This window comes from Companilactobacillus suantsaicola (genome assembly GCF_004745525.1).
Classification (GTDB): domain Bacteria; phylum Bacillota; class Bacilli; order Lactobacillales; family Lactobacillaceae; genus Companilactobacillus; species Companilactobacillus suantsaicola.
Window position 1 is genome coordinate 1 of record NZ_RKLY01000017.1, and the last position, 57,671, is coordinate 57,671.

General features: G+C 36.4%; 47 protein-coding genes and 1 other annotated feature. Of the genes, 16 read left to right on the forward strand and 31 right to left on the reverse strand.

Going from position 1 to position 57,671, the window contains the following annotated elements:
* Positions 1-285: 285 nt before the first annotated feature.
* From EGT49_RS07370 to EGT49_RS07380, 3 genes are all read right to left on the reverse strand, one after another.
* Complete coding sequence (locus EGT49_RS07370; protein ID WP_135373006.1) at positions 286-474, reverse strand: hypothetical protein; 189 nt, start codon at positions 472-474, stop codon at positions 286-288.
* Between the two features lie 136 nt (positions 475-610).
* Complete coding sequence (locus EGT49_RS07375) at positions 611-1,951, reverse strand: glucose-6-phosphate isomerase (protein ID WP_135373008.1); 1,341 nt, start codon at positions 1,949-1,951, stop codon at positions 611-613.
* A 58-nt stretch (positions 1,952-2,009) separates the two neighbouring features.
* A complete protein-coding gene (locus tag EGT49_RS07380) occupies positions 2,010-2,630 on the reverse strand; it encodes a VanZ family protein (RefSeq protein WP_167849788.1) in 621 nt (206 codons plus the stop codon).
* Between the two features lie 113 nt (positions 2,631-2,743).
* Here EGT49_RS07380 and EGT49_RS07385 point away from each other — a divergent pair, with 113 nt between their 5' ends.
* Together EGT49_RS07385 and EGT49_RS07390 are read left to right on the forward strand one after the other, a co-directional pair.
* Entirely contained in the window at positions 2,744-4,897 is a 2,154-nt protein-coding gene (locus EGT49_RS07385) for an LTA synthase family protein (RefSeq protein ID WP_135373012.1), read from the forward strand.
* Positions 4,898-4,987: 90 nt separating this feature from the next.
* Positions 4,988-7,153, forward strand: coding sequence for an LTA synthase family protein (locus EGT49_RS07390; RefSeq protein WP_135373014.1), 2,166 nt, complete (start codon positions 4,988-4,990; stop codon positions 7,151-7,153).
* A 57-nt stretch (positions 7,154-7,210) separates the two neighbouring features.
* Here the strand turns inward: EGT49_RS07390 and EGT49_RS07395 are convergent, their stop codons facing one another.
* The 3 genes from EGT49_RS07395 to EGT49_RS07405 all read right to left on the reverse strand — a co-directional run bounded on the left by EGT49_RS07395 (position 7,211) and on the right by EGT49_RS07405 (position 10,145).
* On the reverse strand, positions 7,211-7,834 hold the full coding sequence (locus EGT49_RS07395) for a GyrI-like domain-containing protein (protein WP_135373016.1): 624 nt from the start codon (positions 7,832-7,834) through the stop codon (positions 7,211-7,213).
* 71 nt (positions 7,835-7,905) lie between these two features.
* On the reverse strand, positions 7,906-9,399 hold the full coding sequence (locus EGT49_RS07400; RefSeq protein ID WP_135373018.1) for a sensor histidine kinase: 1,494 nt from the start codon (positions 9,397-9,399) through the stop codon (positions 7,906-7,908).
* Positions 9,399-10,145, reverse strand: coding sequence for a response regulator transcription factor (locus EGT49_RS07405; RefSeq protein WP_135373020.1), 747 nt, complete (start codon positions 10,143-10,145; stop codon positions 9,399-9,401). Before EGT49_RS07405 ends, EGT49_RS07400 begins: the two co-directional genes overlap by 1 nt.
* Positions 10,146-10,239: 94 nt before the next feature.
* On the opposite strand from EGT49_RS07405, the gene EGT49_RS07410 reads away from it, so the two are divergent.
* Positions 10,240-11,016, forward strand: coding sequence for a Cof-type HAD-IIB family hydrolase (locus tag EGT49_RS07410; protein ID WP_135373022.1), 777 nt, complete (start codon positions 10,240-10,242; stop codon positions 11,014-11,016).
* A gap of 364 nt (positions 11,017-11,380) precedes the next feature.
* Here the strand turns inward: EGT49_RS07410 and EGT49_RS07415 are convergent, their stop codons facing one another.
* Together EGT49_RS07415 and EGT49_RS12630 are read right to left on the reverse strand one after the other, a co-directional pair.
* Positions 11,381-12,376 carry a zinc-binding alcohol dehydrogenase family protein gene (locus EGT49_RS07415; protein ID WP_135373024.1) on the reverse strand — a complete coding sequence of 332 codons (996 nt, stop codon included), beginning with the start codon at positions 12,374-12,376 and terminating at the stop codon, positions 11,381-11,383.
* A gap of 693 nt (positions 12,377-13,069) precedes the next feature.
* Positions 13,070-13,771, reverse strand: coding sequence for a hydrolase (locus tag EGT49_RS12630; RefSeq protein WP_246013817.1), 702 nt, complete (start codon positions 13,769-13,771; stop codon positions 13,070-13,072).
* A 317-nt stretch (positions 13,772-14,088) separates the two neighbouring features.
* Between EGT49_RS12630 and EGT49_RS07430 the strand changes: the two genes are divergently transcribed.
* Positions 14,089-14,637: an NADPH-dependent FMN reductase gene (locus tag EGT49_RS07430; RefSeq protein WP_135373028.1), complete on the forward strand. Its 549-nt coding sequence runs from the start codon at positions 14,089-14,091 to the stop codon at positions 14,635-14,637.
* Between the two features lie 53 nt (positions 14,638-14,690).
* On the opposite strand, the gene EGT49_RS07435 is transcribed toward EGT49_RS07430, so the two are convergent.
* Positions 14,691-15,407, reverse strand: coding sequence for a GntR family transcriptional regulator (locus EGT49_RS07435; protein WP_135373030.1), 717 nt, complete (start codon positions 15,405-15,407; stop codon positions 14,691-14,693).
* A gap of 160 nt (positions 15,408-15,567) precedes the next feature.
* Here EGT49_RS07435 and EGT49_RS07440 point away from each other — a divergent pair, with 160 nt between their 5' ends.
* Together EGT49_RS07440 and EGT49_RS07445 are read left to right on the forward strand one after the other, a co-directional pair.
* Complete coding sequence (locus EGT49_RS07440) at positions 15,568-16,911, forward strand: PTS sugar transporter subunit IIC (RefSeq protein ID WP_135373032.1); 1,344 nt, start codon at positions 15,568-15,570, stop codon at positions 16,909-16,911.
* 14 nt (positions 16,912-16,925) lie between these two features.
* Complete coding sequence (locus EGT49_RS07445) at positions 16,926-19,544, forward strand: glycoside hydrolase family 38 N-terminal domain-containing protein (protein WP_135373034.1); 2,619 nt, start codon at positions 16,926-16,928, stop codon at positions 19,542-19,544.
* A 45-nt stretch (positions 19,545-19,589) separates the two neighbouring features.
* Here EGT49_RS07445 and EGT49_RS07450 read toward each other — a convergent pair whose 3' ends face one another.
* Complete coding sequence (locus EGT49_RS07450) at positions 19,590-22,220, reverse strand: glycoside hydrolase family 3 protein (protein WP_135373036.1); 2,631 nt, start codon at positions 22,218-22,220, stop codon at positions 19,590-19,592.
* Between the two features lie 379 nt (positions 22,221-22,599).
* Here EGT49_RS07450 and coaBC point away from each other — a divergent pair, with 379 nt between their 5' ends.
* A complete protein-coding gene (gene coaBC / locus EGT49_RS07455; RefSeq protein ID WP_135373038.1) occupies positions 22,600-23,793 on the forward strand; it encodes a bifunctional phosphopantothenoylcysteine decarboxylase/phosphopantothenate--cysteine ligase CoaBC in 1,194 nt (397 codons plus the stop codon).
* A 385-nt stretch (positions 23,794-24,178) separates the two neighbouring features.
* Positions 24,179-25,273 (forward strand): hypothetical protein, encoded by a 1,095-nt coding sequence (locus EGT49_RS07460; protein ID WP_135373040.1) that lies wholly within the window; start codon positions 24,179-24,181, stop codon positions 25,271-25,273.
* A gap of 72 nt (positions 25,274-25,345) precedes the next feature.
* Here the strand turns inward: EGT49_RS07460 and lpdD are convergent, their stop codons facing one another.
* From lpdD to EGT49_RS07495, 7 genes are all read right to left on the reverse strand, one after another.
* Entirely contained in the window at positions 25,346-25,753 is a 408-nt protein-coding gene (gene lpdD / locus EGT49_RS07465; RefSeq protein WP_135373042.1) for a prenylated flavin chaperone LpdD, read from the reverse strand.
* Positions 25,753-26,325: a UbiX family flavin prenyltransferase gene (locus tag EGT49_RS07470; protein ID WP_135373044.1), complete on the reverse strand. Its 573-nt coding sequence runs from the start codon at positions 26,323-26,325 to the stop codon at positions 25,753-25,755. The genes lpdD and EGT49_RS07470 overlap by 1 nt, the downstream gene beginning before the upstream one ends.
* A 12-nt stretch (positions 26,326-26,337) precedes the next feature.
* Positions 26,338-27,813 carry a UbiD family decarboxylase gene (locus EGT49_RS07475; protein ID WP_135373046.1) on the reverse strand — a complete coding sequence of 492 codons (1,476 nt, stop codon included), beginning with the start codon at positions 27,811-27,813 and terminating at the stop codon, positions 26,338-26,340.
* 100 nt (positions 27,814-27,913) lie between these two features.
* Entirely contained in the window at positions 27,914-29,296 is a 1,383-nt protein-coding gene (locus tag EGT49_RS07480; RefSeq protein ID WP_246013818.1) for a subtype B tannase, read from the reverse strand.
* Positions 29,297-29,357: 61 nt separating this feature from the next.
* Complete coding sequence (locus EGT49_RS07485) at positions 29,358-30,227, reverse strand: AraC family transcriptional regulator (RefSeq protein ID WP_135373048.1); 870 nt, start codon at positions 30,225-30,227, stop codon at positions 29,358-29,360.
* Complete coding sequence (locus tag EGT49_RS07490; protein WP_135373050.1) at positions 30,224-32,524, reverse strand: UvrD-helicase domain-containing protein; 2,301 nt, start codon at positions 32,522-32,524, stop codon at positions 30,224-30,226. The genes EGT49_RS07485 and EGT49_RS07490 overlap by 4 nt, the downstream gene beginning before the upstream one ends.
* Positions 32,500-33,399, reverse strand: a complete 900-nt coding sequence (locus EGT49_RS07495; protein WP_135373052.1) for a LysR family transcriptional regulator — start codon at positions 33,397-33,399, stop codon at positions 32,500-32,502. The genes EGT49_RS07490 and EGT49_RS07495 overlap by 25 nt, the downstream gene beginning before the upstream one ends.
* Before the next feature lie 112 nt (positions 33,400-33,511).
* Here EGT49_RS07495 and EGT49_RS07500 point away from each other — a divergent pair, with 112 nt between their 5' ends.
* Complete coding sequence (locus EGT49_RS07500) at positions 33,512-34,240, forward strand: DUF554 domain-containing protein (RefSeq protein WP_135373054.1); 729 nt, start codon at positions 33,512-33,514, stop codon at positions 34,238-34,240.
* 57 nt (positions 34,241-34,297) lie between these two features.
* Positions 34,298-35,107 (forward strand): HAD family hydrolase, encoded by an 810-nt coding sequence (locus EGT49_RS07505; RefSeq protein ID WP_167849786.1) that lies wholly within the window; start codon positions 34,298-34,300, stop codon positions 35,105-35,107.
* A 328-nt stretch (positions 35,108-35,435) separates the two neighbouring features.
* Here the strand turns inward: EGT49_RS07505 and EGT49_RS07510 are convergent, their stop codons facing one another.
* The 6 genes from EGT49_RS07510 to EGT49_RS07535 form a co-directional block, all read right to left on the reverse strand.
* Entirely contained in the window at positions 35,436-37,733 is a 2,298-nt protein-coding gene (locus EGT49_RS07510; protein WP_135373058.1) for a nitric-oxide reductase large subunit, read from the reverse strand.
* Between the two features lie 701 nt (positions 37,734-38,434).
* On the reverse strand, positions 38,435-39,949 hold the full coding sequence (locus EGT49_RS07515; protein ID WP_135373060.1) for a glycoside hydrolase family 1 protein: 1,515 nt from the start codon (positions 39,947-39,949) through the stop codon (positions 38,435-38,437).
* Positions 39,950-39,960: 11 nt separating this feature from the next.
* Positions 39,961-41,826 carry a PTS beta-glucoside transporter subunit IIBCA gene (locus tag EGT49_RS07520; RefSeq protein WP_135373062.1) on the reverse strand — a complete coding sequence of 622 codons (1,866 nt, stop codon included), beginning with the start codon at positions 41,824-41,826 and terminating at the stop codon, positions 39,961-39,963.
* 13 nt (positions 41,827-41,839) lie between these two features.
* On the reverse strand, positions 41,840-42,679 hold the full coding sequence (licT, locus tag EGT49_RS07525; protein WP_135373064.1) for a BglG family transcription antiterminator LicT: 840 nt from the start codon (positions 42,677-42,679) through the stop codon (positions 41,840-41,842).
* Between the two features lie 241 nt (positions 42,680-42,920).
* Positions 42,921-43,115 (reverse strand): PspC domain-containing protein, encoded by a 195-nt coding sequence (locus EGT49_RS07530; RefSeq protein ID WP_135373066.1) that lies wholly within the window; start codon positions 43,113-43,115, stop codon positions 42,921-42,923.
* 21 nt (positions 43,116-43,136) lie between these two features.
* Positions 43,137-43,322: a PspC domain-containing protein gene (locus tag EGT49_RS07535; protein ID WP_135373068.1), complete on the reverse strand. Its 186-nt coding sequence runs from the start codon at positions 43,320-43,322 to the stop codon at positions 43,137-43,139.
* A gap of 176 nt (positions 43,323-43,498) precedes the next feature.
* Here EGT49_RS07535 and EGT49_RS07540 point away from each other — a divergent pair, with 176 nt between their 5' ends.
* Positions 43,499-44,170, forward strand: a complete 672-nt coding sequence (locus tag EGT49_RS07540) for a L,D-transpeptidase (RefSeq protein ID WP_135373070.1) — start codon at positions 43,499-43,501, stop codon at positions 44,168-44,170.
* 146 nt (positions 44,171-44,316) lie between these two features.
* Complete coding sequence (locus EGT49_RS07545) at positions 44,317-45,651, forward strand: RNA-guided endonuclease InsQ/TnpB family protein (RefSeq protein ID WP_425456259.1); 1,335 nt, start codon at positions 44,317-44,319, stop codon at positions 45,649-45,651.
* 202 nt (positions 45,652-45,853) lie between these two features.
* Here EGT49_RS07545 and EGT49_RS07550 read toward each other — a convergent pair whose 3' ends face one another.
* From EGT49_RS07550 to EGT49_RS07580, 7 genes are all read right to left on the reverse strand, one after another.
* Positions 45,854-46,279: a hypothetical protein gene (locus EGT49_RS07550; protein WP_135373072.1), complete on the reverse strand. Its 426-nt coding sequence runs from the start codon at positions 46,277-46,279 to the stop codon at positions 45,854-45,856.
* Positions 46,280-46,351: 72 nt separating this feature from the next.
* Positions 46,352-47,170: a helix-turn-helix domain-containing protein gene (locus EGT49_RS07555; protein WP_135373074.1), complete on the reverse strand. Its 819-nt coding sequence runs from the start codon at positions 47,168-47,170 to the stop codon at positions 46,352-46,354.
* A gap of 358 nt (positions 47,171-47,528) precedes the next feature.
* A complete protein-coding gene (locus EGT49_RS07560; protein ID WP_135373076.1) occupies positions 47,529-48,365 on the reverse strand; it encodes a MetQ/NlpA family ABC transporter substrate-binding protein in 837 nt (278 codons plus the stop codon).
* Positions 48,366-48,447: 82 nt separating this feature from the next.
* Positions 48,448-48,688, reverse strand: a binding site (T-box leader).
* Positions 48,688-49,377, reverse strand: a complete 690-nt coding sequence (locus tag EGT49_RS07565) for a methionine ABC transporter permease (protein WP_135373078.1) — start codon at positions 49,375-49,377, stop codon at positions 48,688-48,690. It overlaps the preceding feature by 1 nt.
* Before the next feature lie 3 nt (positions 49,378-49,380).
* On the reverse strand, positions 49,381-50,439 hold the full coding sequence (locus EGT49_RS07570; protein ID WP_135373080.1) for a methionine ABC transporter ATP-binding protein: 1,059 nt from the start codon (positions 50,437-50,439) through the stop codon (positions 49,381-49,383).
* A 6-nt stretch (positions 50,440-50,445) separates the two neighbouring features.
* On the reverse strand, positions 50,446-51,780 hold the full coding sequence (locus EGT49_RS07575; protein WP_135373082.1) for a M20/M25/M40 family metallo-hydrolase: 1,335 nt from the start codon (positions 51,778-51,780) through the stop codon (positions 50,446-50,448).
* Between the two features lie 33 nt (positions 51,781-51,813).
* A complete protein-coding gene (locus tag EGT49_RS07580) occupies positions 51,814-52,632 on the reverse strand; it encodes a MetQ/NlpA family ABC transporter substrate-binding protein (protein ID WP_135373084.1) in 819 nt (272 codons plus the stop codon).
* A 726-nt stretch (positions 52,633-53,358) separates the two neighbouring features.
* On the opposite strand from EGT49_RS07580, the gene EGT49_RS07585 reads away from it, so the two are divergent.
* From EGT49_RS07585 to EGT49_RS07600, 4 genes are all read left to right on the forward strand, one after another.
* Positions 53,359-54,315: a LytTR family transcriptional regulator DNA-binding domain-containing protein gene (locus EGT49_RS07585; protein WP_218960992.1), complete on the forward strand. Its 957-nt coding sequence runs from the start codon at positions 53,359-53,361 to the stop codon at positions 54,313-54,315.
* 105 nt (positions 54,316-54,420) lie between these two features.
* On the forward strand, positions 54,421-55,275 hold the full coding sequence (locus EGT49_RS07590; protein ID WP_135373086.1) for an ABC transporter ATP-binding protein: 855 nt from the start codon (positions 54,421-54,423) through the stop codon (positions 55,273-55,275).
* Complete coding sequence (locus tag EGT49_RS07595; RefSeq protein WP_135373088.1) at positions 55,272-55,994, forward strand: ABC transporter permease; 723 nt, start codon at positions 55,272-55,274, stop codon at positions 55,992-55,994. The genes EGT49_RS07590 and EGT49_RS07595 overlap by 4 nt, the downstream gene beginning before the upstream one ends.
* A gap of 16 nt (positions 55,995-56,010) precedes the next feature.
* Complete coding sequence (locus EGT49_RS07600) at positions 56,011-56,751, forward strand: hypothetical protein (protein ID WP_135373090.1); 741 nt, start codon at positions 56,011-56,013, stop codon at positions 56,749-56,751.
* A gap of 51 nt (positions 56,752-56,802) precedes the next feature.
* On the opposite strand, the gene EGT49_RS07605 is transcribed toward EGT49_RS07600, so the two are convergent.
* Entirely contained in the window at positions 56,803-57,504 is a 702-nt protein-coding gene (locus EGT49_RS07605) for a DPBB and LysM peptidoglycan-binding domain-containing protein (RefSeq protein WP_135373092.1), read from the reverse strand.
* Positions 57,505-57,671: the final 167 nt, after the last annotated feature.

A 57,671-nucleotide genomic window follows, 5' to 3' on the forward strand; every position in this document is an offset into this window, starting at 1 on the left:
CAAACCATCTCTGTCATAAACGCTCACCTTAATGAACTACCAAGGAAGCAACTAGGATACAAAAAGCCACAGGAGGCATTCTTCTTGGCTTGCGGCTACTAATAATCCGGCACTCCAATCCTGATAGATCTTAAGTTTTTTTTATTTTTTCGGAGTGACTAACTTGTTCTTGCAATTTGCGAAAAAAGAACCAATAATAAAAATGTAAAAAAATGTTAAACTTTTACATTAAATTATTGGTTCTTTTATTAATTAGTGCATTTTTAGTACAAATAAACCTTATTACTATCCTCTATTAGCGGCAATAATAATTACTCCTATCGCCAAAGCAATAAACCCAATAACTCCAAACGGAAGAGTTATTCCGCCCCAGGCAGGCTTATTGGCGATTGCTCTGATCTTGAAACTAATTGTAGCGAGTCCTGCAAAAACAAATCCGATAGCAAAAATCACAATTCCAAAATCTAAAGACATGCTTATCCACCTCATTTATTTTTAAAAATTATTGTAATTGTATTTTACCTTTTTGCCGTGTCATATAATAGATTTTAACCCTAACTAAAAAAATCCCGTATCTTTCGATACGAGATCTTTCTAATTAATTTTAAAATTATAGTCTCTTGTTCAATTCTTCGCCAAGTTCTTCATAGCCAGGACGACCAAGTAGAGCAAACATGTTCTTCTTGTATGCTTCAACACCTGGTTGGTTGAATGGGTTGATACCATTCAAGTAACCAGAAATACCAACAGCAATTTCGAAGAAGTACATTAAGTAACCTAGGTTGTAAGCATCTTGTTTTTCAATGTGAACTGTCATAACAGGAACGCCACCGTCAGTATGTGCTAGAACAACACCTTCGTAAGCCTTCTTGTTAACGTAATCCATTGACTTGTTTTCCAAGTACTTCAAACCGTCAAGGTTATCTTTTTCAGCTGGGATTGTAACATCATGTCTTGGTTGGTCAATCAAAACAACAGTTTCCATCAAGTTACGACGGCCTTCTTGGATATATTGACCTAATGAGTGCAAATCAGTTGAGAAGTTAGCTGATGATGGGTAGATACCCTTTTGATCTTTACCTTCAGATTCACCCATCAATTGCTTCCACCATTCACCAAAGTATTGAACGTTTGGTTCGTAGTTTTCTAGCAATTCTGTTGTGTAACCTTTACGGTACAAGATATTTCTTAGGGCAGCATACTTGTAAGCATCGTTCTTTGTAAGATCAGCTGATGAGTAGTCACTGCGAGCTTGGGCAGCACCTTCCATCAACTTATCAATGTCGATACCAGCAACGGCGATTGGCAATAGACCAACAGCTGTAAGAACTGAGAAACGACCACCGATATCATCAGGAACAACGAATTCTTCGTAGCCTTCAGCGTCTGATTCTGTCTTCAAAGCACCCTTAGCACGGTCTGTTGTAGCATAGATACGACCCTTAGCACCATCAACACCATACTTTTCAATCAACTTAGCCTTCAAAATTCTGAAAGCAATTGAAGGTTCTGTTGTTGTACCAGATTTTGAAATAACGTTGATACTGAAATCACGGTCACCGATTACTTCTAGCAAGTCAGCTAAGTAATTTGGAGAAATTGAGTTACCACAGAAGTAAACTTCGGGAACATCTTTTTCGTTGTGAACGTTGTAGAATGATGAACTTAGAAAATCAATAGCGGCACGAGCACCTAAGTATGAACCACCAATACCGATTCCAATGAAGACTTCTGAGTCTGATTGAATCTTTTTAGCAGCTTTCTTAATGCGAGCGAATTCATCCTTGTCATAATCAACAGGCAAGTCAATGAAACCACGGAAGTCGGCACCGGCACCAGTACCCTTACGTAGTTCGTCGTCAGCAGCAGTTACAAGTGCTTGCATCTCGCCAAGTTCATTTTCATGAATGAACTTGTTTAATTTCGAATCATCAAATTTGATTTGTGTCATTTTTTACTCTCCTCCACATATATCATCAAAACTAGATTAATCATTTTTGAAGAAAATATCAAATTTTTATTAGCTTTTTTATCCATTTTCCAACAAAATATAATAAATATCCTAGTGCTGCACCAATCGTATTAAAGATAACATCATCTATATCAGTAACGCCAGTATTTAACACAAACTGAAGCGTTTCAATGGATATAGAGATCAGAGCTCCTAATATGATCATCTGGAAAAATCCTATCGGTTTCTTTTTCAGAGCCGGTATGAAAAATCCCATTGGTACGAACCACATAATATTACCATATAAATTATAAAAAAAGTCTACCAGAGACTGACCATTGACCAATTTCATCGTTTCAATGAACGGTTTCAAATTGATCTGCGACAACGGACGATGCCAATAAAATTTGAATTGCCATAGAAAATAGCCATCCCGAAAAACTGTTAAAGCAAAAAGTAGGAGCACATAAAAGACAAAAACAACTAGCCAAAATTCATAATGAAAACTAGTTTTCTTCTTCTTAAACTTTATCCACAAATACCTTAAAATTATGAAAAATAAGGTATACAATATTGCTTTATCCACAGCATAAAAAGAAAGCCTTATCAATGGAAAATGATTTATCCTAGTTGCATATGTTTTATATATATAAGCATACAAAGGTCCTAAAAATATCATTTTATTCATTCTTTCCCACTTTTTACCTATAACGTATTATACTAACAATTAAGTAATTTATTTAGTACTTTAAGATATATTTATTAAAGAATTTTTAAAATAAGGAATTTTCAATGAACAAATTAAAAAACTTTTTGAGTAAACGCTTAGGCTTCTTGACACTACTAGTGTTTACTCTCTGGATTAAAACGATCATTGCGTATTATGTTGACTTCTCATTAGGCGTTACAGATCCGTTACAACATACTATTCTAATTATAAACCCTATCGCTACAGCCGTCATTTTATTGAGCATAGCGTTATACGTCACCCGAGCCCGTATTTCGTACATCGTTATGGGCGTTATATACGTTCTTGAATCTGCTCTACTTTACGGTAATGTCCTCTATTATCGTGAATTTAGTGATTTTCTGTCTTTTAACACGATTGCCGGAGCTTCTAAGGTCTCCAAAGGACTGGGTGGTTCTGCCGCTAATCTTGTCCAAGCTCATGATTTCTTATACGGCATCGACTTTCTCATCATTGCCGTTCTTTTATTGACTCACCTTGTTAAAATTGATCCACGACCGATGCGGAAATTAACCGCTGTAGCGACGACTATGCTGGGAATTTTTCTCTTTTCATTTAATTTAACAATTGCTGAAAGTAACCGACCACAATTATTAGGACGGACTTTTGATCGGGCATACATCGTTAAATATCTTGGCCTCAATACCTTTTTAGCTTATGATTCCATCAAAACCGTTCAAAATAATCAAGTTCGTTCAGAAGCCGTCGGGACCGATATGGATGATGTCTTATCAGACGTCGAACAAAACTATGCTAAGCCGAACAAGAAGTATTTTGGTAAAGCAAAGGGTAAAAATATTATCATCATCCACTTGGAAAGTTTCCAACAATTTTTGATCAATGACAAAGTCAACGGTCAAGAAGTTACCCCATTTTTAAATAGTCTTTATAATGATAAAAATACAATGTCATTTGATAATTTTTATCACGAAGTCGGCCAAGGAAAAACTAGTGATGCAGAAAACATGCTAGAAACTGGTCTCTTTGGATTACCTGAAGGTTCCTTGTTCACAAAACTTGGTAGTGACAATACTTTCCAAGCAGCACCAGCAATTTTGGGACAAAAAGAGGGCTACACTAGTGCTGTCTTCCACGGAAATACTGGGACTTTCTGGAATCGTAACTCCGTTTACAAAAATATGGGCTATGACTATTTCTTTGATGCCAGTTATTTCCATAAGTCAGATGATTCAAGTTTAGGCTTTGGTATTAAAGATAAATTGATGTTGTCGGAAAGTGTCAAGTATCTCGAACAATTACAACAACCGTTTTACGCTAAATTCATCACCGTAACTAATCACTACCCATTCCAATTACCCGATGAAGATAACGATGGCTTCACAGCACCTGACACTAATAACAGTACCGTCAATGGCTATTTCGTTACAGCACATTATCTTGATAACGCGTTAAGAGAATTCTTTGATTATCTCAAGAGTAGCGGTATCTATGATAATTCAATGATTGTCCTTTACGGTGATCACTACGGACTTTCTAACAGTCAAAATCCTGATTTAGCTCCACTTCTCGGTATCAACTCTGATGATTGGAACGACTTCAATAATTCCCAAATGCAAAAAGTTCCATTTATGATCCACATGAAAGGACTCAAAGGTGGTATCAACCACACTTATGGTGGTGAAATTGATGTCTTACCAACACTTCTACATTTAGCTGGTATCAATACCAAACAATACGTCCAACTTGGGACGGATCTACTATCTAAAGAACACAATCCAATCGTTATCTTTAGAAATAAAAACTTTGTCACACCACACTATACCGTTCTCAAAGATAACGAAGGAAACCCACAAGTTTATCGGAATAAGACCGGCGAACAAGTAGATTTAGATAAAGATCCAATTCTAAAGCAAAAAGTCGCTAAATGGCAAAAATACGTTAATGATAAACTAAAGTTATCCGACACGATCAACAACAAGAATCTCTTACGATTCTACACACCAAGTGGCTTTACACCTGTTAATCCGAAAGATTACGATTATCAAAATGAGATTCAACGTTTGGTTCAGACTAGAGATGCACTTAGCTTGAAGTCAACTAGCGTATACTCACAAAACGATAACAAATCAACCACTAACCTCTACACGACCGACGCGCCAGAATTCAATGGTGATCGAACTTATATTGACAGTTGGTCAAGTATTCTAAAACAAGGTACAAAAGAAACTAGTAGATAACGTTAAGTCGAAGAAATTTTCTTCGACTTTTTTTATTGGCTTAGATAAAGTATCATTACTAAAGGAATTACTTTATTTATGAGGTCTAACATGGAAAAAATTAAATCCACATTGAACACACGTTTAGGATTCATGACCTTTTTGATCCTACTTTTGTGGTTAAAAACTGTACTTACTTATTATTTAGATTTTTCATTAGGTATTGAAAATTTATTACAACATTTTTTACTGGTGGTTAATCCTTTCGCAACCATCGTTTTTTTAATGAGTCTTCCGTTATACTTTAATAAACCACTCATCTCCTATATCGTGATGGGAATTATTTATGTTGCTGACTCAATTTTTATTTATGCAAATGTCCTTTACTACCGCTCCTTTTCCGACTTTCTTTCCTTTAACTCAATTACTGGTGCCAGCAAAGTTGCAAAAGGTTTAGGAACAACAACTCTAGGGGTAGTTCAAATTCGTGATGCAATTTATTTAATCGATTTTGTGGTTATCATCATTTTATTTGCGTCACACTTTGTGAAAATCGACCGTCGACCTTTCAGAAAGTTAAATGCTTTAGCCACTTCCTGTTTAGGGGTTATGCTCTTTTCTGCCGACTTGGCTGGATCAGAAGCAAACCGTCCTCAGTTACTTGGCAGAACTTTTGACCATTCCTATATCGTCAAATACTTAGGAATCAACAGTTTCTTGCCTTACGACTCAATTCGCTCCGTCAAAAATGATCAAGTCCGTTCCGAAGCCACCGAATCAGAGATTGACCAAATTTTAGACTATACCCATCAACATTATGCTCAGCCAAACAAAGCTTATTTTGGTAAGGCTAAGGGGAAAAATATTATTATCATCCATCTGGAAAGTTTTGAACAATTCTTGATTGGTTTAAAGATCAATGGCGTTGAAGTGACACCATTTTTGAACAAGTTATACAACGATAAAAATACGCTCTCCTATGATAATTTCTTCAATGAGGTCGGAACTGGCCGAACGAGTGACGCTGAAACGATGCTAGAAACAGGACTCTTTGGACTGCCAACGGGAACCTCTGTCTTTACTAAACTAGGGACTGAGAATACTTTCCAAGCAGCTCCAGCAATCTTGGCGCAACAAGAAGGTTATTCCAGTGCAGTTTTCCACGGTAATGTTGGTAGTTTTTGGAGTCGAAATATCGTCTACAAAAATATGGGTTATAATTATTTCTTTGATAAAAGTTATTATGACACTGCCGATTCAGAAACGAATTCACTCAATGGTTATGGAATTAAAGACAAGATTCTCTTCTCCGAAGGAGTTAAATACCTAGAACAAATGCAGCAACCGTTTTACACCAAGTTCTTGACCGTTACTAACCACGTTCGTTATCAATTCTCAGATGACGATAACGGTGATTTTCAATCGACTGATTTAGATGATGACGAAATAAACAACTACTTTAAAACAGCTCATTATTTAGATAAGTCAATTGAAGAGTTCTTTAAATATCTGGATGACACCGGATTATCGACTAATAGTATGATCGTTCTTTATGGTGATCACTACGGTCTAGATAAAAATAGTGCGGGCGAGAGTCAACACAAAGAACTTGCTTCAGGAGTATTTAACCAAAATACTGACAATTGGAGTCAGTTCAACGAAACTCAGTATCAAAGAGTTCCGTTCATGATTCATATGGATGGCTTAAAAGGTGGCATCAAGCACACTTATGGTGGTGAGATCGATGTCTTACCAACCATCCTTCATTTAGCGGGCGTGAATACTAAACAATATATTCAACTGGGAACTGATTTACTATCAAAGCAACACAATCAAGTCGTTGCCTTTAGAAAAAAGAGTTTCATTACGCCAAAATACACGGTCTACCCCAATGACAACGGGAATACCAAAGTTTATGAGAATAAGACTGGAGCTGAGATTCCTTTACGAGACAATCCGGAATTAGCAATGAAGGTCGATAAATGGCAAAAAGACGTTAATAAAAAGTTGAAAATCTCCGACGACGTCAATAATAAGAACCTACTGCGTTTCTACACCCCAGCTGGATTTACACCAGTTGATCCGACGAAATACGATTATCAAAATCAAGTTGAACAACTCGTCAAAGCACGCGATGAATTAGGTGACAAATCAACTAGCATCTATTCACGAAATGGCAATAAAACAACGACTAACTTGTACAATACTGATGCTCTACAACTGCAAGATGATCGTACTCCAATTGACGATTGGTCATATTTGAAAACTAATAAATAGATTAAAAAACAGGCTAGGATAAACAAAATATGTTTATCCTAGCCTGTTTGGTTATTGTTATTCAATTCTGTAACGTAAAATCGTCTTCAATTTTTCTGGTGCAACTCGGCGAGCATCTGACAAATAAATTTCCCGATGAATCTTGGAGACTCGTTTCTTACCACTTGCTTCAACCAGTTGATTCAATTTTTTAAAACTAGCTGGTTCATCATCGTATTTGCCAACGTGAAGAATCTGCCCAACTTCCATTTGAGGATATTCTTTAATTTCTAATTCTGACAACAGTGGCAAATTTTTCTTTACACTTACTGACTCAATTGCTGATTTAATTATTTCATCGGGCACGAAGTCAGGTACACGAATCATGACGTCATAAGAAAATTCATCTTTGTCTAAATGATCTAATTGTTGACCTTTTTTAGTCAACGACCAAACACCTTCTAGTGGAAAAACTACATAATCGTCGAATTCGAGATTTTTATCAGCCGCAAACTTTTTGTAAGCCATTTTAATTCCATAAGCGACTGGATAGAGCGTTTGGATTCGCTGTTTGAAACCATCCTTATTAGGATCTCCGACACCTGGTAAAGAAATGAAACGTTGTTTAGGAATCGTCAACAGCACTGGCTTTTTCTTAGTCGAGTACAAATCTTTTTCTTGTTTGCGTGATTCATATTTCATTATTTCCACCTATTCTTTTTATACTAAAAATACTCCTAATCATAATTAATTAGAAGTATTTTTGTATTACATTATTCAGCTTTTTCTTCGTTCTTGTGTTCGAAACCTTCATCAAAGAGTGTCACGATGAAAGTTGTCCCTTCATTGAGCTTACTCTTGACTTCGATCTCGCCACCGTGGTTTTCAATCAACTGGTGAACGATCGACAAACCAAGACCTGACTCACCATACTTACGATTCTTCCGTGATGGATCAGCCTTATAATAACGGTCCCAAATATTTTTCACTTGATCTTCAGACATCCCAATTCCGGTATCAGAAATGGTAAAGACTGAAGCATGACGATCCTCATCACGCGTGCCATTGACAAAAATTTTGCCTTTTTCCGTAAATTGGATAGCATTTTGGATGATGTTGAACATCACTTGAACGAATCGATCGTAATCAGCAAAGGTCTTCAATTCACCATCATACTGCTTCAAAATCAATTCATCACCAGACGCTTTAGCTTTCTTCTCCAATTGTGAAGTAATGTCCTGTAGCGGTTTATTAGCATCAAAGACTCGCTTAGCCATGGTAATTTGGTTCGTCCGAATCTTTTCATAATCGAGATTTTCATTGACCAAACGAATCAAACGCTTAGTTTCATTGCGCATCAATTGAATACTCTGGCCTTTCGATTCTTCCGGAATGGCATCATAAGCTAAACCTTCCAAAAGGCCATTGATGGTCGTCAGTGGCGTTCTCATCTCATGAGATGCATCAGCCATGAATTCCTTTCGCCGCTGCTCCTGACGCTTAATTTCCTTATCTGAAGCTTCCAGTGACTTAACCATCTGGTTGAAATCATCAGCCAAGTCATCCAGTTCATCTCGATTCTTACTTTCGATATGAACCGAGAAGTCATTGTTGGCAACTTTCTTCGTCGCACCACGCAACCGGTTGATTCGATTGACTTGATACCTCGACAATAGGAAACTCAAAATAACCGCTGCTAACAAGGAAATTAATAGAGCAAAATAAAGTCGACTGTTGATTTCACCAATATTAGTCTGCAATTCTGAAACATCTGATCCGGCCCAAACAGCCGCAATCAATTTACCATTTTGGAACCACGGCGTTAATACGTAGACGTAACTTCGATTATCGTCCTTACGCAAACGCGGATTACCATCGGTATCTTGCAGTTTTTGAACGTTACGGATCGTCTTACCTTGTTCCAATTTCTTCCAATAAGACTGTTTCAAATGCAACTTCACGTTACTTGGTGGATTTGGATAAACTTGATTATTTTGGTAATCAAAAATCGCAAACTGAACGTTACGTTCTGACAAAACTTGCTCGACCGTTCGAATGTTATCACTAGTAATATTGTGGATCTGACCAGTTTTAGCATCAGTCTTCAAGGCAATCTTTTCCAGATTTCCGGCGTAACTTTCCAAACTCTTATAAGTTCGATTGTATTCCCAACTCGTGGCCGCACTAGTGACCGAATACAAAATAATCCCCAAAGTCGTCAGGATAACAACCAAAAAACTTATCATATTTTGATAGATTAGTTTCATTAAGCTTTAGCCTTTGCATCAGTATCGTCGAACTTGTAACCCACTCCCCAAACAGTTTCAATAACTTGTGGACCAACTTTTTCGATTTTTTGACGTAATTTCTTAATGTGGGCATCGACCGTTCTTTCTTCCCCGAAATAGTCATAGTCCCAAACCAATTCTAGTAATTGTTCACGTGAGAAAACTTGTTTAGGCTTACTTGCTAAAGTTTTCAACAAGTCAAATTCCTTAGGGGTCAAATCAGGAATTTCCTTATCATTTAAATAAGCTTCACGCGTACTTGAATTCAACTTGAAAAAGCCTGTATTGATGTCAAAACCATCATCAGCTTCTTCGACTGTAGCATTAACTGAACTTTCAGCCAATTTTTCAGCCATATTCTCATCTCGACGATGAATTGCTTTCATTCTCGCAATCAAAGTTATCGGGCTAAATGGTTTGGTAACGTAATCGTCAGCTCCAAATTCCAAACCTAATACTTGATCACTTTCGGTATCGCGAGCAGTTAACATAATAATTGGCACTGTCTTAGATACCTTACGGATTTCCTTAGCGACTTCCATTCCGTCTTTTCCCGGAAGGTTTAAGTCCAAGGTAATCATATCCCAACCGTTTGGATCTTCATTGAACATGTCCACGGCTTGGTTGCCATCGTAGGCGAAACTTGCTTCCCACTTCTCTTTTTGAAAAAACATCCCCATCATTTCGGAGACGGATTTATTATCCTCAATCATCAATATCTTCATTTAAATCACTCCATTGTAAAGTTAGACTATATCATTTAAGAAAAAATTGTTACCATGTTATAAGTATACAAAATTTATTTAGGTTGGTGATCTTTTGCAAACAAATTATAAAGGAACTGTCTTCTTCGACCTTGACGGAACCTTACTTAACGCTAAATCAGAAATCGATCCTGATGTAGCAGAAGCTACTCGTCAATTAAAAGAGAATGGTTACTTACCAGTCATCAATACTGGTCGTTCTCCAATTGAAATCGATCCAGTTCTTAATTCAACTGACATTGACACTTACATCACACTGGACGGCGCCTACGTTCAATCTGCTGGAAAAGTTGTTTACGAGAACAATATTAAACCAGAATTGATCGAAAAGCTCTTAAAACAAGCTGATGAGTTCGGCGATACAGTTAGTGTTCACACCGCCAGCGAATCCTACTTGAATGCAGCTAATCCATTCGTAGAGGATTTCTACAAAAGTGTTCACCTCGACTTGCCAGAAATCGACCCTGATTTTTATAAGGGCCACAACGTACCAATGATCGTCATTGTCACAGCCGGCGACGGTTCAAACTATCAAGCAAAATTTGACGACTTGACCTTCTACAAAACTGGTCCAAGTTCAGTCGATACTGTCAATAAAGGTGTTTCTAAAATGAGCGGTATCAAACATCTCCTAAAAGAACTCGACTTAGAAGACAAGCCAGTCTATGCTTTCGGCGATGGTAATAATGATTTACCAATGCTAGAATTTGCCGACTATAGCGTTGCCATGGGTAATGGTTTGGATTCTGTCAAAGCCATTGCTTCTTATGTTACCACTGAAAACGTTAACGGTGGTATAGTTAACGGCTTGAAACACTATAAATTAATTTAGAGAGTGAAACAAGAGCGGTCAGCTCCCGGAGGATAACGTAATTTCAGGAATTGCTCGTCGCACTTTGCGAGTGATTCCTGAAATTTTGTTATCTCGGAGGGAGTTGCTCTTGTGTAACTCGTTTCAACAAAACCTACTCAGTCTTTGAGTATTTATGCAAATAGAGCCTGGTAATCACACTTTGATTATCAGGCTCTATTTGTTTTAAACGGAAAAGACTATGTTCTGTTTCGAGCTTTAACCGAAACGAGTTGCACAAGCCAGACTCAGCCATATAGCTACATTTCCCAAATTATACGCAAAACCGGCGTACAATTCGTGAAATTAGGCTATCTGCCTGAGTCTAACCGGCTTGTTCCACTCTCTATCCTATAACAACAACTTTTCCCATCATATGACCAGCTTCAACTAGTTGCGTGGCTTTTTTGATATTCTCCAAATTAAAGCCATGAAAAACTTTCGTGACAGTTGAGTCAATCATTCCACTATCCAAGCCATTGGCCAATTTTTCCAGGTAGGCTCCTTGAGTAGACATCGAATCCAATTTGAATTTAGCTTTAGTAAACATCCATTCCCAAGCAAAATCAATCGACTTTTGTTTCAAATCCATAATTTGCGAATCACGTAAGTTAGTAATTGTCGCAAAAGTTCCAAACGGCTTGATCAAAGTGACAATCTCCTGCCAATGGGGATCGTTATCACTCAATCCCAAAATGTAATCGACGGTGTTAATTCCCAAGTCATGAATTTGTTGAACTAAATCATGATGGTGATTAACCACAAGATCAGCTCCTAAGTCTTTGACCCATTTTGCCTTCTCATCAGTCGAAGCTGTTGCAATCACTCTTAAACCGGCTAGATGAGCCAATTGAATTGCAATCGAACCGACACCACCAGCACCATTAATAATTAAGATGGTCTTTTTTCGATTATCAGCAGCTGGGTTCAAATGTAACTTCTCAAATAAAAGTTCACTAGCTGTCAAAGTAACCAACGGCATAGCAACACTTTTTTCAATCGAAGTCTTTTTAGGAGCATGAGCTACGATTCGTTCATCAATCAATTCTTCCTCTTGATAAGAACCATCACGGGTATAATCGCCAGCAAAGAAGACCTTGTCACCAACATTAAAGTTTTCAACACCCTCACCGACTTCTTCAACGAGTCCGTAACCGTCGTAACCTAAAATTTTTGGATCAGATAATTCCTCACTAATTTTCTTTCGGGTTGCAATATCCACTGGATTAATTGAAATACCTTCGATCTTAACGAGTAAGTCTCGACCAGTTGGATGCTCTCTTTTCTTATCGAATTCAACAAAACTGTCAAATTGATTATCAGTAACACCAAATGCTTTCATCTTTTCAACCCCTTTTATAATTATTTCTATTTTACAATAAAACTGGTTATCTTTGAAATTATGGGGGTTGCATAGTTCTCTTTGGATGTAGAAGTATGATGCCGTCTTCCGCAACAGTTCTGGGAAACGCTGGAACGCTGTGGACGCAACTTGAAGCCAATTCCAAAAACGGGAATTGTCTTCAAGATTGGTCTTTCACTAAACGCTAAAGCGTTAAGAGAAATTTCACGGCTGAGCATTTCCCAGAACTGTTACTCCAGACTAAAATCCAAATCTATGCAATATTTTGGTGAATTCTTAAATGATATACATTTCTATTCGTGTTATGCGTAAATTTTATTTATCAACTGTATATACTATTAATTTATGAATTTTAATTAGTAAAATTTTATAAAAAATAATAGAAGATATTACTATAATCGTGGTGGTTTTCTGCCATTAATATTGTCTTTTTTATTTTCCCTCATTTTTCTATTCCAAAAAGGCTGTAAAAAGCTTTAAAAATACCAAACTCCATTTATGAATAGAAATAGTATTCCTAAATGAACGGAAAGCAAATAAATAATAGATTCGTTATTCAGTCCGGAGTAACAAACTCGATTTTGTTGCGGAGGACGGCATACTTCCACTAACAAACAAAAAACAACATCTATTCAAAAAATAGATGCTGCCTTTATAATACCTATTCAAATGTTAGCCGATAATTTCTACTGTTGCACTGGTAATTCCGTATGAAGGAATCATGCTATTTGGCATGGCAACGTCGATTTGATATGGATTACTGTATGCAAACGTTCCTGTATCGTTAACTGTTCGATACCAAACATCCCCTTGTGCAGTTGTAATCTTTAATCTTGAACCTCTTGGAATAACTCCTAGGTTTGTGGCTACTCCTGAGTAACCCATGTTTGATCCTAAAACGGCGGGATCATAAAAACTGATTTTGAATGTTCCAACGTTTCTAGTTGTTGGTTGTTGAACTGTTTGTTGTACTTGTTGCGTCTGCTGAGTTTGAGTCGTTTGTTGAGTTTGATTTTGGTATTCAACAGGTGGCTCGCTAGCTCCTTGCGTGATGGCAACTTGTGAAGTCTCTGATGATTCGTTTTCTTCAACTTCTTCAGTTTCGATTTCTCCCATGTTAGGATCTTTTTCACTGTATTCAATTCCAGGCATAAATTCTTTATTGTCTGGTAATGTAATTTTCTTATTTAGTTTATCGGCATTTTCACTGACTTGTTCTTTTGTTTCCAAATTAGTCAATGTTTTTCTAAAATCCGTTGCATTACTTGTTTGGTCTGTTGTTGAATCTGCGGCATAAGCGACTGTATATCCCATACCCCCTGTGACGATCAAACTAATGATAAGTAGTGCTTCTAATTTAATTTGCTTAAACAACTAATCTCTCCCCGGCTTTTCGTTTACCAGAAGACACTATACAAGATGAATATTTCATTTATATTACACGAACAATAAAAAAATCGGCTCGTTAGTATTTTTTGTAATGTTCTTGTAATCAGGGTTATTTATTAATAAATAATATTCTGTATTTTGAAGTTTTTATGTTTTTGAGTCACATTGTGAATTGTTTGTCAATATTTCTGTAACCGATTTCGAATACAAAATAATTTATTTTTGTTTGCGAGAACAAATATTTGTTGAAAAAAACTATTTATGGTAATTTAAAAACATCAAAGGATTTGGAGGAATTTTACATGTCAAAGAAAATTGCTATTATTGTTGGTAGTTTACGTAAGGGATCATTCTCAAAGCAAATTGCTAAAAACGTTGCTAAATTATTCCCTAGTGATTACGAACCAGAATTTGTTGAAATTGGTAATTTACCATTGTACAACGAGGATATCGACACTCCAGAAAATGTCCCTGCTGCTTATACAGAATTCAGAAATCAAATTAAAGAAGCTAGCGGTGTAGTATTTGTTACACCTGAATACAACCGTTCAATTCCTGGTGGTTTGAAGAATGCGATTGATGTTGGTTCACGTCCTTATGGCGAAAGTGCTTGGGATAAAAAACCTGCTGCTGTAATCAGTGTTTCACCTGGTGCTATCAGTGGTTTCGGCGCTAACCATGCATTACGTCAATCATTGGTATTCTTGAACATGCCTACATTGCAACAACCAGAAGCCTACATCGGTAATGTTACAAACATTCTTGATGATCAAGGAAATGTTGCTGAAGGTACAGTTGGTTTCCTACAAAGTATCGTTGATGCTTACGTTGAATTGTTGAACAGATATTAATTAATTTATTGCATTAAAAAAGTCGTTACACATTGGTGTAGCGGCTTTTTGTTTTACCAATTACTAGAACGATGTACATCCAGTACAAACTTACTTTTATCACTCAAGAAGCTAGAATGAGAATATTCAAATGCTACTCCATTTTGATCAAAGGCAACTTGTTCAATTGTCAATATTGGCGATTTTTCTTCAACTTCCAGTGCATTTGCAATTTCTTTATTCGCACCATCGGCATAAATAATTCTTCTCGCATCAGTCATCATTATCTTGTGCTGACCGAGAAAATCATAAATTGATCCTTCAATTACTTTTTCATCTAAAGGAACAATGCTTGTCGGCATAATCGTATGCTCAAAACTATATCTTTTCCCATTTACTAATCGCACTCGCCTAATTTCATAAACTGGTTCATTTGACTTGATCGATAAATTTTTACGTTCCTCTTCAGTCGGTAACCTTGCTCCAAAACTGATGACTTTACTGGTAATCTTTTGATCACGGTGCGAATAAGTCACCCCAATCGGCATATCTAATGGCAGTAACTCATCATTCTTTGACAAAGGTTGGTTACGGACATAAGTACCCGAACCTTGTTTACTGACAATCAGACCTTCATCCAGCAACAAATTTAAAGCTTTTTTTAACGTCAATCGACTGACATCATACTTATTAGATAATGATTCTTGCGTAGGTAATGGCTTCCCCGCTCTATAGTGATTGGTTAAAATATTCTTTTTAATATCAGAATATATTTCTCTATATCTATACATAAAAGTACCTCTCATACATCAATTGTATATACTAATTTTAGCACATTTTATAATTTGACTATACAAATTATTAAAATCCTCTTTACAAATTGTTAATACCGTTTATAATTATGAATTGAAAGTTAGCGCTTACTTTTATCAAATAAACGGAGGAACAAAAATGAAATTTGATCTTGATAAGATTCAAGGGCCGTTGTTAAAAATGTCCTCATGGGTCGAAAAAAATACCATTCTACAAGCCGTAAAGAACGCTTTCATTAGAACTATTCCATTTACAGTTGTGGGTTCTTTTTCAAACTTAATCAAAATGCAGTTGGACGCTTTGATTAAATCACAAAAAATTGATAACCCCTGGCTGACAAATACAAGTAACCTATTTGGATACTTGGGAACTGCCACTTTGGGTATCGTTGCATTGATAGTTGTCTTATCTTCAGCTTATTCATATGCAAACGAATTGAAACGTAAGCCCGAAAATGCAAATTTAAATCCTATTCTAGCGACATTATTATCACTTGCAGCATACTTCATCATGGTACCTAATAATATTAACTTTGCTGACCCTAAAGCAAAAGTGATTGAAGGATTTGCTAGTTCCTTCTTCAGTTATGAAGGAATGTTCACCGCATTAATTGTTGGAATGCTTGCGGTTTATCTATATAACAAATTCTCACATAGTAAGTTTACTATCAAAATGCCTGGAAATGTACCACAGAATGTTTTTGATTCATTCTTTTCATTGATTCCAATTTCTGAAGTACTTTTAATCTTCGGTGTAGTCAGAATCATTATTCAAACACTTGGTTTCACATCTCTAATCGAATTAATCTCTGTTGTAATTATTAAACCTATGTTAAGTGTAGGTACTGGTTTACCAGCAATTATCGTCGTAATTCTACTTGAACAAATTCTTTGGTTCTTAGGACTTCACGGTTTCAATATTGTTTGGGGTGTTGTTTCAGCTTTCTGGCTACCTCTATTTTTACAAGACGTTGCTAAATTTGCTAAAACACAAAGTTTTGCTGGAATTTCCATCGCTCCAAATACTATGACTAATGTTTACGCCATGATCGGTGGTTCTGGTGCAACTTTTGGTTTAATTATCGCCATGTTAATTTTTACTAAAAAAGGTGAAAAGGAACATGAAGTTGCCAAATTAGGTTTGATTCCTGGATTATTTGGAATTAATGAACCTATCATCTTCGGTCTACCAATTGTTTTAAATCCAATTATGCTGATCCCTTGGATTTTAGTTCCTGTTACTAATGCTGTTATTGCTTACGTTGTAACAAAAGTCGGCTGGGTTGTTCCATTGGTCGTTTTAAACTCTGGTAATGAACCAATCTTTATCAGTACCTGGATTCTAGGTGCGTTCCACCTGAGTCCTGTAGTCTTAACCTTAGTTCTTGTAATTCTTGATATCTTTATTTACTCACCATTCGTTATTATTAATCAACGTAACGAACGTGAACTAGCACTTAAAAATGCACAACCAGCAGCATAAGGAGTTAATTTAAAATGAAAAAAGTCTATGCAATTGCACACACGCATTGGGACTTCGAATGGTATTTTACTAGACAAGAAGCACGTGTCCAGTTTGCATATCACATGGACGAAGTTTTCGATGCACTTGAAAAAAATGTCCTAAACTATTATTTACTAGATGGTCAAATGTCGATCATCGACGATTATTTAAATAGTTTTCCCGAAAAAAGAAATTTAATTAAAAAATTTGTTAAAGAAAAGCGTCTTTTCATTGGTCCCTGGTACACCCAAATAGATGAAATGGTTACTTCCGGAGAATCTATCGTTAGAAACCTATCAATTGGAAGAAAGATTGCCAATGACTTAGGTGGTTCGATGGACGTCGCATACTTACCTGATTCATTCGGTCAAGGTAGCGACATGCCTAAAATTTACAATGGTTTCGGAATTTATGATGCTGTTTTCTGGCGTGGCATGCCTAAAGAAAAAAACGCTCGTTACTTTTATTGGAACAGTAACGACGGTTCAAAAGTTTTAACTGCCAATATAAAAAATGGTTACTATGCCGGGGTTCAACTAGTTGAATCCGATTATTTTAAAGACTTAATGAATAAAATCAGCACCGATACTGACGTAAATGATTTAGTGCTTCCTGTTGGCGGAGATCAAAGAGCCATTGATTACAATTTAAAAAATCGTATTCAATTAGCTAATGAAAAATTATCTGACGAATATATCATTAAAGAAAGCAACTATCCGGAATATTTTGCTAATTTACGTAAAGAAAAAGATTTACCAAATTACTCTGGTGAATTCATCGATCCTTCAGCCTCAAAAATCCATCGTGGTATCTATTCATCCAGAGCCGACCTAAAACAAATTTACGATCAACTTGAACGCCGAATGACTTATCAAGTTGAACCCTTGATGGCTTTAGCAAAATCATACGGCATCCCTGCTAAACAAGGTTTAGTTGATGATATTTGGAAAACTATTTTTCGTGGTCAAGCACATGATAGTTCTGGCGGGTGCAATAGCGATAAGACAAATGATGATATTCTTCATCGTGCAAAAGTTGCTGATCAATTGTCCTACTCCATCGTTGACTACTTGATTAGAAAACTCAGTATTTCTCAAGAAACACCATTCGATGTTTATCTTTGGAATCCATTGCCAATTGACAAGCATCAAACAGTAACTATTCAAGTATCAACTAGATCCAAAGGTTTCAAAATATTAGATAAAAACAACCAAGAAATTCAATATGACTTAATCAATCAAAAACTAGAAAATGCCGCTGCCTTACGCCGAAATATTGAGGAAAGAAAACAAAACTTATATTACATTTCAACTATTTCCTTCATGACCGACATTCCGGCTACTGGTTGGTCTGGTTTTACAGTTCAAGAACTTAAAGAATCAAAATCTACTATTAATAGTAGTCAAGATAATCATATTGATAATAAGTTTTATAATCTCAGCTTCAATGATGGTCAAATTGATTTAACAAGCAAATCAATTAACAAAACATATCCAAACTTTCTTAGTTTTGAAGACGGGGCTGACGCTGGTGATACCTATGATTATTCACCTTCATTTAATGATTGGATAATCCATTTAGATTTCAAACAAGCTAGCATCGAAACCTTTATTGGTCAAAATATTAGTTCTCTAAAAATTTCTGGTCAATGGGAACTACCCGCTAATTTAGATGATCGTAAAAACAAAAAACTCTCATCAAAACTAAGTTACCAATTAACCTTAACTTTAAAAAAGGATTCGCAAACTATTGACTACAAATTAGAAACTGACAATCAAACTTTAGATCATCGTTTAAGATTAGTCTTGAACCCTAATTTGAAATCAGAATTTTCTTTTGCTGATACACCATTTGGCGTTATCAAACGTCCCGTCATTGATCCACATTTAAATGATTGGCAAGCGATTGGTTATCATGAGGAACCTACTGCAATGCGACCATTTATTCATCTTGCAAATATTCATTCACAAAATGAAAGCTGTACTTTCCTCGGTCTTGGTAGTAAAGACTTTCAAGTAATTGGTTCAGACTTTAATAAGTTAGCAATTACTATGTTCAGAAGTGTCGGTTACCTTGGACGTCCCGATTTACTCCGCCGCCCTTCCGATGCCTCAGGATTAGAATCAAAATATGTTGAAACTCCACACAGTCAATTACAAGGAAAACATATTTTTGAAGGTGGAATCGTTGTAAGTCAAACCTTTGATGCTGCACAACTACAACGAGAGCATCTACTACTTTCAACTAAACCTCTCTTCTTCCAAAACCAAACTTTAAATCGTTTTACTAATCCACTCAGATACTTCATGATGAATAAGGTTCAAAACTATAAACAATCAGACCTAAGTTTAATTCAATTAAAGAGTGATTCATTAGTATTGAGTAGTTTTCATTTAACAAACGATGAAACTGGATCCGTATTACGACTTTACAATCCAAGCGATAAAACTATAAACAATGGTTCTATCAAGCTAGGTAAGTCTGCTACTGTTACTGAACTTACTTTAGATTCTCATCTTGTTACTACTTTAGAGACATCAACTGATGACTTTAAATTGCCTTCCTTCAAACCAGGTGAAATCAAAACTTTTGGTATTAATTTTACTAAATAAATCATATAAAAAAGCTGTTGGACATCGTCCAACAGCTTTTTTAGTCTAAAATTTCAATTTCAAAACAGTTCTTAAAACGTTAATAGCCGACTTCTGCAAATCTCCTAGATACAAGTCATTGTTGTCTTTCCACTTACCTGTCAACAAAACATGTTCTTCATCAACTATTTGCGCAATTCCTTCGTAGACCCAGCTTTGGAGGTTCTCATTCAACGGTGAATCATCACCGATTCTAACTTTCACCAATACATCTCCATCAGGATCTAGTACAAAATCATTCCAGAGTTGTTTTTCAGTCGTCTTATTAGTTAAGAAATCAAAGTCCTTTTTGATTTTGATATTTCCTTGAGCATCAAATTCTGGTCCATTGTCACTGGCAGCATTGAGTAACTCTGCTTTTGAGGCTCCAGGCATGATTAGATCATTTCCGGCATGCATACTGTTGGCGGGTTTTGCTGAACTGAACCAATCAGTCATAACTAAACCGTGGAAATGCCATTCGTCGCGTAAAATATTGGTCAATAGTTCAAAGTTTTCTCCGGAAAAGACGCCATTGACTTTGTTGTAAGAAGTCATAACGGCTACTGGCTGGCAATTTTTAATGGCAATTTCAAAGTTTCGCAGATAAATATCCCTGAGTGCTTGCTCACCAATAATACTGTTACTAGAATTACGGTCAGTCTCTTGATTATTGCCTAAGAAATGTTTGATTGTCACACCAATACCTTTGTGTTCTTGGACACCCTTGGTAACAGATGCGGCCATGGTACCTGAAAGGATTGGATCCTCGGAGAAGTACTCGAAGTTTCTGCCACCGAGTGGATCACGATGGATATTCATTCCTGGAGCTAACCACAAGTCGACTCCAAACTCATTCATCTCGACGCCGACTGCGAAGCCGACTTTCTCTACTAATGAACGATTCCAGGTTTGGGCTAAAGCTGTTCCAATTGGCCAAGCAGTCGCAAAATGTTCAATCGTTTGCCCATTTTGCTCATAAGTTGGTTCAACTCGTATACCGGCCGGACCGTCTGCCATCACAAAAGTAGGAATGTTCTTACTATTAATTGTTCCCGTTTGACCAGCAGCACCTGGCAAAATGTCTGAAGAAATACCGACAACTCCGTTTTTATCAGTTGATAATTGTCCTTCAACTAAATCGACTAACTGGGGAATTGATAAACTAGCGACAAATTCAGCTAATTCAACTTCACCACTATTAACGTCTGACAAAGTCTTTCCAGTCGCATTTCTAACTTCTTCAACGACTTGTTCCATCCCTTTGCCTGGCAATGGATCTTCATCAGCGATAAAAGTTGTGACACTATTTTTTTCTTGGTACTGAACAAATTTAGTCTCGGAGAAATTCTCAGCTTTCAAAATAAAGAAGGGAATTCCGGCAATCTGTTCCAAGTTGACTTTATTGTCAGTGAAAACAGTTGGATCAACACTTGATTTCATGAGATGTTCAACTTTTTCCAGAATCACTTTTTGATCTAATTTAAACGTGGCAACTACTTGAGTATTGCTTGAGCTGTTACCTACTCGAAGTAGATAAGTTCCTGGCAACAAAATATAAGCGCCCAATTCTTGATCATAAACTTTCAGATCCGTGATGGGGATTCGAAAATCAACTGTTTGCTTGGCATTGGGCCGTAAAATTGTTGTCTTCTCGTACCCTACTAAATCTTGATATGGTGTCGGAATGTCAGTCTGTGGTTTGGAAACGTAAACTTGGACTACTTCTTGACCAGAAAATTTATGGCCAGTATTTTCAACGTCAACACTGAGGCGAATCCGCTTCTCATTGATATTGATCTTCTTAGTGTCGAGATAGAACTTGGCATAGCTCAAACCAAATCCGAATTCATATCTAGGTTTAATATCAAAACTATCAAAATATCGATAACCAACATAAATCCCTTCAACATATTTTGGATCAGTCATCCCAAAATTCTCAGAAGTTGGATAATCATTATACGACTTGGCCCAAGTATCCGACAACTTACCAGAAGGTGTCACCGTTCCATCGATTACTTCAGCCACAGCATCACCAGTCGTCATTCCCAGTTGTGATACCAGCAAAACGCTATCTAAAAGCGGACAATCATCAATAAAGCTCGTATCCATTACTCCGCCAACATTTAATAGCACGATACTGTTAGTGTAGTATTCACTCATCCTTTTAATGTTGGACAGTTCATTATCCGTTAATAAAAAGTCGCCCTTTTCGTTTTTGCGGTCATAAGCTTCACCAGAACTACGTGACACCACATAAATTCCGGTAATACTATCCTCAAAATCACCAACTTCAGGATCATCAAATTTAAAAGCTGGCTTCAAAAGTGCTAGTGGATCATCTTTTAATTTCTCATCATGCGCTTGTTTTTCTTTTTGATAAAAACGTTCCAAACGGTTCAACCACGGTTTTGTCGTGATCGTAAAACCATGTTTTTCTAACCCGTCTAAAATACTGACGGTCTTTCGAGAATTGACATCCCCAGAACCAGTTCCACCCTTAACAGTCGCAAAAGCTCCACTACCGTATAAGGCAACCGTCTTGTTCTTAATTGGCAAAGTTGCATTACGATTTTGCAGTAAAACTATTCCTTGGGCAGCTACTTGTTTCGCTAATTCTTGATTTTTCGATTCTCTTTGTGAAATAACGTTTTCCATCTTCAAATCTCTCCTTTGGTGGAAATGTAATTACCTTAATTTTACACTTTTACCTACTAAAAAAGTGCTGGTAAGAGCCACTGATTTTCACAATCACTACTTTTTTGGGAAAAATCTTCGTAAAATAAATTTATGAATCAAAACCATTAAAATTATTATGATTATTCCAACGAAAATCTCACTAGCGATGAAACTTCCAAAAAGTAGACTTTGAAAGAATCTCAGTAGGGGATCATTAATAATCAGTAATAATAAAATCGTGACAATAATATCCAAAGTATAAATATTCATAGTTTTCTCCTAATATGAAAATATTAACAAATATCAACAAAATCTCAATCATGTATAATATAGTAAGAAAAAAATTTGAGGTGGAAAAATGTTAAAAGACAAACACATTGCAATTTACGTTACTGGCGGAATCGCTGCTTACAAATCGTTGAATATCGTACGTGCTTTGATCAAACAAGGCGCACAGGTACAAGTGGTGATGACTAAATCTGCACAAGAATTCGTCACTCCACTAACTTTTGCGACTTTAAGTAAGCGTCCGGTCATCACTGACAATTTCAAACCTCAAAGTGCTGCCGATGACTTCATCCCCCACATCAAAGTGGCGATCTGGACTGATCTGGCAGTCGTTGTTCCGGCAACTGCTAATATCATCGGCAAAATGGCCAATGGTCTAGCTGACGATATCGTTTCAACCAGTCTATTAGCAACCAAATCCAAAAAATTGGTCTTCCCAGCCATGAACACTGACATGTACGATAATCCCGCAGTTCAAAATAACCTTCAAACTTTGAAAAAAATGGGCGTCAAAATAATCGAACCAGCCACCGGATTCTTAGCCGAAGGTATGACTGGCAAGGGCCGCCTACCCGAATTAGATGTCATTGTCAAAAATATTCAAGCCCAATTCACGGAGAAAAAACTGAATGGTAAAAGAGTCATTGTAACTGCCGGCGGAACTAAGGAGGCTATCGACCCAGTTCGATTTATCGGTAATCGTTCCTCTGGCAAAATGGGCTTTGCGATGGCAAAAGTCGCTCGAGATCTCGGTGCAGAAGTAACCTTAATTACCACTGTCCCCGCTTCTTTTGCCGGCATGAACATAATTCAAATCCAAACTGCTGACGAAATGATGCAACAGCTAAAAGATGTTTTCCCTAAAGCTGACGTTTTGATTATGGCTGCCGCAGTAGCTGACTTCAAACCGATGAAAGTTGCCGACCAAAAGATCAAAAAAAATGATGATGAAGATATCTTCACCATCAAATTAACTAAAAATCCTGATATTTTACAAACTATCGCTGCCACTAAAACTAGCCAACAATTCGTCGTCGGTTTTGCGGCCGAAACGCAACACCTCTTGGACAACGCTGAGAAAAAACTCAATAAGAAACACGCTGACGTAATTTTGGCTAACGATGTTTCTCAAAAAAACGCTGGTTTTAACGTCGATACCAATAAAGTCACGTTATTGCAAAAAGGTCATGAACCAATTAATTGGCCATTAATGTCTAAAACCGAAGTAGCCAAGAAGTTTTGGGATTTGTATTTAAATAAGTAAAAAATAGGATTGAATTACCTATTATATACACTTCATTTTTCCCTACCAACTGGCTTTAATTCCATCGTTTCAGGTATTTCTTCCAAATCTTTACAAAAATCATGCTCTATAAATTCTTTTGTACTAAAAACATTGACGTGTTTAATTGACTCGTGAATAATAATGCCTCCTATTTCTACATTACTGTCATTATAAAGCGTCTTGATAAAAGAAGTACAATCAAATAAGCAAATATTTCAATTCCCCAGTAAAATTTCTTTTCCATAAACAAATCATTAAAAATTGTATGTAAATGATTATGTTTCAGTAATTGTATTGCCTATGTTTTTACCATAATAGATACTTTAATTAGTAAAAATTAATTATCAGAAAGAAGGTAAACTTCATGGAAATATTTCGTACCAGTCTTAATTATGACCATTTGAACAGCTCTGAAAGAAAAAGTATTATTAATAAATTATCAAAATCTCAACTACAAACTATTGAGCAATATAAACAATACAAATTTAATTCGATGCTTCTGAATGATTTCAATGAAACTGGTACAGAATGGCAATTTCGGGAAGAACAAGTCAATCCTAATTTCGATAAAGCCAATCCGAAAAAATCTTCATTGCACTGTTCGTGTGGCCGTGGAGTAAAATATCTCTACATCTGCCAATCAAAAGAAGATAACCGCACACAAGGCTTTGGAATTGAACATCTCAAACAAGAAGCCGGAATTGGTGAAGATATTTTAAGAGACATAAAAAAAGGAAAGCACAAAATAGATCGTGGACTGGATGAAATCCTTATTAGGTTTCAATGGGGTGAAACTTTCCCATCCAAAAATTACCAACTACTAAAAGAACAAAATACTTTGGAAAGTCTGTTTTCTAAAAACAAGCTCGTTTATCTACAAGAATTTTGTCGCGAGTCATTACCAATTTATCTGAAAGACGAACTTACTATCAATAAGGCCGCTAAACAATTAATCGAAAAGCAAAAACAACTAGAACACGAAAAGTGGCTAAGTTCGCCGGCAGGAATAAAATTTACTCAAGAACAAGAACTTCTTGCTGAACAAGAGAAGTTACAAGCAGAACGCGAAAATTTATGGAAAAATAATTCCGTTAACCAAAGCCCCTCTTCCCAATCACCCAATAATAATCCATCACCAAAAGAAACCGTTATAAAAAATGCGAGAATTACCTTCAAACAAGTATTTAGTCGCCATCAAAATATCGCGGAACTATACGGAATTGAAAGCAGTAGTGATTTAGATGTCTTAATTATCAATGGTATCTTTGGCAATGGTTTTATCACCCATGGAAAAGCCGTCATTCCAAAAGGAACTGTCCTCACATCAATTACAATGTTAAATAAAAAATTTAACTTAGAAATAAACGACCTTGAAAATAGATTAACTGAAATATACGCAATTTTAGAACACGAACAACTAATTATTACCAAACGTAGTCTGAAACTAGCGGCGTATTAATTAAATAGCCCTACGGTAATCAAAATTCAATTACCATAAGGCTATTTAATTAATCAAGTCTGTCTGACTATTTTACTGTGAATTTTCCGAATCACGATAATAAATTGGAGCTGGCACATCAAAATCGGTCGTCTGTAACCAAGTCTTGATTTGTTCGCCTAAGTTTTGCGCCATCGACGAAGACACAGCAATTTGCTTTTTGGAAATATGGTTCACATGAACGCCGGCGGTTATCGTGCAACTGCCTGGTAACTGACTTTGAATCACTTTCCCAACCCGTTTGGCTAAAACGTCGTCTTTATGGAATCTGCCATCGTGGCTGGGATAACGAATGGTTTGCAAATCTGAATCCTTGGTCAAAGTCGTCACGGTTCCAATATGAGGGTTATCGCCACCAGTAATGGCAATGAATAAATCTTTTCCGATAACTTCCACATTGGCCACCATCGTATAATTTTCTTCGGTAATTGAGAATTTCATTAGATACCCTCCCAACGTCCGCCAATTTCGTTGTCAATTCTTAATGCATCTAGTTCTTTCATCGTTTGATGATCGACTAAATCTTGAATGGTTTCTGGATGGTTATAAAAGGCTGGAATTGGTGGAATCATTTGGACACCCATTTTCGACAGCTTAGTCATATTTTCTAAGTGAATCGTATTCAATGGTGTTTCTCTTGGTACCATGATCAATTTACGTTGTTCTTTTAAGGTCACGTCAGCGGCTCGGGAAATCAAATTGTCACCGATACCGACAGCGATACTAGCAACAGTCTTCATGCTGGCAGGAACGATGATCATCCCATCAGTTAAAAATGATCCACTGGCGATTGTCGCACCTAAGTCACTGTCACTGTAAAAGTAATCAGCCAACTCTTTAATATCAGCTAAAGACAGATCAGTTTCCAGTTGTAAGTTTTTCTTCGCCCAACCACTGAAAACAACGTGTGTCTCAACATTGTCGATCGATTTTAACTTTTTCATCAAATCGATTGCATAAATTGTACCTGAGGCACCGGTCACTCCGATGACGATTTTTCTTTTCCGAGTCATGCTCACACTTCCTTATTTTAAATATTTTTGCCAATCATCGACTTCTTTAAATGAAGCCCGGATGAATTGGTCTTTCATATCAAATGGTACGGTACCATCGATAATTGTCTTCGAGCTCATACCACGAACACGGATGGATTTAGGATCGTATTCAGGTCGTTCGGAAGGATCAAGTGGGTGATTTCTCATTCCAGGTAACACCATAATATCTTTGTCCCCTTGGAACCTAGTATTCATTGTCCAAACGACATCATTCATATCAAAAATATCAACATCTTCATCAACCAAGAAGACGGTCTTTAATTCCTTGAAAGCGGACAAGGCTAAGATAGCAGCTTGTCTTTGGATCCCTTCATCAGCCTCATTATCCTTGTGGATTTGCATAATAGTCATCAACTTACCACCACCTGCTGGAGGATTATATACGTTGACAACTTTTCCAGGAATCGCCTTGTCGACTAATTCGAGGATACTTGCTTCAGTCGGAATTCCGGCCATCGAAACATGCTCTTCACTAGGTCCGATTGTTGTTTGCATGATAGGATTATCTTTTCGGTGCGTGATGGCTTTAACTTTGACAACATTAACTGCTGGATTAGCGTCACCATTATAACCTGGGAACTCAGGCATAGCTTTGCCAGTGTTAGTATTAATATCCTCTTGCATAGTTTGATTAGGCATGATCTCAGCTTCAATTACGAACTCAGCTCTAGCAATCGCCTTTTCATCGATCGTTTTGGCAGCGACTAATTGCACAGCTTGATTACGCAAAGCACCCGCAATATTCAACTCGTCATAGCCAAGTGGAGTTGTAGGTGGCTCAAAAGTTGCCCCGATGGTAATAGCAGGGTCCAAACCAATGTTGATCGTGATTGGCATTGGCTTATTCAACTTTTCAAATTGTTTTTGGAAATGTCCAATGTGACGACCACCAGGCATGATGTACATCCCAATCGTATCTTTATCTTCCAAAACCATGCGATGAATTGTCACATCAGTCATCGTCTTATCAGGATCTGAACCTAAAACTAAGCCCATAGTAATGTAAGGACCGGCATCGTATTCAGTATTAGTTGGTGCTGGTAAAATTTTTCTAATATCAAAATCTTTATCAGTTGCTTTATGCACAACTTCTTGAACAGGAGCTTCGTCAGAATTTACTACTACTGGGGCAACTGGATGTTCAACTGAATCCTTTAACAAGCGGCCCAAAGTTTTGTAGTCATGATGTAAAATCAAACCGTCACGCTTACGACTAGCCATCGCACCGATAAATACTCGTGAGCCCGGGAAACCTTTGACATTGTTAAACATCATCGCAGGTCCTTCTTTGGTTGGACGCTTAACCGTACCACCGGCACCGATGTAGCGGTAAACTCCAGAAAGTTCTGCATCAGGATCTACTTCAACATCAGTTTCATGATATTGACCAGGTGCTTGTTTTAATTCATCAATAACTTTTCTTAAATCATATAGTTGCTCAGACATTGTTTGCCCTCCTCTTTCTTATCAGTGATCATTATAGGGGTGACAACATTGGTGGAACAATTCAAGTTAACTAAAAAAGCATTCCATAATGGAATGCTTTTTATTTGGCACAAATTTTATCGATCCAACTGAAGAGATCACGTAAATCATAATCCCCACTGTGCGGCGTATTCCAAGGCATGGCAAAATCAACTTGATAACCGGCATTTTTCAAAGTCGTCGCCAAAATCACCGGAATAGCAAACGAAGTATCACGATCACTTGCCCCATGACGAATCCGCCAATATTGAGCAGTTTTCGCTTTTCCAATGTAAGTCAGCGGATTAACAGCTTTTACCGTCTTTTCATCAGCCAGTTGTGAAGTAACTTTTGAGTGCTCTTGGGAGAAAGTAGTGAAGTGCTTACTGTCAATTGTCCCATCACCGAACAAATTAGGCTCTGGATTCTTCATTTCTAAATCATCAAAAGCCGGAACACTCTTCATTCTAGTAATGAAATGTAAATACTTTGACCAATCTAAATCAGTCACTACCTCATTTTCTACTTTGACACCAGAATCTTTTGAAACAGCCTTACCTTCATCAAGTGCTTTTTGAGCTGATTGCTTAATAAAGTATTTTACGTAATTTAAAAATGAACCTTGTCCATCATTATCTAAAGTGAGCTCTGTTTGATCAACCGTTAAATGTAAGGAATTCAGATAAGTAATGAATTCTTGTTTCAATTCAGCAGACATCTCCATTTCTTCAGGAGTAAAGGTTCCGGTCGCATCTTCAAAAACCGGTGGCTGTCCGGGTGCACCATCTTTAACAAAAATTTTTCGTTGCCAAGTATTAATACCGCTAAATTCCCACTCATAAGCGGCATCCGCGTTTTCCAAGTTATGGATTGGGCAGTAAACACTAGCTGCAAAGATCTTGTCTGATTCAGTTGCCGCACCAAGATTTTTTAAGAATGGCTCAAAGTACGCATCGTCTCCAGAAGTCCCAATCGCAGCCGAAGTGGCACCGCCAGCACTCGTCCCATTAGTAATAATTTTGTTCGTATCACCAGGAATTAAATCCTGATTATGTCTGATGTAACGAATCGCTGCCTTCATATCGACTAAAAAAGCAGGGGCTTTTCCAATATTTTCCCCCTCAGCTGTCAACGTTCGCCCACGTAAGCCAGCTGAAATCACCACATAACCGTGGTTTAATGCAGCAATGATAGTCTTTTGACTACTAGGATAAGTTTTATTTCCCGGATAATCTCTAGGACCGGGCATATAACCACCAATCGTATTGGGCATAAAAATCGGGGCCGTATCTTTGTCGTAACCATTAACGATTCCCTCGTGAAAATATGCCAGTGGGACAAAAATATTCAACTTTTGAATTTCTGAAACCGGCTTTTCAACATAAGTTACATCCCGAAATTCCCGATATAACAAGCCTGTTTCTAATTTCTGATCATCAAATTTACTCTCATCTAGTCTTAACATAGCTACCTCCAATTGACTTCAGTCTACTGAAATTCTTCAGAGATAAAAATGCCATTTTAGCTTAAAAAATGTCAAATCCTGCTTTTTGCTGTTCTAATTTATACTGATACGGAGTCATCCCCAGATTCTTTTTAAAGGCCGTATTCATCGCTTTAACATTGCTGAAACCGGTTTTTAGGGCAATCCGGGTCATAGTCAAATCAGTATTTTGAATAGTTTGTCGAGCATGTGCCAAACGAATACCCGTTAAATACGCTTGTGGTGTCTGACCGGTTATTTGTTTAAAAAGATGGCTAAAATAGCTTTTCGACAATTTTACTTGTTCAGCTAAGTCTTCAAGTTTGACTTGATACATATAGTTGTCACCTAACCATTCGAGTGACTGTTTAATGTAGTCGATACGATTACTAGCATAATTGTTAAAAGCTAATTTATCAGGTTGCGAAAAATCTTTGAATAAGACTCCCAAAATGGCGTAAACTAAGCCAATTTTTTCCGTCCGCAAAAAGGTATCATCCTCACAGCGTAAAATTTTAGTCAGTTCGTCAAAGAGATTGACTAAAAATAAATAGCGTTGATCACTAGGTTCAAAAATCCGATTCTGAATTCGAAAATCAAATTTATTTATATTCAATTTATCTAACAACGCCAAAGGAATCATCAAAGTTATCGCGATACGCTTTTCATCTTTCGGCAATGTCAATCCGTGAACTTGATAAGGATTGACACAGACAATTTCACCTTTTTTTTGGTTAAAGGTCTTTCCGTCAAGATAGAAGTTTTGATTTTGACTATTCACAACATAGTCGATTTCATACGTATCATGCCAATGAGGCAAAATCATTTGTTTATTGGGATTGGTCTGCAGACGACAGCCAAACGGCAATCGTTGGTCATTAGGGACGACCATTTCAAATTTTTCTTCTGTCATTTTTTCTTCTTTTTAGGCAATTCCAAATCAAATACTAACGGGTTGGAATCTGGCGCTATTCTTAAATTCAACTCTTTTTGAGCTCGCGTGACACCAACATACAAGAGTCTTCTCTCTTCTTCAATAAAGGCAGAATAGTTTTCGATTTCTTGATAGAGATCATAAAACATTTGGAACTCTTGATTTTTCTTCAAAGTCTTGTCCAAATTAATCGGATTGAAGGCATTATTATTTGTGATATCACGGTATTTTTCAACGTGGGCCGACTTTAACGCGTTCTCTAAAAATTGGAAATTGTGATTATAAACTAATTTCCACTTAGCAATGAATTTATCCATCGCCATTTCTGGTGGGAACCAAGAATTCAACACTTTACTAGACCGGTCGACTTCTTTATCAGTCAAACCGTACAAGTAAACATATTTGAATTCCAATCCCTTAGCCTGGTGCAAAGATAGAAATTGGATACGGTTATCTTGAACTTGTCTAGTTCGAGTTGTCAGAATCGTCTTTTTATCTTCTTCAGCCTTGAAGAAATCATCGATATTTTGATACTTCTCTAACTCTTCTTCGAGATACTTCTTAATATCGTTGACTTCATTTTTCGACATGAAATTCTTTTCTTCCATGTAATCAAAATAGCGGTCAGTCAATTTATTCGCTGCCTTGTACAAATCTTTGATCAGACTTTTACCCAACTTCTGTTTTTTCTCTGGATCGGTCGCTTCTAACATATTTTTTTTGAAACGTTGGACACTGTTGAAATAAACTTTGATTCGCTCATCGGTTCGTTTGTAAGGCGTATTAGTGGTGGCGTTGTAGTCATTAGCTAGTTGGAAAAATTGGCTGAGTTTTTCAGGAGCTTGATTTTTGATGACCTTTTGCGTGTGATCTTTATAAGCCCGAAAGCCAATTCGGTTCGCTTGATTACTGAAATATTGATAATTGTCCTCCCAGAGCGATTTCATCAATTCAGTGATAATTTTGTAGACGATATTATTTTGCAAAATCGCCCCAATATTGTTGATATCGGCATAAATATTTTGATTAGCCAACCAGTCAGCTAAAAGCATCCGTGAAGAATTGTAACGAACTAAAATAGCAATATCGTCGTCGTTGATTTGAGGGTCATTGATCTGTTTAACTAAGCGACGCAACATCTTTGAGTCACCACTAAAGCCAGATTTCTTCGTACTGTAAAGAATGAATTTGCCCATATCTTTTTTACCTGACAACAATTCTTTATCGAGTCGAACGTGATTTTTTTTAATTAAAGGAATGACCCGTTTCAAAATCTTTTCACCAGTTCGATAATTAGTCGAAAGATTGTGCTTTTGGGCATCGGGTAAGAGTTTCTTGTAATTGAGAATAAACTTGGGATTACTGCCTCTAAAGGAATAAATACTTTGATCATCGTCACCAATCACGATCAAGCGTTTCAAGGTTTCTGGACTCAACAATTGAGAAATAATTTTCCACTGCAAGTTGTCGATATCTTGGAACTCATCAATTACCGCAATTTTGAAGCGTGACATGATTTGTTGATAATACTGTAAATACTGCTTGTTTTGCATACTCTCTAGCAACAATAATTTCATATCGTTGAAGTCGATGTAGCCATTTTCTCGTTTCAAAGTTTGATACTTTTTAATCACATCGACATAATCAGCAAAGAAATCCTCGCTGTGATTTTGACGTGAGTATTGCCCCATGACTTTGACTGCTTCTGTCAGGTTTTTGGCACCTTTAGGTAAAACTCCGTCGGTCGTCAAATCTTGATTGATCATGTAGTCGTTTAAATCAAACATTTCTGCCAACATTTCGTCTTTAGTGATGATGTTACTAGGATGTTTGATAGTGTCGGACAAATCACGAATGAACAAGCGATACGAGGTCAAAACTTTGGCACTGCGATATTCAGGATTCTGCAACAGTAGTTGATAAAAAAGCGCATGAAAAGTTGTGAATTTAGGATGGCCAACATTGAGGTTTAAACCAGAATCAGACAAACGTCGGACAAAATTTTGGTAGCGTTCCCCCATGTCGATCTTTGATTTATGAGAAAAAGTTATCCCCAGGATTTCCTCTGGTGCCACTTTTTCTTCGGCTATTGCAATCAGTGCCATCAAAATAAAAATTGTCGTCTTCCCCGAACCAGCACAGGCGTTGACTAATAATGGTTTGGTAAAGTCATTTTCTAAGATAGCAACTTGTTCATCAGAAAACTGCATCTTCAAGCCAGATTCCATCAAGTCGATTATTTGTTTAGTTGTTAATTGGATTTTTGAATCCCCCAATCTACATTTTTTTGAACATACCGCCAAAACATCTCATTAGCGCTCGAATGTTGTCCTCGAACTCGAATAAAACTGAGATTATTTTTGACATTGTCGGTTAACGGTACCATGACAAAATCACTACTGTCGAATTTTTCCGCCGTCTTTTTCATCATCAGTGAAACGCCGAGATTGTTTTGAACCATCTGCATAATTAAATCAACTCGCGTTCCTTCATAAGTGATCTTAGGCTTGAAACCCGCCTTTTGGCAAAGTTTAATAACCGGTTGATATAAGTTGGTGCTGGGCCCTAAGATCATGAACTGGTCATTTTTTAATTGCACTAGATTTAACTTCTTTTCATTCGCTAGTGGGTGTTGTTTAGGTAGCACTGCCACAAAATCATCAGCTTCCATAACGATTCTTTCTAAGTCCGAATCGTCAAAGTCAAAAGTTCTCGCAAAAATGATTTCACACTTACCGGCTTTTAACGAAGTCACTAAATTATAGCTTTCCTCTTCTTGCAGCTGCATGTGAACTTCGGGATGCTTTTGGAGAAATTTAGTTATCAGCGTGAAACTTTCATAACTCGGCATGGTCGGAATCGTGTGCATTTCAATCGTTAAATTCTTGGCAGCCTGGAATTCGTTGAGTGAATTCTGTAAATCAGTGTACTCAGCAATCATTTTTTTGGCGTACGGTAAGGCAATTTCTCCTTGTGGCGTCAATTCAATTTTGCGATGAGCGCGCTTGAACAATGATACACCAAGTTCTTTTTCCAAGGCTATGACCTGTTTGGAAATATTACCTTGAGTCGTGAAGAGATTCTCGGCTGTGTCGGTATAATTGAGCGTTTTCGACAAATCGACAAAAATTTTTAACTTGTGTAAATCCATGACTGCCACCTCATATTCCATTTTAGAATACTATATCATATTTTTTGAATTGTTAATGACGCTTCGCCAATCTAAAGTAGGATGCATTGAGTATTGAAAGGGGTATTACATTATGCCAACAGGCGTTATTATCAATGCGGCCTCCGTTTTATTTGGGGGCCTTTTAGGTGGATTTATGGGCAATAAATTTACCGAACAATTCAAAAATGACATCACGCTTATCTTTGGTGTCTGTTCCATGGGTATGGGTATTTATTCCATTGCTCCAATGAAATATATGCCGGCTGTTATTTTTGCACTCGTAATCGGAACCGGAATTGGCCTTTGGATGCACTTAGGTCAATGGATCAACAAAGGTGCTGTTGAGATGCAAAAACCAATTTCTAAACTTTTCCCTAATGCTAAATCCGACATGTCACACGAAGATTTCGTTAACACATTAGTTACCGTTATCGTACTCTTTTGTGCTAGTGGAACGGGTATTTACGGAAGTTTGGACAATGGGATGACTGGCGATACAACGATTCTGATTTCAAAATCTGTTTTGGACTTCTTTACTGCCGCAATCTTTGCCTGCAACTTAGGTTACGTGGTTTCAATCATTGCGATTCCACAATTTATTCTCTTTTACATTTTGTTCTTATTAGCACGTTTTATTTTCCCACTAACAACACCAAACATGATTTTAGACTTCAAAGCCTGTGGTGGATTCCTGATGCTAGCGACCGGCTTTAGAATGGTCAAACTCAAGATGTTCCCAATTGCTGACATGATACCGGCGATGGTCATCATCATGCCACTCAGTTGGATCTGGGCAAACTGGTTCTTACCCTTGCTCTAGAGTTTTAAATAACAATTAGTTTATAATGATATATAAATATATATTAGGAGAACTAATTTGAATAATATTACTGAACCTAAAATTAAACTTATCGCAACTGATATTGATGGAACTTTGTTTGATTCCAATCACGCATACAACGTTAAGCGTTTGAATGAATATATCGCTAAATTACATCAAAAAAACATTAAATTTGCCGTCGCTAGTGGTAACAACTTCAGCCATATGGATGAAGTCTTCGCCGAAGCTAAAGGCATCGATGCACTAGTCGCTGAAAATGGTGCCCAGATTTTAGTCGATGGTAAAACAATTTTCGAAGATACTTTAGACCTCGACCAATTGATTGAAATTAATCAAGAATTCAACCAACAATTGGATCTGATCAGCCTCTGTTTCTCCGGTGTTAACGGCACTTATGTCGAGTACGATTCACCACAAACTAACGATTATTACATTAATAATTTAGTTCGAGTTGATAAAATTGCTGACATCGACGATAAAATTTTCAAAATGAACATTCGTATCGCCGACGACCAATTAGATCCAGCAGTCGATTTTATCAATCAAAAATTTGGCGACCAAATTCATGCTGCTGTCAGCGGTTTTGGCAGCATCGACATCATTGCCCAACACATTTCAAAAGCCACCGGTTTAAAAAAATTGTGTGATTTCTATGACATATCCTTAGACAATGTCGTTTCCTTTGGTGATAACGGCAATGATCTTGAAATGCTTGAGGAATCTGGCATTGGCGTCGCAATGAAGAACAGTGGCAACCACATTAAACAATCAGCCGACATGGTTTCAGTGACTGATAACGATGACGATGGTGTTTTGAATACTATCGCTGAACTAGTTGAATTATAGAGAGCGGGACAGGACATGGTCAACTCTCGAGCATTAAGGCAAATAAGCCCAGGTAATCAAAGTGCGATTACCTGGGCTTATTTGTTTTGAGCGCAAAGTTTATGTCCTGTTCCGCGTTTATGCTGCAAATTTAGGAGTAAAAAGTAGTTATGTCCTAACCTCTATTTGTTAATATTCAAAAGTTGACCATGCTAGGTCTGACTGAAACGAGTTACACAAGAGCAACTCCCTCCGAGATAACAAAATTTCAGGAATCACTCGTGAAGTGCGACGAGCAATTCCTGAAATTACGTTATCCTCCGGGAGCTGAACGCTCTTGTTTCACTCTCTACTTAATATCATAATCAACCGGATTAATTTCTTTTGAAGCTGTCTTCAAGTGGAACATTGCTCTGAAGAAGACAACCAATAAAATAACTACCCCAACAGTGAAAATAATATCGGGCACTGCTCTAGCAATTGTTAAACCAGTTTCTAGTGGTTGACGATAGAAACTAATTTGTCTAGCATGCCAATAACCATTTTCAAGGGCGTCTTTGAGTTGTAGATAACCTAATGGCATCAAAGTGATGAAGACCATGCCGGCCAAACCTACATTCATCGTAATGCAGGCCCATTTGATCCACTTCTCAACTTTTGCTGTCCAAAAACGAGTTTCAGTTAAATGTCTGATGGCAAATAACATGATAGCAACAGAGAAGAAACCATAAACACCCGCCATTGAAGCATGAGCATGAGCTGATGTCCATTGTGTTCCGTGTTCGAAATAGTTGATAGCTGGAGCATTGATCAAGAATCCTAAAGCACCAGCACCTAAGGCATTCCATAAACCAGTGGAAACTAAGAACATGAAAGTACCTTTATATGGGAATCCTTGATGACTATCTTTATAGACACGGTAATGTGTATAAGCTTCCCAAACTAACAAACAGAGTGGAATTACTTCCAGAGCCGAGAAACAAGCTCCCAAGGCTAACCAGATCGAGTGGTCACCTTCCCAGAAGTAATGATGTCCCATACCAACGACACCAGTTCCAAGTAGTAAAATCAATTGGAAGTACAAAGCTCTGATAGTTGATTTAATAGTCGTCAATTTCATGTCGACCATCAAGTAACCAATCAAAATAACCGCAAATGATTCGAAGATTCCTTCAACCCACAAGTGAACGATCCACCATCTCCAATAATCAGCAAAAGTGACGTGCGAATTTGGCAGAATAAACAGTGACGCTAGATAGAAAGCAGGAATTGCAATTGAACCAATGATCAATAATTGCAACAGTCTGGAACGATGAAGATTCTTTTTAACTTTAATCGCTGGTACAAAACCACGCAACATAATGAGAATCCATAAGAACATCCCAATGATAAAGAGAATTTGCCAGAATTTACCCATTTCGGCGTATTCCCATCCATAGTGACCAAAGATCCACCACTTACCATTGATAAAGCCAAGTGTTGATCCCCACTCACCTAACATTGAACCACCAACAACGACGATCAAAGCCCAGAACAAAATATCAACCAAGATACCTTGACGTTTAGGTTCTCGACCGAGAACTCGTGGTGTGATATAAATACCAGTAGCTAACCAGGCAGTTGCAATCCAGAAAATAACTAATTGCAGATGCCAGGTTTTAGCTAGATTAAATGGCCAGATGTACTGTAATTGTAAACCGAAGAAAGTATCTTCAACGTAGTAATGTGACATCAATTCACCTAACAAGATCTGAACTAAAAACATTAGCATAACAATTAGGAAGAACTTGGCTGTTTTTCTCTGTGAGTTACTAATTGGTTCATCAGTTCGAATCTCTGGAATGTCAGCGTAAGACTCGTTGAATTGCATATCGAAATGATATTTCTTATAGAAGTAAATAACCACTCCCACACCGGCAACTAAGACTGCGACTGATAAAGCTGTCCAAACCATAGCTTCGCTAGTCATAATATTGCCTGCATCTAAATCATAAGGCCAATTATTTGTGTACGAGTATGTTTGATGTGGTCGATTAGTTGACGACAACCAAGCACCCCAGAAAAAGAAGTAAGTTAATTGGTCAATTTTGTCACCATTTTGCATGAAATCATCAGTATTATTGTGAATCATGTTTTCTGGCAGACCCGCTTCATGCGGATTATTTCTAAATTCATGTCGAAAATGTTTAGTCAAATGATTCAAACCAGCCACTTGTGCTGTCGTCAAAACCAATTGATCAGTTTTCGAATTGTAACGATTCTTACGAATTTCGTGTTTAACTTTTCCTTTAATCCCCGATTGTTTTTCAACACTTAAATCTTTGAAGTTAGTATTGTACTGCTTTTGAGCGTAATAATTTTGCATCCCCTGAATATAAACATGCAAAGATTGTGCTGTGTAATCAGGTCCGAAATAAGTACCATTTCCTAAATAAGAACCGTAATCAGTCAATCCATATTTCTCATAGACCGCTTGTCCGGAAAGTAGTTGCTTTTTAGTTACGATAGTAGTTCCTGACTCATCTACCATCTTAGAAGGTCGCGGTGCTTCGTTCTTAAAGATTAAAAATCCACCCGCAATCAAGATAGAAAAAGCGATTACTAGAACCCAAAGAAGCGTTCTATTCAGTCTTTTATAGACTTGCATTCGATCTCCCCCTGTAACAAAATTATGATCAATTGAATAATTTCAAAAAAAAAATAAACAAGACCACACTTTGAGTTTAGTACGCTTACATATAAATGTAAATAGTTTTCTATATATTACAATTATATTAAGTATATATTTTTATATATCAAAGCCAAAAAGTGGGAATTTATTACTAAAGATAATTCTAAAATAAACCTCGACTTAGAAAAGCAAATAAATGCAATTGTGGCGAAAAATGATTCCCTTGCTCCTGGATAATTCAGAACCGGACAAGGTGGCGTAAATATTGGTTCAAATGATTTTTTCACCCCTGACGACGTCGATTCTAGTAAAGAAAAAGAATTTCTAAATTCACTATTAACTAGCAAAAAGTCAGTTACCGAAATTTCCTTACGGTTAATGTATCACAACATGCGCGGTCAACTATTTTGGGATGGAAATAAACGTACTGCCACTTTAATTGCTAATAAATACATGATCGACAATGGTGCGGGACTTATTAACGTGCCATTAAATCTATGGCCAAAGTGGAATGAATTAATTAATACATATTACAGAACAGGAAAGATAGATGACATATTAGAATGGACTTATGAAAATGCTATTCAAGGTGTGAGTTTATAGTAATTTACGACAAAAAAATTGTACTAGTAGGATCAATAACCTATTAGTACAATTTTTTCTTTTAGAATTGAGAATCAAATAGATATTTTCCTTTGCTCGATTGCTTCTCCATTAAAAAGGGACACAGGAATTTCACTTCCATAAGATAATAAATTTTGATACCAATAATAACTATCTTTCTTAAATCGTCTATAACTACCATTACCATTGTCATCTAAATCCACATAGATCAATCCATATCGTTTAGACATTTGGTTTGAAGAAGCCGAAATCATATCAGTGGTTCCCCAAATACAATAACCCATTAACTCAATGCCATCATCTTGAATTGAAATAAGCATCTCTTTGATATGATCATTTAAATAACTGATTCTATAATCATCGTGAACTTTCCCATCGCAAGTTAATTTATCTTCGGCTCCTAAGCCATTCTCAACGATAAATAATGGCTTTTGATATCTATCATATAAATCAATCAATGATAATCGTAAACCAACCGGATCAATCTGCCATCCCCACTGACTTTCTTCCAAATACTTATTATAAACTCCAACGGTTCTATTAGCCTTTGTCACTTTCAACCCCTTAGTATCATATGCTGTACAAACTGAAGAGTAATAACTAAAGGCTATAAAATCTGCCGTGCCCTCTTTTAAGAGTTCTAAATCTTCTTTTTTAATATTCAATTTGATATTCTTATTCTTCAATTCCTTCAACAGAAATTTAGGATAAGATCCTCTAGCCTGAATATCACTGAAAGCATACACGTCTCGCATAGTTTCGGTTGCTTTTAATACGTTTTTAGGATCACTATTATATGGATAGACCATAGTTCTCGTAATCATACAGCCAACTTGTAAATCTGAATAATTATCATGACAATACTTCACTATTTTTGCTGAAGCAACAAATTGATTGTGCATTGCTTGATAGATTACATTTTCAAAATTTTGATTGGGAAATCTGTCCTCAACTAAGCCTGCCGAAGAGAATGGATGCCTAATAATACTGTCGATTTCATTAATTGGAATCCAATATTTTACATAATCATGTAAATAATCAATTACCGTTTTAGCAAATCTTTCAAAGTAATCGACAATTCTTCTGTCATACCACGAATCATAATTTAAGACTAGATTCAATGGCATCTCATAGTGCGACAAGGTCATTATCGGTTGAATATTATACTTTTTTAACTCTTTTACCACATTCAAATAATAATCTAAACCAGCTTGATTAGGTTCCAGATCATCACCATTTGGAAAAATTCTTGCCCAACTAATTGAAAATCTAAAAGCTTTAATTCCAGTTTCCGCTAATTGCTTAATATCATCACGATAATTATGATAAAAATTTACTCCATGTCTTTTAGCCCAATTTTTAGTTGAAGGGTCAGAAATAGCGCATTTAATTTCTTGACTATCAATAGTATTAATAGACTTATAATCTTTAGAATCAATATTTGGTCGATATCTTAAACAATCTGCAATTGACATCCCTTTGCCATCTTCATTCCAACCACCCTCTACTTGGTTGGCTGCTGTGGCAACTCCCCATAAAAAATCAGAATTCGTATGGTAATACTTCATAAAATCCTCCATTAAGCTAACATTAATAAATCATTGCTCATTGATACTTCTTTTTTATCTTCAGGGATTGGCAATACTTCCAAGAAATCCTTACTGTTCAAAACAATGACCATAACCGTTGGATCATATCCGGCTGACTTTATTCCTTCTAAATCAAATTTCAATAATTCTTGTCCTGCTTTAAATTCAGAACCCTTTTTAACTAAGGTTTCAAAGTACTTACCTTTTAATTCAACTGTATCAATTCCGATATGAATCAGAAGATCAGCATCATTGTCTAGATGTATTCCAATAGCATGACTAGTTTCAAATACCGCTGAAACAACGCCATCAGTTGGTGCAATGATTTTTCCCTCTTCTGGGACAACGGCAATTCCTTTTCCCATAATTCCACTTGAAAATGTTTCATCATTGACTTCATTTAAAGCCATAACTTGACCCTTAACTGGGCTCTTAATTGAATGCTTTTCAGTAATGGTTTTATCGGCTTTTTCTTTAGCTAGTTTTGTTGCTTCATCACTGACTGGATCGTCAAAACCAATAATCCATGTTGCGACAAATGTTGCAACACTAGAAATCAAAATTGTTGCAATGGCTAAAAAGACAAAATTCTCAGTCTTAGATACCCACATTGGCAAGCTCAAAAGTCCAGGGGTTACATAAACAAATGCTTTCATTTTCATAAATCCTGCGAATAATCCAGCAATTGCGCCACCAATCATAGCTCCATACATAGGCTTCTTTAGTTTCAAATTGACACCAAACATTGCTGGTTCTGTAATTCCACCTAGATAGGCAGTAACACTTGATGATAAAGCTAAACTTCTAAGTTTCTTATTTTTTGTTTTAACACCGACGGCCAAACTGGCTGCAGCTTGAGACATATTTGAACAAAGTGCTACAACTCTAATAATTGGATCAAACCCTTGTGTGGCAACTAATTGAATACTAATAGGACTCAAAGCTTTATGGATACCAATTGAAACTAACCATGGATACAATGCTGCTAACACTGGAATGGCGATGAATCCAGCATTGTTATATAAGAACATACTAATATCGGCAATTCCTTGAGAAATCATATTAGCAATCGGTCCGATGATTAAAAATGTCAATGGAGCAGTTATCAACATAATTAACATTGGTTCCGCAAAGACTTTTATCATTCCTGGTGTGATTTTCTTAACAAATTTTTCAATATAAGACATAATCCAGACTGATAAAATTGCTGGAATTAAAGTAGCTGAATATGATACTAAATTAACCGGCATACCCAAGAATGCAAAAGGTTTACCTGCCGCTACTAATGCTACCCAATTTGGATTAACTGTAACTAACCCAATGAATGCACCTAAAAATTGATTTGTCTTAAAGATTTTAGCTGCAGAAAATCCGATAAATGCTGGCATAAAGTAATAACCAGTATCAAATATCAAATTTAGCATGATATATGTTTGGCTTTTTTCTGACAAAATTCCTGACAAAGTCAGGACTAATAGCAAAACCTTTCCCATACCAGCTCCAGCTAGTAATGGGATAGCAGGGGCAATAGAGCCAGTAATTGTTCCAATGATTTTATCGAATAAATTTCGATTATCTTTACCGTCATCCTCGGAACTTGCATCATTATCCAAATCTAACATTTCGGCAAGCTCGTTATAAACATCTTCAACATTGTTTCCAATGACTAACTGATACTGACCAGCTTTTTTAACTAATTGTAAAACCCCAGTAATATTTTTTGCTTTCTCATCATCCGCTTTAGATTCATCCTTTAAAACAAATCTCAATCTAGTGGCACAATGAACAACGGATTTAATGTTTCCTTTTCCACCAACAGCTTGAATAATATCTTTATTCATTTGTTCATATTCCATATTATTTTCCCCTCTATTTTTCGGTAATTCTTGCAATATGAATTGTCATATATAATAATTCTTCATTATTTAGTTCGTAATTATAATTTTGTCTAATAAAATCTTTGATCTTTAATGCACATTCATAGGCTTCAATCTTTTTTCCTTTGATAATAGCCAACATTTCATTGCTTAAATCCCCGATAGATCTTGAATCATTTTGATACATCATATATTGCCAAAAGAATTTTAAATGTGTTACAAATCGGTTATAGTCAAGCGACTCTTTATCAATATCAATTGACATTTGATAAGTGACAATACTGGTAATCTTCTTGATAAATTTTATTACTTCTTGAAAATCATCCAACCTATTACCCAATTCACCACTAATTATATGAATAGCGATAAAACCTGCTTCATCTTCAGATAACTTAACCTTACATTCTTGATTGATAAGATCTAACGCCCACAATCCAATTGAAAATTCTTTTGGATAATAACTACGAATTTCCCAAAGAAATTGATTATTCAGGAATAAGCCTTCTTTGGCTCGATCAACACTGGATGATATGTGATCCGTCAATGCGATATAAACACTATCCGTAAGTTGAATATCATTATCGTTTTTAGTCTTATTGACAATCTTTTCGGCTATTCTGAAAAAACTAACTGGAATATCTTCAATCATATCCAAAATCAGCTTTTTATCGCCCTTACTTACAGGAACAAAAGTCTTATAGATTTTACTTTGATCTACCTCCTCGTTGAACTTTTTTCCATATGCAATACCTTTTCCTATAACAATTATTTCCTGGTGATTTTCATTGCGAGTAATAAATGCGTTATTATTCAAAATTTTCTTTATCTTCATAGCATCGCCCCCAATAAAATATTTTCCCATAAAAAAAGCCCACTCAGCCCGTTTAATTAAAAACGAACTAAGTGGGTTTTGTGTAGCGCCGTTACTTTGCTATTACAATCCCAGTAATATAATTGTTATTTCTTACAGGTTTGATGATAGCGCTTTCTAGATGAGGTGTCAATCACTTTTACAGCAAAAACAGCAGATAGTGCTTCTATCTGCTGTTTGTACGCGTGATTCCTATTAATCTTTATACTTGATCTGGTTTTTCCATCAATAGCCAAAGAACTAAATAAACTAAAATTCCTGGGAATATTGGTGTAAATGATAAAACTACGTACAAGACGCGGCCGATGGCGGGATTCCAGTCAAAGTGTTCACAGAGTCCTGCGACTACACCGCCTAAAATTTGATTATCTTTTGATCTTTTTACGGGAATGTGCATTTTTCTTACCTCCACTTTTAACTATTCAGGATTTTCCATTAACATCCAAAGGATTAAATAAGCGATGATACCAGGAACTGGTGTTAGTGAAAGAATTACCCATAAAACTCGAGCAATGGTTGGGTTCCATTGGAAATGTTCTGCCAATCCTCCGATTACCCCTGCAAAAACTTTGTCGCTGTTAGAACGTTTAATTGGAATATGCATAATTTACTTCCCCCTCTTTTATTGTTAATTACATAATAATTTATTTATGGATATAAGTACATCTAATTTACTTACATAAATCTTACATTAATGTCACATGAAGTATTGCAGTTGTGATAATGCAAAAAATTACGAAGTATGTATAATGGTTAGTATATTGATATTCGGGGGATTAAATGAATAAACGAGGGATTTATACAACTATTTTGGTAGCTCTAACGGTTATTGTTCTAGGTGCCGGGGGAATTTATTTAGCAACTAACAATAGTCAAAGTACTAAGGTTGAGGCTCAAGACCAAAAATCTAAGCCCAAGCCAAAGAAAAAAGCACCCAAAAAGAAAATTTCACAAATAGATAAAGACGACAAAGATATGGTACCACTCAAAAAATTCAAATATACCATGTCATCAGAAAAGAAAGCTTATCCAAACTTACAGGAACATCCTAATGCTTGGATCGACGTCGACATCACCACTCAACGAGTTTATATTATGGATGGTAAAACACAACTTTACGAAATGTACGCCTCGACCGGTGAAGATGACGCCACACCAAAAGGAACTTTCCACATCGAACCAGAACGTGGCGAATTCTTCTACACTAAGCCTTTGAAACTGGGAGCCTTTTACTGGGTATCATTCAAAGACCACGGCGTCTATTTATTCCATACCTCGCCAACTGACGTCCAAGGAAATTACGTCGAATCAATCGCTAAGACACTAGGCAAAAAGCCATCATCACACGGCTGCATTCACTTATCCACACCAGACTGCAAGTGGATCTACGAAAATGTGCCAACCAATATGACCGTCAAAATTCATGGAACTTTCAATGAAGCTAGGCGTTAATCCCTCGAATTCATTCGTGGGATTAACGCCTTCTTTTTATTATTAATTATTTGTTTTTTGATATCGAACTTCTTATATCACACCCTTATCGCGGGATTTTGAACACGTGTTCGTATATAATGAATCTATAAAGATAAGGGGGTGAAATGATGGAGAATAAAGCAAAATTTATGATGGGTTTGAAAATGAGAATCTATCCTAACAGAAAACAGGAGAGAATTTTCTGGAAGAATATCAATGCTTCTCGGTTTGTTTATAATAAGTTACTAGCTAACAGCTGGACTGACACGCCTGTTTACAAGAATAAGTTAGATGAATTGTATCCTATTCCGGAAAAATACTGGAAGTATAATAAAAATGGCAAATTACTTAAATCTAGTATAGTTCGTAAAACAGGATTAGCTCGGATCACCAAAGATAAGTACCCATGGTTAGGCGACAAGGATATTGATAGTGATATGGTCAATAATGCTCAAGTTGCCTATAAATCGGCCTGGAACTTATTTAATAAAGTACACAAATCTGGTACTCCAAAATTTAAACGCAAGTCTAATCCAAATCAAGGTTACAGGACTTCCAATCACTATAGCTCATCTGCTGTTAAGAAAAACGGTGGTGTTCCATCTTTATACAATGGATCAATCAAATTCCTAGATAATAAGCATATCAGATTACCTAAAGTTGGTCGTATCAAAGTGAAACTATCTAGAAATCTACCTAATAATCAATTGGTTAGAATAGCTACTGTTTCCATCAAACACTTGTCAACTGGAGAATGGTTTGTTTCCCTCCTGTTAAAAAGTGATGAACCATTTAAAAGACAACTTCCAAAGGCCAATTCACAAATCGGTTATGATTTAAATACTGAAAATTTCTTAACTGATAGTTACGGCAATACTATTGATAATCCTAGATTCTATCGTTCTATCAAAGGAAGATTAGCCAAGGAACAACGTAAGTTATCTCGAAGAGGTAGACGTGCTAAATCTGAAGGGAGAAAACTTTGGAAATCTAAGAATTATCAGAAACAACGAAAACTAGTAGCAAAACTCCACAGTAAAATAAGAAATCAACGTAAAGACTTCCTTCATAATCTCTCAACCGCACTTATCAAAAACCACGATTTGGTAGTTGGGGAGAATTTGAAGAGCAAGAATATGTCGAAAAATCATGCTTTAGCTATGTCTATTTCAGATGCCGGTTGGAGAACATTTATTGGTATGTTGGAGTATAAAGCTCCAATGTACGGTCGTACTTTCGTTGAGGTTGATCCAGCCTATACTACTCAACAGTGTAGTGAATGTGAGTTCAGAATGGGTACAGGGAATACTCATAAATTAACCCTAAAGGATAGAGAATGGACCTGTCCTAATTGCAATACTCACCATATTAGGGATTGGAACGCATCTAAAAATATCCTAGCAAAAGGCTTGATTGAATTAACTAAAACGTTAACTGAAGATAGTCCAATATATAGATAAATATATGGGCGTTTGGCAACTCACGTCCTAAGTTCTGGTAATTGGCGCATAAGACGTTATGATTCCGAGTGCTTAACGGCATGAGATATTGTAATGCGATGCTGTATCTGAATAAGTTGTGACCAGTAATTAAGTAGCGATAAGCTATTTAGTGAAGTTCACAAGCCACTGACTTTAGTCAGTGGTAGTTGACAGCATAATCTCACCTCAGGGTTGGATTTTTTTGTTCGGCCAAACGTTTCAAAGCCTGCAAATTCTGATTAAATGCGTGCTTAATTATGGGAGTAAATAAAGTCTCCGGAAAAATAAGTGTGTCGCTAGTAACAAAAAAGTTTTCACGCAACTCAATTTTTTCTAAATTTTCTAAAAAACTAAACTCCAAACGATACTCGATTCTCCCACCAGTACTGTCGTAAATCACTCGGTCATCTTCCTTAAAAACTCGGATCTCTTCGGCTTGATTGGCGGCTGGCTGATTTTGCTGAATCGCATAAGTCTGCGGCTTTATCTTTTCAATATTTGAAATAGCATAATTCCACTTGCTTAATTCAAAAGCGTTCAAGAGTAATTGCTCCAAATCAGCCTGGTTTGTTTGAATAAAAATAGAATTCGAAAAAAGTTTTTTCATAAGTACGCTCCTTAATTTGATAAGCATATCTTACGAAAAAACTTTTTCTTTTGAAAATCAGTATTCTGATATTTAGAAATCTTCAAAGACGCTTTCGCCGTACAATTCTGTGAACAAATCTTTTCTTTGGTTAGCAGCTAAACGTTCATCATCATTGTGAGCAACTTGGGCCAAACGGGCTAAAAGAAAATAACAGTTTGCCAACATGTAATGGGAATTGTGACGAGCAATGAATTCAATTCCATCAGCCAAATAAGCAGTCGAATTTTGATAATCATTCATTTTGAAGTAAATCAAAGCAGCCATGTAATAAAGAATATTTTGATTCTCTTCATAACTGAAAGCATCCCACTTCTGAAATGCCAAATCAATGTGCTTTGCAGCAAGCTTCTTTTGATTTTGCAGCGCAAAAATATAGGCCATTCCCATGTATGCCAGGCGAGCCAAAGTATTAGGATGTCGCGGATTAATTTGTGCCAGTGACAATTTGAATGACTGGATTGCTTCAAAAATTGCATTAGTCTGCAGTTGCGCGACGCCTAAATAATAATAGTAAGATTGAATTTGCAAATTTGTTTTGAGATTATTGAGCACTTTTTCTTGATTCAAAAATGCCTTCAGCTCTTGATATTGGTGGTTGTTACACAAATCATCTACTTGATCATTGAAGTTAGCTTTTGAACTAATTGAAAAATTAGTTGCCAAACTGATTTCATCTAGATTCACTTTTAATTTATTGGCTAAATTAATTAATAAAACTGAATTTGGTACATAGACATTGTTTTCAATTGCAGACAACATTGACTGTGCACAAACTCCCTCTGCCAACTCTTTTTGGGTCAAGTGTTTTTCTTTTCTTAACTCTCTAATTACCGTCCCTAAATCTTTCATGTTTTATCCCTGCTTTTTCTTATCACTATCTTAATTTTAAATGATAATTGGAAAAATGTGTTGGTTTTAGATGCAAAAAACGCCGGGAATTTTCTTCCTGACGTTTTTTTGTGGTAGATTTTTTCTTTTTAGGGGTTGGTTTGGTTTTTTCTTTGAATAACCATTGTTCTTTGCTGTGTTGCTCTAATTCTTATTCTTAATAACCATTGTTCTTGGCAATATAGCTAAAACGCGTTCCGCAGGCCAGGACTTGGACATATAGCTACGCTTCCCAAATCGCCCGCAGGTTCGGCGGGCAATTCGTGAAGCTAGGCTATCTGCTAAGTCCTAAGCGGCCTGCTCCACGCTCTGCTCTACTCTAATTCAACACTTTATAATTCCAAGCTGGTTTTTCATATCCATGGAATTCTTGTTCGATAACTTTAGCAATATCTTTTGATTGATATGCTTTAATAATCTTCTTATATGTAGGATTGTCTTTGTCTTTCTTATTAGCTGAGATGATATTTACATATGGTTTTGACTTAGCTGTAATCTTTTCTCTATAAACTGCAGTCTTTGGATCTAGTTTTGAATCATTGGCAACTCCACTGTTAACTACTGAAGCGGTAACGTCTTCCATTGATTTAGCTGTTTGGGCTGCATCTAGTGGTGTGATCTTTAGGTGTAATTTATTTTCGGTAATATCTTTCAAACCTGGTACTTTAGCATCATCCAACTTAATCAAACCGGCACTTTCTAGTAGTGCTAGTCCACGGGCTTCGTTTGTGGCATCGTTAGCGACGGCAATCTTGTCGCCTTCTTTGATTTGACTAACTTTAGTGATCTTCTTAGAATACAAAGCCATTGGTGCGATTACGGTTGAACCGATTGAAACGATGTTAGTGTGGTGTTTTTTGTTCCAATCATTTTGGAAAATTACTGTTTGAAAGGCGTTCAAATCAATTTCGCCTTGATCTAGTGCAGCATTTGGTTGACTGTAATCTGAGAATTCAACAATCTTAATGTTGATTCCTTCTTTTTTAACCTTTTTAGCGACGGCTTTTAAAACTCGGTCATCTGATCCGGTAATCCCAATTTTTACAGTTTTCTCTTTGTTAGAACTTGCTTGGCTGTTTCCACAACCTACTAGTACGAACAAACTTAATGTGGTAATAACTAATAAAAATAAAGCCTTTAACTTACTTTTCTTCATAGTACTCCTCCTCGGGTCTAGCCCTTTTTCCCATATATATATACAAAAAGACGCTTCCATCAAAACGAATCAACTCGTTTAAGATAGAAGCGCCTTTTTGCGCGGTACCATTCTATTTTAAAAACAAGTTCACACTTGTTTTCCTCTAAAACATGCATTGCATGTGTGTACGATAATGGATACCGGCCATCATCCCCTGTTCCTAAGAATTCGGAGATGCCAATCACGAATCATTTTCAAATATCCACTCATGCTTTTTCTCATCGAATCAAAAGCTCTCTGTAACGAGTTGAATAAATTACTTTTTCGCTCAATTTGTTCTCTAATGTTCTAATTTTCTAACGGCAAAATCGCCTAAACCTTGAATTACGAAAACTAACACTAAGATCAATAACATAGAAACGATTGTTACATCATTTTCAAATCTTTGATAACCAACGGAAATGGCCATGTTACCAAGACCACCACCACCAACAGCACCGGCCATGGCAGTTAATCCTATCAAACTAATGATTGTTAGAGTACCAGAGCGAATCAGTTCGGGTAAACCTTCACGTAAATATACTCTAAAAATAATTTTCATAGGAGAAAGACCGATAGCTTCAGCAGCTTCAATAACTCCGTGATCTACTTCAACTAACGCCAATTGAACTTGTCTGGCAAAAAATGGCGCCGTCCCGATCACTAACGGAACTAATGCTCCAGTAGGTCCAATTGTCTGACCAACGATCAAACGAGTGAATGGTCCGATGACCGCTAGCAAGATAATGAACGGAATTGATCTGAATAAATTAACTAGCTTATCTAAGAATGTGTACAAAGCTTTGTTAGGAGTAATACCATCATCAGCTGTCACCACCAACAAGATTCCTAGAACAATACCGAATATGCCGGCAAAAAACGCACTGACAAAAGTCATGTAAAGTGTTTGCCAAATTGCGACCACGAATCCATTATCGCCTTCCCAATTAGCAACTACGTTAGGTAGAAATTTATTAACTAAATCAGCCATGAACTATTCGCCTTCTTTCTTTAAAGATATTTCTTTAACATTGACGTTCAAACTATTCAAATATTCGATTGCAGCCTCAACCTTGTCATCTTCACCCGTTAAGGCAAAGAGCATGATTCCGACTGTGGTATTTTGCAATCTTTCAATATTACTAAATAAAATGTTGGCTTCAACTTTGAAACGTTTATACAATTCAACGACGATCGGTTCATTGGTAGAGTCACCGATGTAATTCAATTCAATCAAGCGACCGGATAATTTATCAACGATTCCACTATCACGAATTTCATCTAAGACTGATCCGATATGAGTTGAAGTATTAACAAAGTCTTTCGTCAATTGTTTCTTAGGATTACCGAAAATAGTTAACAGACTGCCTTCTTCAATCAATTGACCATTTTCCATTACCGCAACTCGATTACATACTTGTTTGATAGCATCCATTTCGTGGGTAATGATAACAATTGTGATTCCTAATTCTTTATTCAAGCGACCAAGTAGATCCAAGATTTCAGTGGTAGTTTTTGGATCTAGAGCACTTGTCGCTTCATCAGAAATTAAAATCTCTGGATCATTTGCTAAAGCTCTAGCTATCGCAACACGTTGTTTTTGACCACCTGATAATTGTGAAGGATAATTCTTCGCACGGTCAGCTAGACCAACAATATCAAGTAACTTATCAATTTTTTGCTTACGTTCTGCTTTGCTCAACCCAGAATCGCGTAACGGAAAGTCAACATTTCCATAAACTGTCAACGAATTCATCAAGTTAAAATGTTGAAAAATCATTCCGATGTTGCGACGAGCTTTTCGTAAATCCTTTGCACTCAATTGAGTTAAATTTTGGTCATTGACGACAACCGTCCCAGAAGTTGGTTTTTGTAATAGATTGATCACACGAACCAACGTACTCTTTCCGGCACCGGAATAACCAATAACTCCGAATACATCGCCTTTATTCACATTGATGGAAACATCTTTGACAGCTTCGATTGTTTTGCCTTCACTGTGAAAGGTAACATCAATATTTTTTAGCTGAATTATCCCATTTTGTTCTGCCATTAAAAATTACTCCCTTAATTTACCTAAGAATTGGTCGAAGAAATCAATAAAGTCGAGGTAATCTTGAATTCTAATATTTTCGTTTGGAGCATGATTACCAGCCTTAGAATAACTGACACCACAAGAAATGATTGAGGCGTGTGTGTATTCATTCAACAAGTACATTGGACCAGTACCAGGACTTGATGGTAAGGCTTCGACTTTGTCCTCTCCACCAAAGAAGTCTTTGGCGGTACCAATTAATTTATTTACGATTGGACTATCAAGATCCCAACGATATCCTTTTTCACCAAGGAGATACTTAACTTTAATATCTTTAAAGCCTTGGTCATTCAAATATTTTGTCAACTTATCGAACAAGTCATGTGGATCTTGATTTGGTACCAATCTAAACTCTAACTTAGCTGTGGCAGCTTTAGGAGTAACGGTTTTAACACCTTCACCTTCCCAACCACTGCTGATTCCTTCTATATTAATAGTTGGATTGAAAGTTAAATTGTAGTTAACTGACTTATTCTTCAACAAAGGAACTTGCAAGTCCCATTTTGACTTTAAGTCAGGTGTGATTGCTTTGTTAACTAAATCGATTTCTTTTTGAGTAGGTTCAACAACGTCATCATAAAATCCAGGAATCTTAATGTCACCTTCAGGAGTTCTCAAAGCATTTAAGGCTTGGGCTAATCTCCAAGTAGCTGAATCAACTACAGCGGCAAAAGATGAATGAAGATCGATATCAGCTGAAGTAGCTTCTAATTCAAAACACAAGACACCTTTGTTACCACCAGTGAAATTGAATTGTTCATGTTCATTCTTGTAACCTGATTCCCAAATGATCAAATCAGCGGCTAACTTGTCAGAATACTTCTTTAAGTAATCCTCCAAATGACGACTGGCAACTTCTTCTTGACCTTCAACTAAGAATTTGATGTTACAAGGAAGATCTCCGTGCTCTTGACGATAAATCTTCAAAGCCGTAATTCGACTGATCAAATCGGCTTTACAATCAGAAACTCCACGTCCGATGAATTTGTCATCAGTAATCTTCAACTTGAATGGATCTGAGTTCCAAAGAGCAACTGGCTCTTCTGGTTGAACATCGTAGTGATTATAAATCAAGATGGTAGTATCACTAGGTTGTTTTGGTTTGATTTCAGCGAAAACGACTGGATGTTCAAATTCATCCCAAACGGTGGCATCGGCTCCAAAGTCCGTTAATAAATTTTTAAGGAATTCGGCTGTCTCAGTAATAGATTGATTCTTTGCTGAAACGGATGGTAGTGCAATATAGTTCTTTAAATCTTCAATCGACTTCTGAATTAATGGATCTGATAGTTTTGACATATGAAAACCTCCTCAAATTTTTAAAACGATTTATTACTTATTCCAAGCTGGTACGGCACTTTCGCCATAAACCTTCTTGATTTCTTTAGCAACAGCTTTAGTTTGGAAAGCTTTAACAACTTTCTTGTAAGTCTTGTTGTCCTTGTTCTTCTTTTGGGTAACGATAATATTGATCCAAGGTTGTGACTTCTTGTTAACTTTTTCAGTTACAACCGCTTTTGAAGGATCAAGTTTAGCATCACTAGCAACATTACCGTTAACGATAGCTGCATCGACATCATCAAGTGATCTAGCGGTTTGTGCGGCATCAAGCGTCGTGAACTTCAAGTTTAACTTGTTTTCCTTAATGTTCTTAGTTGATGGTAACTTAACGCCACTATCAAGTTTCAACAAACCATTTGCTTCTAGTAATTGTAATGCACGAGCTTCATTGGAAGCGTCATTTGGAATAGCAATTTTAGCGCCATTCTTTAATTGGCTAAGCTTTGTGATCTTATGTGAATACAAAGACATTGGTTGAATAACTGTCTTACCAATTGATACAAGATCTGTATGATGTGCTTTGTTCCAAGAATTTAAGAAGAATGTATGTTGGTAAGCATTAATATCAACTTCCCCTTGTGCTAAGGCTGTGTTGGGTTGATTGTAATCATTGAACTCAACAACCTTTAAGTTGATACCCTCACTCTTAACATTTTTCTTAACTACTTTCCAAATCGCAGCGTCGGAAGGATTGATTCCGACCTTAACTGTTTGTGTCTTGTCTTGGCTACCACAACCAGCTAGTACAAAAATAAACAATGCTGTAAAAGCTAGTAGGATGACCTTACCTAATTTCTTAAATTTACTCATTTCTTTCTCCCACCTTACATATTTCTTAACGAAAAAATCTCTATATAAACAAAAAAGCCACTTCTAAATTGAACATAATCTGTTCATATTTAGAAGCGGCTATTGCGCGGTACCATTCTAATTCGGAATAAATTTACACTTATCCCCTTAACAACGTACAAGAAAATCTATACGCGTGTACTGTAAAGGGTACCAACCATTGCATCTTTATCCGAAGATTCAGCGCACCAATCACGGGTCATTTTCATTCAAGTCGTTGTCCTCATCTCAGCAACAGAGGCTTTCTGTACAAACGAGGTTGAATTACTTCCCCCGATCACTTTGTTTAATAAATCTCTTTTGTTAATCGTTGGTTAGATAATACAATCTAATTTTTGAAATGTCAATCAATAAAAATAAGTTTTTTCAGAAGTTTTTCTAATCTTTATTTTATATGCCAAACGTCATTTATAACATGAGATTGATTCAATTACCGTCATTCAAGGCTTTTGTCGGTCGCGTGATGGCTATTCTTATGCTACTTGAAAAAATATTTTTTGGAAATAAAAAATATATTAATCTTCTTTTCAAGAATATTTTACATTAGAGAAAATTAATATTTAATTAGAATCAAGTCTCGTGTCACGCTACTGTAAATCAATTGGATTTTGTAATCGAAATTAAGTTTTCAAAGGTATTCTTTGCTAAAATTGGAAGTAATAATAAGTCGTAATTCTGGAGTAGAAAATGAGTTTAATTAGTTTTAAAGATGTTACTAAGCAAGTCGGAAATCAAAGTGTCTTCACCAATTTTTCACTAGACATAGCTGAGCATCAACAAATCGGTCTAAAGTTAATGCGGAGTGAAACCGATACGTTTTTTAGTTTATTGGAAGAAAAGACTCTTCCTAGCAGCGGTTCAATTGAAAATAACACTCAAAGCATTTCAATTAAGCGTTATAACGATGGTATTTATCAAAAAATGACTGTAAAAAGCTATTTAGAGTTCTTCAATCACTTGACTAGTAATCGCCAAGACATTAAGCAACTCGCTCCTGACTTTTCCTTAGGCGATAATTTGACTATGAAGACAGACGCTTTGACAATCGATCAAATTGAGCGATTGCATCTCTTTAGAATCTACCTAACTGCACCTGATCTAGTATTCTTAGAAAGTCCCCTACGTGATTTATCTAGTGACGGCATCAAGTTTTACTTCAAAGCTCTCGAAGTCGTCCGTCAGAAGTCAACTGTGGTCGTTATCTCTTCCTTTATGGAAGAACTTTTACAACTGAGTTCAACTATTTATCAATCTGTCGATCACAAACTGGAGAAAGTTTCCTTAGAAACTAGTCAAGATTCACTCAAACCACAAAACATTTTCCGGCTCTCCAGTCACCTTGATGATAAAACAATTTTCTTCAGTCCCAACGAAATCGACTTCATCGAAAGCATCAACGGTGTTAGTAATTTCTCGGTAAACTCCGAATACTTCCCTTCTTCACTAACAATGGAAGAACTCGAAAAGAAGTTAGTTCACTTCGGCTTTTTCAGATGTCATCGATCATACTTAGTCAATCTCCAACGAATTTCTGAATTGATCAGCTATTCCAAGAACAGTTACACCTTGATTTTAAAAAATAGTCAGGAGACTCTCCCCTTATCTCGTGCTAAATTAGATCAACTCAAGGACTTACTCCAATAACGTGGGTACAATTCAAACCATTATTTCCACCATTCACTGATTTTTGCATACTTATGCAATCTTTCTTTGTATTCTGTAATTGTAAAAAGCAAGGAGGAGTACAAAATGACCAACAACCCAATCATTGAAGTGAAACAACTTTATAAAAGTTTCGGCAATGAACCTGCATTGAACAATCTTGATTTTTCCGTTGAAAAAGGTGAAATCTTTGGATTTCTTGGCCCATCGGGAGCTGGGAAAACTACCACGATCAAGATTCTTACCGGACAACTCAATCAAGATTCAGGAAGCGCTACAGTTTTAGGCAGCAATTCTCAACATTTTAAAGAGAATATTTATGAGCATATCGGTGTCGTAACGCATGATAGTGGTTTATATGAAAATCTATTAGCCTACAATAACCTAGTTACCTTTGCGAGAATCTTTAATAGTGATAAAAAATCAATTGATCCGTTATTAAAACGTGTCGGTCTTTATAACGATAGAAACAAACTAGTTAAAAAATTCTCCCAAGGAATGAAACAACGCCTAATTTTAGCTCGAGCAATCCTCAATCGCCCGGAAATCCTTTTTCTTGATGAACCAACCAATGGAATTGATCCAGGAACGACTAAGGAAATTCACAAATTAATTTTTGAGCTAAGGGATTCTGGAACAACTATTTTCTTGACGACTCATAACATGACTGAAGCCACCAAATTGTGTGATCGAGTAGCGTTATTAAACGATGGTAAAATTGCAGAAATCGGTTCACCACAAGACTTGAGTTTGAAGTACAATAAAAAAATTCAATTCAAAGTTCTTTTAAAAGATAACGAATCACTAAAGTTAAACGACTCTGAAGAAACCAGAGGAAAAATCAATTGGTGGTTAGAAAACGGTGAATTACAGACCATCCATTCTTGCGAACCAACCTTAGAAGACGTCTTTTTACAAGTTACGGGGAGGAAATTAAAATGAACATCTCATTGCGAAAAATAAATGCAATCTTTATCTTGAAATTACAACTATTTTTAGGAAACCTTTCCTTACTAATGATTCCGGCCATGGCAATTGGCTACGTGGTAATTTTTAAAAACTTTTTCCCTGCTAATACTGTTGCGTTTAAGGCACTGACGTTAAACATGGGTATCCTCTTGAATATAATTATGGGTGGCATAATGTTTGGCGCTTATCCTATCGCCGAAGAAAAAGAACATCATACTTTAGGAGTCTTGATGACTTCCTCAATCAACGCAACTGAATATTTCATTGGAAGTTTACTCCCAGCACTGTTGATTTTGACCATAACTAATATCATTTTGGTACCGCTAAATGGCACTTCCTGGAACCAAGTGTCAATTATCAACTATTTGATTATCACAGTAATTTGTTCAATCATCAGTATTTTGATTGGTTTTACCTTGGGACTTTTTTCCAAAAACCAAACCAATGCCGGCGTCGTGAGTCTATTACCAGCGGCTATTTTTACATTAGTCCCACTTTTTAAAGGTTTCTCAAATAAAATTTCACACACTTCTGACTTCCTGTATTCAGGAGTAATTCCCAGATTCATCAATCAAAGCCTCTTCAAACACAGCTATTCTTGGAGCCTATTCGAAGTCAGTGTTTTAATAGCTTGGTTCATTATTTTCTCAATTGTTTTATTTTATGCTTATAGATATAAACATTTTGATTAGTCAGGAGGAATTAATTATGTTAGTAGATATAAGTAACATTTTAAAGAATGATTCTGATCAGGATATTGCGAAACAATTAGGTATTTCAGCGACCGAAATTGAATTGATTAAGAATAAACAACTTTATCCACCACAGACTTTAACCAAAAAGATTATTCAGCTCGCAAAACATCCAACAACTGTCACGCAACCAGCTTTAGAGAAAAATTTTCAATTTGGTCAAACTATCAAACTTAGACGGGTAATTATTTCTATCATCTTCATTATTTTTGTTAGTCTCTTGTTCACTGGTTTTGGTTATCAACCTTTCTGGGTATTTCTATTAGTTGTTTTAATTGGTTTATTTGTAACTTTACCAAGTTGTTTTAACGATTATTGGCTGATCAACGAAAAAAATATTAAAGCGGTTGAATTTAATAACCTAGGAATAATCAAATTAGCCCAATTATTACATTTAACCCCCCTACCTCAAAGAGTGATTTCTTATTCAGAAATTGACCACATTAATATTTTTTACCACAAAAGAATTCGAACTAGCCCGTTCGACATCAATCCTGACATTTTTCAATTAACATGTACGTTGAAGAACAACCAAGAATTAACTATTAATGTCAACGCCAAGCTTGAAGAAGAACTGATCGACCTGGTTGCCGAATTGAATTATCAAAACGTCGCGGTTTATGATCAACAAAAAGTTATTTTGGCGCTGTCTAAAAAGCAGAATCTCTTTCAAAGATTTAATCATGGTTTTCCATAAAAAAATCCCCTCATCTGGACACTCCAAAATGAGGGGATTTATTTTTTTAAATTAGCCGATAACTTCAACTGTGGCGCTAGTTACTCCATATGAAGGAATCGATGAACTTGGCATTGCAACATCCAATTGTTGAGAATTGCTGTAAGCAAATGAACCTGTATCATTAACTGTTCTGTATAGTACTGTTCCGTCAGCTAAAGTGATCTTCAATTGTGTTCCTTTAGGGAAGACTGAAAGATTAGCGGCGACACCACTATAACCCATATTTGAACCTAAAACGGCTGGATCATAGAAACTAACTTTGAAAGTTCCACTAGCAGTTGTGCTGGTAGTACTTGAAGTTGTAGTACTTGAAGTTGTGGTACTTGCAGCTTGAGTAGTTGCGCTTGCTGTTGAATCTGCCTGTGTCGTACTTGTTTGTTGTGTTTGATCAGTTGTATTTGTATCTGTTGTTGGTAAAACATTTTGATTATCTGTATTTGTTTGAGTTGTTGTAGAAGTGGTTGAACCTGGTAAAGTAATTAGATCACCAGGGAAAATTAAATCGAATCCCCCAACTTCACGACCATTAGCTTGCTCTAATTCGGAAATACTAATCCCGTTAGCTTCAGCGATGCTCTTATAAGTATCACCTTTTTCAACCTTAACTTGGTTATTACCAGTTGAAACTGCGGCTTGAGCAGTATTGGTTGAAGTGAATACTCCCATTAATGCTACTGTACTTAATAAAGCGATTGATAAAACTTTTTTCATGAATTAATTACATCCTTATTTTTTATTGTTTAGCTCTTGTTTATGGTGCTTATATTAGCAGGCCAGTATTACGTGACCACGACCACCAAGTTACAATTTCAGGATATAATGTAATTTTAGTAACACTTATGAAACATGTTGAAAAATATTTTTATAAAAGTATCAAG

What these genes read in the sequence shown, in the direction of transcription:
- EGT49_RS07580 (WP_135373084.1), bottom strand. Translation starts at nt 52,632, where the DNA reads ATGAGTAAATTTAAGAAATTAGGTAAGGTCATCCTACTAGCTTTTACA.
- EGT49_RS07605 (WP_135373092.1), bottom strand. Translation starts at nt 57,504, where the DNA reads ATGAAAAAAGTTTTATCAATCGCTTTATTAAGTACAGTAGCATTAATG.
- EGT49_RS07385 (WP_135373012.1), top strand. Translation starts at nt 2,744, where the DNA reads ATGAACAAATTAAAAAACTTTTTGAGTAAACGCTTAGGCTTCTTGACA.
- EGT49_RS07565 (WP_135373078.1), bottom strand. Translation starts at nt 49,377, where the DNA reads ATGGCTGATTTAGTTAATAAATTTCTACCTAACGTAGTTGCTAATTGG.
- EGT49_RS07570 (WP_135373080.1), bottom strand. Translation starts at nt 50,439, where the DNA reads ATGGCAGAACAAAATGGGATAATTCAGCTAAAAAATATTGATGTTACC.
- EGT49_RS07400 (WP_135373018.1), bottom strand. Translation starts at nt 9,399, where the DNA reads ATGAAACTAATCTATCAAAATATGATAAGTTTTTTGGTTGTTATCCTG.
- EGT49_RS07600 (WP_135373090.1), top strand. Translation starts at nt 56,011, where the DNA reads ATGTTAGTAGATATAAGTAACATTTTAAAGAATGATTCTGATCAGGAT.
- EGT49_RS07535 (WP_135373068.1), bottom strand. Translation starts at nt 43,322, where the DNA reads ATGCATATTCCAATTAAACGTTCTAACAGCGACAAAGTTTTTGCAGGG.
- EGT49_RS07590 (WP_135373086.1), top strand. Translation starts at nt 54,421, where the DNA reads ATGACCAACAACCCAATCATTGAAGTGAAACAACTTTATAAAAGTTTC.
- EGT49_RS07470 (WP_135373044.1), bottom strand. Translation starts at nt 26,325, where the DNA reads ATGACTCGGAAAAGAAAAATCGTCATCGGAGTGACCGGTGCCTCAGGT.
- EGT49_RS07595 (WP_135373088.1), top strand. Translation starts at nt 55,272, where the DNA reads ATGAACATCTCATTGCGAAAAATAAATGCAATCTTTATCTTGAAATTA.
- EGT49_RS07405 (WP_135373020.1), bottom strand. Translation starts at nt 10,145, where the DNA reads ATGAAGATATTGATGATTGAGGATAATAAATCCGTCTCCGAAATGATG.
- EGT49_RS07540 (WP_135373070.1), top strand. Translation starts at nt 43,499, where the DNA reads ATGAATAAACGAGGGATTTATACAACTATTTTGGTAGCTCTAACGGTT.
- EGT49_RS07495 (WP_135373052.1), bottom strand. Translation starts at nt 33,399, where the DNA reads ATGGATTTACACAAGTTAAAAATTTTTGTCGATTTGTCGAAAACGCTC.
- EGT49_RS07475 (WP_135373046.1), bottom strand. Translation starts at nt 27,813, where the DNA reads ATGTCTGAGCAACTATATGATTTAAGAAAAGTTATTGATGAATTAAAA.
- EGT49_RS07445 (WP_135373034.1), top strand. Translation starts at nt 16,926, where the DNA reads ATGAAAAAAGTCTATGCAATTGCACACACGCATTGGGACTTCGAATGG.
- EGT49_RS07480 (WP_246013818.1), bottom strand. Translation starts at nt 29,296, where the DNA reads ATGTTAAGACTAGATGAGAGTAAATTTGATGATCAGAAATTAGAAACA.
- EGT49_RS07520 (WP_135373062.1), bottom strand. Translation starts at nt 41,826, where the DNA reads ATGGAATATGAACAAATGAATAAAGATATTATTCAAGCTGTTGGTGGA.
- EGT49_RS07485 (WP_135373048.1), bottom strand. Translation starts at nt 30,227, where the DNA reads ATGACAGAAGAAAAATTTGAAATGGTCGTCCCTAATGACCAACGATTG.
- EGT49_RS07550 (WP_135373072.1), bottom strand. Translation starts at nt 46,279, where the DNA reads ATGAAAAAACTTTTTTCGAATTCTATTTTTATTCAAACAAACCAGGCT.
- EGT49_RS07585 (WP_218960992.1), top strand. Translation starts at nt 53,359, where the DNA reads ATGAGTTTAATTAGTTTTAAAGATGTTACTAAGCAAGTCGGAAATCAA.
- EGT49_RS07370 (WP_135373006.1), bottom strand. Translation starts at nt 474, where the DNA reads ATGTCTTTAGATTTTGGAATTGTGATTTTTGCTATCGGATTTGTTTTT.
- EGT49_RS07500 (WP_135373054.1), top strand. Translation starts at nt 33,512, where the DNA reads ATGCCAACAGGCGTTATTATCAATGCGGCCTCCGTTTTATTTGGGGGC.
- EGT49_RS07435 (WP_135373030.1), bottom strand. Translation starts at nt 15,407, where the DNA reads ATGTATAGATATAGAGAAATATATTCTGATATTAAAAAGAATATTTTA.
- EGT49_RS07395 (WP_135373016.1), bottom strand. Translation starts at nt 7,834, where the DNA reads ATGAAATATGAATCACGCAAACAAGAAAAAGATTTGTACTCGACTAAG.
- EGT49_RS07515 (WP_135373060.1), bottom strand. Translation starts at nt 39,949, where the DNA reads ATGAAGTATTACCATACGAATTCTGATTTTTTATGGGGAGTTGCCACA.
- EGT49_RS07460 (WP_135373040.1), top strand. Translation starts at nt 24,179, where the DNA reads ATGGAAATATTTCGTACCAGTCTTAATTATGACCATTTGAACAGCTCT.
- EGT49_RS07390 (WP_135373014.1), top strand. Translation starts at nt 4,988, where the DNA reads ATGGAAAAAATTAAATCCACATTGAACACACGTTTAGGATTCATGACC.
- EGT49_RS07510 (WP_135373058.1), bottom strand. Translation starts at nt 37,733, where the DNA reads ATGCAAGTCTATAAAAGACTGAATAGAACGCTTCTTTGGGTTCTAGTA.
- lpdD (WP_135373042.1), bottom strand. Translation starts at nt 25,753, where the DNA reads ATGAAATTCTCAATTACCGAAGAAAATTATACGATGGTGGCCAATGTG.
- EGT49_RS07555 (WP_135373074.1), bottom strand. Translation starts at nt 47,170, where the DNA reads ATGAAAGATTTAGGGACGGTAATTAGAGAGTTAAGAAAAGAAAAACAC.
- EGT49_RS07545 (WP_425456259.1), top strand. Translation starts at nt 44,317, where the DNA reads ATGATGGAGAATAAAGCAAAATTTATGATGGGTTTGAAAATGAGAATC.
- EGT49_RS07430 (WP_135373028.1), top strand. Translation starts at nt 14,089, where the DNA reads ATGTCAAAGAAAATTGCTATTATTGTTGGTAGTTTACGTAAGGGATCA.
- EGT49_RS07450 (WP_135373036.1), bottom strand. Translation starts at nt 22,220, where the DNA reads ATGGAAAACGTTATTTCACAAAGAGAATCGAAAAATCAAGAATTAGCG.
- coaBC (WP_135373038.1), top strand. Translation starts at nt 22,600, where the DNA reads ATGTTAAAAGACAAACACATTGCAATTTACGTTACTGGCGGAATCGCT.
- licT (WP_135373064.1), bottom strand. Translation starts at nt 42,679, where the DNA reads ATGAAGATAAAGAAAATTTTGAATAATAACGCATTTATTACTCGCAAT.
- EGT49_RS07415 (WP_135373024.1), bottom strand. Translation starts at nt 12,376, where the DNA reads ATGAAAGCATTTGGTGTTACTGATAATCAATTTGACAGTTTTGTTGAA.
- EGT49_RS07560 (WP_135373076.1), bottom strand. Translation starts at nt 48,365, where the DNA reads ATGAAGAAAAGTAAGTTAAAGGCTTTATTTTTATTAGTTATTACCACA.
- EGT49_RS07530 (WP_135373066.1), bottom strand. Translation starts at nt 43,115, where the DNA reads ATGCACATTCCCGTAAAAAGATCAAAAGATAATCAAATTTTAGGCGGT.
- EGT49_RS07440 (WP_135373032.1), top strand. Translation starts at nt 15,568, where the DNA reads ATGAAATTTGATCTTGATAAGATTCAAGGGCCGTTGTTAAAAATGTCC.
- EGT49_RS07380 (WP_167849788.1), bottom strand. Translation starts at nt 2,630, where the DNA reads ATGATATTTTTAGGACCTTTGTATGCTTATATATATAAAACATATGCA.
- EGT49_RS07375 (WP_135373008.1), bottom strand. Translation starts at nt 1,951, where the DNA reads ATGACACAAATCAAATTTGATGATTCGAAATTAAACAAGTTCATTCAT.
- EGT49_RS07575 (WP_135373082.1), bottom strand. Translation starts at nt 51,780, where the DNA reads ATGTCAAAACTATCAGATCCATTAATTCAGAAGTCGATTGAAGATTTA.